We start from the raw sequence: 57,671 nt of genomic DNA, 5'->3' as shown, positions 1-57,671 counted from the left end.
AGCGCTGGATCGTCACGCTCCAGACCGCCCATGACTTGATGCTGTTGGGCGGGTTCAACAGCAGCCTGGGTGCCAGGAAGGTGATGGTGTCGGCAGGCTTGGTGGTCTCGTTGGTGCCGATCGCACCCATCAGCACCTGGTTGTCCGGGGCCGTGAAGCCGCTGGGCATGCCGCTCAAGGTCGCCTGCACGCCGGTGACCGGCGCGCCGCTGTTGGAGAACTCCACCTTGATCACGTACTCGAAGCTCTTCGCCGCCAGCTGGCGGATGCTGACCAGCGAGTAGCCGCAGACGTGGATGTCCGGCGAGCTGGTGCCGCTCGCGTTGTCGCCGCGGTCGCCGTTGGTCACGTTCACCGGCCGCCCGACCAGGCCGATGTAGTTCGGGTCGTTCGACACCGCGGCGCCGAGCACGACCTGGTAGGTCTGCGCCGCATCGAGCACGCAATCGTCGCGCCCGGTGACGGTGGCGGTCTGCGCGGTGCTCCAGTTGGCCGCCGTGAAGGTGAAGGACGGCGGGCTGACCGTGCCTTCGCGCGGGTTGTTCGACGCCATCGGGATCACCACGTCGGCCGTCGGCTGCTTGCCGAGCTTGACGGTGAAGGTCTTGGAGGTGCCGGTCTCGTTGGTCGACAGGTTGTTGCCGGTCACCGTGATGACGCCGGTCTGGGTCGCCGGCGCGATCACCACCGAGCCGGCCGCGTAGGCCCGGCCGATGCCCTTGGCGTCGTAGATCGCCGCATGCACGTAGTACGTGCCGGTGGGCAGCGCCGTGACGTCCCAGGTGTAGGTGCCCGACTGCGTGCCGGCCGCCTGGCGCAGCCCGTCGACGATCAGCGTGCCGCCGTAGCCGGTCTTGCTGGTGCCGTAGTACAGCGCGATGGTCGGCTCGATGTTCGGGTCGGTGCCCTCCCAGCGCAATGTCACCAGCTTGCGGTTGTCGACCAGGGTCGGCTGGATCGCGGTGGCCGGTGCGGTGAGCTGGATGCTCGGGTCCTGGTACGGGCCGCTGCTGACGTACAGCACGCTGGCGGCGGACCAGGCGCTGGCGGTGTTCTGCGGATCGACCGCGCGCACGCGCCACCAGTGCGTGGTCTTGTCGGCCAGCGCCAGCGGCACGATCCAGCCGGTGTTGGACGAACTGCCTTCGGTCACCCTGTTGGCGAGCGCCGCGTCGCGGTAGACCTCGAACTGGTAGCTGACGGCATCGCCTTCCGGGTCGAGCACCGGGTTGGCTTCCAGGCTGGGCTGCAGGCTCGGCGTCCATGCGCCGTTGCCGGGGTTGCGCACCGTGGGCGCGGGCGGCGCCTCGTTGACGGCGTTGAACAGGAAGTCGCCGCCGGCCCAGGCCGATTCGGCGCGGCCGTCCTGCGCCTTCACGCGCCAGTAGTAGCGCTTGTTCTCGACCAGGTTGACGGCCGGCCAGCTGGTGGCCGCACCGGCGCTCTGGATCACCTGGCCCGAGCTGCGCTTGTCACCGGAATCGAAGGTGTTGACGGTGTCGATCTCGAACACGTAGGTCAGCAGGTCGTTCTCGGCGTCGCTGCTGTTCTGGATGCTCAGCAGCGTCGGCGAGACGGCGCTCTGCCCGCCGGGCACCGGCCCTTGGATCAGCGGGATCGACGGTGCGGTGTTGCCTGTGTTGACCAGGAAGGGCCGCGCCAGGCTGGCCGTCTGCGCACCCAGCGCGTCCTTGGCGGTCACGCGCCAGTAGTAGGTGACGTGGTTGGACAGCGGCAGTGCCACCGTCCAGCTGCTGGTGCCACTGGCATCGCCGGGCAGGTCGGCCACCTGCGTCACCAGCTCGGTCAGCGCGGCGTTGCGGTAGACCGCCACCGCGTAGGTGATCGCATCGCCGTCCTTGTCGGCGCTGTTTGTCCAGCTCAACACCGGCTGCAGCAGCGAGACCTCGGCATTCGGCGACGGGCTGGTCAGGTTGAAGCTGTCGGGCGCGTCGTTGAACAGGTTGACGAAGAAGCGGCCGTTGACCCAGGTGCTGTACACCTGCGTGCCGTCGTAGGCCCGCGCGCGCCACCAGTAGGTGGTGTTGTCGTTCAGGTCGGCGGCCGGTTGCCAGCTGGTGGGCTGCGGCACGCTGCCGCCGCCGTTGCCGGGCAGCGGCGGCGCCTTGGCCACCAGCGCGCTCTCGACCAGCTGCGTCATCGCCTCGTCGCGGTACAGCTCGAACTGCACCTGGGTGCTCGGGTCGGCCGGGTTGCCGGAGGTCTGCACCGCCAGGCTCGGGCGCAGGCTCGTCACCTGGCCGCCCGAGGCCGGCGTGTCAATGGTCGGCGTGCCGGGGCCGGGCGGTGGCGTGCTCGACTCGACCTTGATGCGGGCCGAGCGCGTGCCGGACAGCGTGCCGTCGTTCGCGGTGTAGGTGATCAGGTAGGTGCCGGCCGAGCCCTTGGGCGGGGTCCAGTCGAACAGCGCGCGCGCGAGGGTCGGTGCCTGCGGGTCGGCGGCCTGCGGCAGCAGGCGGGCTCCGGCCGGCAGCGGCGCGGCGCCGATCGTCACCGGCAGGCCGGAAGCGCTGCTGGCCTCGACCAGGAAGGACACCTGGTGCTCTTCGGTGACCGTGTGGTCGGGGATGAACTGCAGGTTCGGCGGCGTGGCACCCGGCAACGGCGCCTTGAACTCGGTGTCGTAGCTGCCGGTGCTGTTGACGTCGAAGACGTTGACCCAGTACTCCCAGCGCTTGGCTTCGAGGTTGCGGGTCTTCGACAGCCAGGCGTTCTCCGCCAGCAGCTGCTTCGCGTCGGAGCGCTGCACGACGCCGAGCGCCTTGGTTCCGTTGAACGGATCGGGCAGCTTCATGTAGGCGAAGCCGGCGGTGGCCGGGAAGCTGATGCGGTAGCTCGCGTTGCCTGCCGGGTTGGTGCCAGCCGTCATCTGCGCGACGGCGCTGCGGTCGGTGACCAGCGTGTCGGGGCCGTCGGATTCGTAGACGCGCACGACGTCGCCGTCCTGCGCCAGGAAATCGCGCACCAGGTCGCGCCCCGGCAGATCGACGCGCACGTCGCGGATCAGCAGGTGCGCGTTGGTGGCCTGCAGCAGCGAGGTCAGCGAGCCACCCAGCTCGTCGGCATGGCTGAACTTGGCGGTGAACTCGGTGAACTTGCCGGCCAGTGTGGTCTCGAGCAGCCAGCGCCCGGTCTTGCTGGTGCCGGCGGCGATGTCGCCGAAGTTCAGCAGCAGCGTGTTCTGCGCCGGCGCGTCGTTGACGTAGCTGCCGGTCAGCGTGAAGTTGATCAGCAGGCCCTGGTTGTTCTCGACGATCTTCGGCTGCGCCGAATCGATCTTCAGGTTCTTCGCGGCGGCATAGCCGTTGTTCTTGACGCGCACGCCCAGCGTGGCCGGCTCGACCGCCTCGATCTCGGGCGTCAGYGGGTCGTCGCCGATCACGTCCTGCTGCAGGAAGTAGTCGAGCGTGAGCAGCGGCAGCGGCTTGACGGTGATGACGTCGGGCGAGATCTCGAGCACCGTGTCTTCGCCGCCGAAGCGGTATTTGAGGGTCGCGCCGACGAGGTATTTCTTGCCGAGCGGGCTGTTGCCGGCCGAGCCGGGCGCCGGGATCAGCAGCCAGTTGATGATGCTGGTGGTCTTGGGGTTGACGGTGCCGCTGCCGTCGACGTCGCTGATGTTCTGCTTGTTGGACAGGCGGATGAAGAACTTCGCCGAGGTGTCGTTCGGGTTGTCGGTGATGGCCACCGGCGTGCCGTTTTCGTCGGTGACCTTGACCACCACCGAGACGTTCTCGATCACGCCGCTGTCGGTGGTGTTGTTGATCTTCATCTCGGCGTCGAAGGCCTGGCGCTCGAGCGTGAGCTCCTGCTTGATCTCGATCTTGACGCGGGCGCAGACGGTTTCCTGGGCCAGGGCCGCGGCTGGCAGGAGCAACGCGGCGGCCGCGAGCCAGGCGCCGAGAAGGCGATGCGGCAGGGGGGCGGTGGAGGTGTGGGCCATCGTCGTTCGTGCTCGGGTGGGCGTGGGGAGCCGGGCCGTCAGGGGCTCAGCAGGGCCAGGAACTGGTCGGAGTCGAAGCCGTCCTTCATGTGGTGGCCGCGCACCACCAGGTAGGGCGTGCCGGTGCCGCCGTAGCGGGTGAAGTCCTGCACGCAGGCCGGGCTGAGGCTCATGTTGCATTCGGTGAAGGCGAAGCCGTTCTGGGCCAGCCAGCCCTTGGCCTGGGCGCAGTAGACGCATTCGGTGGTCGAGTACATGACGACCTCGTCGGCACGCACGGTGGCGGCCAGCTTGCGGACCTGGTCGCTGTCGAGGTCGTCGCTGCCGGCACCGCCGCCGAACGGGTGCAGGCGGAACAACGCGATGGCGATGGCCGGCACGATCAGCCAGCGCGCCCAGGCCAGGCCGCCGAGCAGTCGGCGGGCGAGGAAGAACAGCAACAGGCCGCCGACGACGTAGGCCGCCGCCTTGCCGCTGCGGTAGGCGGTGCTGCCGGTGTCCACGGCGTGGCAGAGGGCTGGCAAGAAGAGGATGGCGGCCGCAGCCGTGCGTGCCAGTCGCGCTTCGCGCAGCTTGGCCCGCACCAGGCTCGGAATGTCAAAGAAGTTGCTCATGGCGGCATCGGTCCTTGCCTTTCGGTCAGGCCAGTGCCTGCGACAAGAAGCGACTCAGCGACGGCGCAACCCGTTGCAACCCCTCTTGCGGGTAGTCGCCGCGGCCGGCAAGGTCATGACGCACGCGAACCACGGGCGGGTCGTCGCCGGCCCCGCGCAGATCGAGGAAGTAGGGGTTGCCCGAGCCGGACTCGCAGGCGCCGATGGGAAGGAATCCCTTGCTGGCAACGGTCAATCCCGGCTCGAGATCCTGCATCTCCTCGACGATGCTCTTGGGTGTCAGCCACTCGAAGGAGACACCGCGCCCCGACTCGTCGGCCTGCACCCCCAATTCGAGGTAGCTTCCGATCAGCCGGTAGTCGGCCATCGCCGCGACCAGCCAATCAGGCAGGAGGTGCGCGGGAACTTGCGCCTTGAGTTGCGCCAGTTCGGCCTGCGTCGCCTGCCGTCCGTCGAGCTTCGATGCGACCTGTTCCAGGACAGTGCGGAGTGTCATTTCAATACCTTTGCCAGTGGCCCGTCTTTCAGGGCTTGAATCGAGAACCCGGGACGAAGCCCCTGCGCCAGGCGAGCAATGCGCGTCCCGTCCACCGTGACGTCCGCGTGGTCGCCGCTCCACTCGACCTGGATCTCGTTGCCCGTCTGCGGCAACGGGAACAACGGCGCGGCGACGGCATAGCCGACCGGGTTGGCGAAAGGCGCCAGGCCGCGGTTTCTCCACTCCGGTTCCAGCGGCGCCTCGCAGCGGTTGTAGAGCCACACGTCCCCACAAACCACCCCATCGGGATCGAGCAGGTACGCATACGCCACCCGCCCGTCGTCCTCGACCAGGACGGCACATCGCCCCTGCGCGTCGGCGAACCTGCGTTCAAAGCCCTTCGAAGCGACCACTGTCCCACTCCCTGGCCCAGTACTCGAATCTTTGCTTGTCCCATGCACTTCCATGATCGACCTCCGAAGGCGATTGGCCCGTGTTGGAGTGGTTCTTGCCGAAGTTGCCCTTGCCGCGATGCTCCGTCCGCGTCATTTCGTCGAGCGGGCTGTCGGGCTTCTGTCCGCGGTGATGGAGTTCCACGGAATGGCCGTCATCACCTTTGGGCGGATCACCTCGTTTTCGAGGCGGTGCGGTCAGCTTGTCGTTCGGGATCTTGCTTCCGGGTGCGGGACACGAGGCCCCGCCTTCGGACGCCTCGGCATCGGCCTCCTCTTCCTTCTCCTTGTCGTCGTCCTTGGCCGGCGTGGGGTCCTTGAACAGTATCGAGTCGAGCCAGTTGCCCAGCGCCATCCCGGCGGCCCGTCCGGCATAGCCGCCGGCAATGCCGCCGATGACACCTCCACCCGGAGGGAAGATGGCCTCGCCAACCACCGCCCCGCCGATCCGTCCGCCGACGCCGCCGACGCTTCCGAGCACGTTGCCGAGCGCGCTCAGCCCATACGGATCGATCAGTTGCAGAGGATTGCCACCGATGTAGACGTAGGGGTTCAGCCCCCCATCCAACCCGATCGGGTCGCGCTGGATGTAGCGCCCCGATTCGACGTCGTAGTAGCGATGGCGGTTGTAGTGCAGCCCCGTCTCGGCGTCGAAGTACTGGCCGGCCAGCCGCAGGTTCGACTCGATGGTCGGCCGCTCGACGGTGGCGGCCGGCGTGGTGATGCTGGCACGGCCGAACGCGTCATAGCTTGCGGACCAGACAACCCGCCCGGTCTTGTCCGTCGCCTGGATCGGCGTGTTCAGGTGGTCATGGTGGTAGTACGCCACCATGGCATCGCCGTTGCTGTCCCGTGTCTTGATGAAGAGCAGGCCGGTGCCGAAGAGCGCATCGGGGCGCGGTCCGTACTGCGTGCGGATCTGCGGCGCCGCGCTGGCGCTCACACTCTCGTCCGAGCCGAGCACGATGTCCTGCGTCGCTTCGGCAATCAGCCCTTCGTCCGCATGGAGGTAGTAGCTGCGCCGCGCCGGGGCGAGAGGGGTTCCGTCGAGCGCGCGGAATTGTTCCTTCCAGACGCGGCGGCCGAAGGCGTCATACCCGTAGCGCGCGACCAGGCGGTTGGCCTCGTCCCGCACCTCGACCAGCCGATTGCTGCTGTCGTAGCGGTAGTTCGTGGCCCGCCCGCTCTGCACCTTGCGGATCAAATTGCCGGCGTCGTCGTAGCCATACTGCGCGGCATCGCCGCGTTGCACGAGGCGGTGGTTGGCGTCGTAGGTCCACGCACCGGCCACGGCCGAGTGCGCGGTTCGGTTCGCCAGCGCATCGAGGGCAAAACTCTCGGTGGTCTTGCCCGCAGAACCGCCCGCGTCCCGGCTGTCCTGGGTCAGGCGGCCTTCGTCGTCATAGACGTAGGTGTGGCTCACCGTGGAGCTGGCGCCACCGTCGGCATCGGTGCGCTCCACCTGCTTGAGCTCGAGCTGTTTCCCGAAGCTGTTCTGCAGGCTCAGCGTGGTCTGCTGGCCCGGCGTGCGCGTGGCATTCGTCTGCAGATTCAGAAGACCGTCGTACGTCTTGTTCTGCACGGTGCCGCCCGGCAGCGTGACCTGCGCAGGCGCCGTCCAGCGGAACTGGTTGACGCTGATGCTGCCCTCGCCCGGAACGGTCACTTCCTCCAGTTCGCCGTGGCTGCTGTAACCGTAGCCGATCGTGGTGCCGTCCGCCCAGGTCAGCTGGGTCTTCCTGCCGGCCGCGCTGTAGGTGTAGCCGTAGCTGAGGGTGTAGTCCCCGCCGCCGGGCGTCGGGTAGGTCACGGCTTCCGAGATCTTGCGGCCGCCATCGTCATAGCCGAGGCTCGCGCGCACGACCTGTTGTCCGGACGGAAGCGTGGCATCGGTCTCGCTCCAGGCCACGAGCTTGTTGCCCAGCCACGTGTAGGCGACCGTGCGCAGCAGGCGACCGTCAGCACCCTTGCGCAGGATCTGCGTGATGCGGTCAAGACCGTCGTAGGTGTACTCGTCGGTGTTGCCCAGCCCATCGACACGCTGACGCACGTTGCCGACCTCATCACGAACGAACCGCGTGACCTGGCCGAGCGGCAGGGTTTCCCGGATCAGCCGATCGTTGCGGTCGTACTCGAAGACGGTCGCGTTGCCGGACGCGTCGGTCAGCCGGATGAGGTTGCCGCGCACGTCATAGGCGGCACGCGTGGTCGCTCCCAGCGCGTCCTTGGCCGTCAGCAACTTGCCGAGGGTGTTGTAGGTGTACTGCCGCGTCTTCCCGTAAGCATCGGTCTCGCTGACGATGCGTCCACCCTTGTCGTAGCTGCGGCTGCCGGTGGACTGCTCCGGCCCGGCGGAGTTGGTGTGCAGGAATGACTGGTTGGTCGGACGGCCCAGCAAGTCGAACCGCGTGTCGCTGGTGAATGTGGGCAGCTTGACCTGTGTGGGCTGGTCCAGGCTGCCCAGCCGGCCGCCTTGGCTGCCGTCCGGGATCTGATAGCTCAGGTCGGCCGCATTGCCGCGGCCATCGGTGACCCGGACAAGCCGCAGCAGCGCGTCGAACTCCAGTTCGATGCTTTGGCCGTCCTCGTCGCTGACGCGTGTCGGCCGGCCCTGCAGGTCGTACTCGATCCGAGCCGTTCCACCCGCGGTGTTGGTGGCCGACTGCGGGCGGTTCATGGCGTCGTAGCCGATGCGCAGCGCCTTGCCTCGCGCGTCGGTCTGCTCCGTCAGGTTGCCGACCTTGTCGTAGGCATAGGTGTACTGCTGACCGGCCGCATCGGTGGCCCTGACGAGATTCCCGGCGGCGTCGGTCTCGTACGCCATCACGCGGCCGAGGGCGTCGATCACCTGCGCAAGGTGGCCTCGCCGATCGAACACGAAACTGGTGACATGTCCCTCGGGATCGGTGTTCTTTCGCAACTGCCCTTGCGGGTCGAACTCGGCGGACCAGACCGAATCGGCCGTGACGGTTCCATCGGATTCGGTGCGCCCCTTGCGCGTGACCTTGGTCGTCTGGCCCAGGGCGCTGCGTTCGTACTCGATGACGCTCTCGTCGAGTGTCGCGGCCGCAAGCGTGGTCTTAAGCAGGTTGCCGCGCGCATCACGCTGGTATTCCGTCCTGGTGCCGGCCTCGTCAGTCTTTTCGGTTCGCGTGAGGTTCAGTGCGGAATAGCCGTACTTGACCACGCTGCCGTCTGGATTGACGACCTCGACGGGCTGGCCGAATTCGTTGCGCGTGGTGCGCGTGCTCGAGCCCCGCGCGTCGGTCACGCTCTCCGAGCGGGTGCCCGTGTCGTAGCGGGCTTCCGCGCTTGTCTGTCCGTTGAAGCTGCGGCGCACCAGCTGGCCGACGCGGTTCTGCGTGACGTCCTCGACGCGCCGGCCCGCGGCGGTCTCCGGCCCGGTGATCTTGCTGACGAACTGCTTGTTGGTGTCGTCGTAGTCGAACTCGTAGTCGGTGACGCCGCCGTCCGGCGCCGTGCGTCTCTTGACGACCTCGCCAGCGTAGATGAGCTGCTCGACGCGCCCTTCCTGGTCCGTGATCTTGACGACGTGGTTGGCGATGTCGTAGTCGTACTTGAGGACATTGCCCCGCACGTCAGTGACCTGCGTCAGCCGGTTGCGCTCGTCGTAGGCGTACTTGACGGAGCGCGATGGCAGTTCCTGCACCACGCCGGCGATCGGATAGTCGCGCAACTCGGTGACCAGCTGACCGGTGTAGTGCAGCGTGAACAGCACCCGCCCATTGGCGTCGACCACGCCCCGCAGCGTGCCGCCGGCGTCGCGCACCAGCCAGACGGTGTTGTTGTTGCGGTCGCCGTAGGCCACCACCTGGCCTTGCGTGTTGTAGTCGATCCATGCACCGGAGCGGTCGATCCAGCGGAAGCCCTTGTCGTTGGAGACAGCCGCCAGTGCGATACGACCACTGGCCAGGGCGCCCACCGAGGCGGGTGCCTGCTGAAGGACGGCCCGCTTCTCGAGCACCGTGCGGTTGTTGAAGGCGTAGCGACCGTTCTCGCCTAGATGCAGTTCGTTGATCCGCCGCACGCCCTCCATCGACACGGCGCCGCTGGCAGCGCTGCTGCCCGCGCACAGGCTGGCAAAGTCCACACTCACGCGCACCGCAGCGGCGTAGTCGCTGCTCGCGTCACCCATCACGCGGTTGAACGGCGTGCTGCGCAGCGGGATCATCGGACCCGCGTCGCGAAGACCCGTGCTGACCTCGATCGCCGCATACGTCGGCTGCCAGTCCTCGTCCACCCAGACCCAACAGCCGTCCCCACCGCCGCCACTCATGCTGACGGTCCCGCGCGGTGCCGGCGTGTCGAGGACCACTCCCGAGGCGCCGCTGCTGCCGGAGGAAAGATTGGGGCTGGAGTCCTGGGTCTGGCTGCCGGTCAGGTTGTTCCAGCTCTGCGACAGGCTTTCCCACTGGGGATTGAATTTCCACTCCTGGCCGTTCCAGGATCGCACCCAGCGCACCGATCCGACGGTGCTGCGCACCTGCAGATCCTCGACACTGAGGTTGGCGTAGCCATTGGGCGCCGTGACGATCAGCCCATTCGTGGAGTCTTCGGCCTTGGCCGCACCGGCGCCACCGACGAGCAGCAGCACCATGGCTGCGCCGCCACTGCTGCGTGCCAGCCACCGGCACAACGCTGCGAATGACCCCCACATCCCTGCACCCGATGCATGGTGGTTCATGCGACTGCCCGTCATCCGTTGCATTGCTGCGTCCCTCCCTTGGGAACAAACACGCACTTCTTGCCCTTCATCTTGATCGGCGTGCTGGCTCCGGCGCCACCCCAGCCGCCGCCACCCCCTCCGCCGCCCCCGCCGCCACCACCACCGCCGCCCCCACCCCCACCGCCACCGGCCGGGCACGAGCTGTTGCTGACCGAGAACCACGACATCGCGGAGCCGCAGCTGGATTGCTGCCCGTTGGCGCACTGGAACTTGCACGCCACCGAGAACTGCGTGCTGTAGCTGTAGCACCCTCCGCCGCTGGCCGTGCCGCTGCTCGCCGCCTGGTCCAGCGGCTGCAGCGCCACCACGCGGTACGGGATGGTCACGCGCTGCTTGGCCTCGAGCGAGGTCGGCACGTCGACCAGGAACTCGTAGCGGAAGAAGGCGTCGCTGGCCGGCAAGGTGCGCACCACGCTGTCGGCGCGCACCAGCCCGAAGTTGGTCAGGCTCAGCTCGCCGTAGTACACGTCGCCAGCGTTCATCTTCGGCAGGTTCACGCTGGCCGGCTGCAGCACCACCACCGCGGCCGGAACATCGGTCTCGAAGGTCGCGTTCAGCGTGATGTCGTAGCGGTCCTGGATGGTGATCTCGCGCACGCTCCACTCGACCGTGATCAGGTTGTAGTCGAGGAAGACCGACTGGTTGAACGTGATGCCCGGCTTGACGATCAACCGCCCGCCGATCTCCTGGTGGTTGGCCGCCGTCGCGCGGAACTTGTAGCGGCCCGCCGGCAGGTTCTGGAACAGCGCCTCGCCGACCGCATCGGTCAGCAGCTCCTGCGTGACCGTCACCACGTCCTCGTTCTGCACCGTGATGCGCGCGCCCGCCAGGCCCGGGATCAGGTGGCCCTGCTTGTCGACGGTGGCGGTGTAGAGGTCGGCCGCCTTGAACAGCACGTTGCCCTGCCCGCTCTGCGTGACGCTGGCATAGACGTTCAGCGATTGCGTCGCGACGTTGTCGCCCTGCACGTTCAGCCGGAACTCGTACACGCCCTCGGCCAGCGTGGCCGGCGGCGTGAACGCGATGTCGACCGAGCGCTTGTCGCCCACCGCCATCGTGCCGTCGGCGCGGCTGGCGATCGACACCCAGCCCGGTGCCGCCGAGCCATCGGGCCTGGTGAGCGTGAAGCGCAGGTTCAGCGCCTCCTGCAGGCCCTTGTTCTCGACCAGCACCGATTCGGTCTCGCTGCCGCCCTGCGCCAGCCCGGTCTCGACGAAGCTCGGGCTCGCGGTCAGGAAGGGCTTGGCCTCGGACAGCGTGTAGTTCACCGTCACCTGGCCGATCGACGACAGCGGGTGCTCGTCGCTGACCACGTTGAAGATCAGCGAACCGCTCGGCTGCGCGTCGTTGTTGGCAACGAAGCTCACCGGCACGTTCAGACGCTGGCGTTCGGCCAGCGTCACCGGCGACGGCAGCTGCACCGTGATGCCCGCCGGCAGCTGGCCGGTCGGCTGGCTCGCCGCATCGAGCGTCAGCCGCAGGTTGGCCGCCGAGGTGCCCGGCCCGGCCTGCGCGAAGAACGGGATGCTGAAGGCATAGCCGCGCGGCACGTCCAGCTTGTACGGCGTCGGGCCGACCGTCACGCGGTTGATCGTGAAGGCCTTCTGCTCCGGCCGGTCGGTGATCTCCGGATGCACCGCCGACACCTTGTACAGCCCGGAGTCGGTCAGCGTCGGCTTGAAGACGTAGGCGAACTGCCCGCTGCCATCGGTCAGCACGCTGAACACCCGCTCGAAGCCTTGCTGGTTCAGCACCAGCTTCAGGCGCGTGTTGGGCAGCGGCACGTTGCCGCGGCGGTCGAGCGCGCGGCCGGTGATGGTGATGTCCTGGTCGCCGAACGAGCTGATCGGGCTGACGTCGCTCACCTCGCCGTAGTAGGCGGTGTCGAGCAGCGACACACCCTTCTCGGTGCCGCGGCCGGCGATGCTGACTTCGTCTTCCTGGCCGGTGTGGTAGCGCAGCTTGTCGACCTCCAGCCGCACCGCGATGTTGTTCGGGCTGCCGCCCGGCACGTTCAGGCTGAAGCTGTCCGAGGTGTAGCTCGAGCCCGCCGCGATGCGCGCCACCGTCAGGCCGCTGGTCAGCGTCAGCACGTTGGCGCCCAGCGCCTGCTTGTAGGCCTGCGTCGCCAGCACGTTGCCGTCGCCGTCGACGATCTTGAAGCGCAGCTCGGACGAGTCGTTGTTGCCGCCGTTGGTGGCGGTCAGCAGCTCGATGTCGACCTCGCTGGTGTTCTCGATCGTCAGGCGCAGCTTGCCGGTGCCGCCGCGCGTGAACTCCTCGGTCGCCATGCCGACCACCAGGCTGCCATCGATGACGTCCAGGCTCTCGTTGCGGCTCAGCTTGACCACCTCGCCGTCCTCCGGCGCGATCTCGACGCCCACCTGGCCGGCTGCCAGAGACGGCATGTCGCCATAGCCGCCGACGATCACCGGCACCAGGCGCGTCTCGTTGGCGGCCAGCGAGAACAGCTCGGACTTGTGGTCCTTGAACTGTGTCGAGTCCTTGTTGACCGGCACGCGCACCACGGCACGCACGCCCGCCAGCACGCCGGCCGAGGTGTTGGCCACCTGCACCTGCAGCTTGTTCATCACACCGCGCTTGACCGGCAGCCCGCCAGCCACCTGCGCCGTGACGGCCGGCAGCAGCACGACGCGCGGCAGCTCGACGCCGTTGGCATCGACCGTGGCCACGGTGTAGCGACGCTCGCCGCTGGTGTAGCCGGTGTCGGTGAAGCGCGTGGCGGTGGTCGGGCTGCTCGTCAGGCGCACGCGGCTCGCATCCGGGCCCACGTACACGTGGTAGCCGGCGACGCTGCCGTTCGGCGCGTTCCAGCTCAGCACCGGCAGCTCGTTGCCCAGTTGCTCGACCTTCAGGTCGCGCACCGGCAGCAGGCTGGCGTTCAGGTAGGCCGAGTTCGAGATCGCCGATTCGTTGCCGGCCGCGTCGACCGCGGTCACGACATAGGCACCTTGCGACGGCGACGGGCTGGTGTCGTAGGTCACCGGGTTCTTGATGCGCGTCTTCAGCGGCACCAGGCCCTCGATGCTGCCGATGCTGGTGCCCGAGGCGCGGTACAGGTTGTAGTAGTCCACCGTGCTCGCAAGCGGCGGCTGCCAGCTGGCGTAGATGCCCTGGCCGGTGAGCTGCAGCGCCAGGTTCTGCGGCGCGCCCGGCGCGGTCGCGCTGGTCACCACGTCGACGGCGGCGCTCTGGCCCGACACCGACTCCTGGCCGTTGGACTGGCGCACCGAAGCCACGGCGTAGCGGTACGTGCCGTCCTGCGGTGTCTGGTCGATGAGGTCGACCCCGCCGGCACGCACCAGCGGCTGCAGTTCGGCCTGGCCCGGGCCCTGGCGGTACAGCTGGTAGCTGGCCGCGCCATCGACCGCCTGCCAGTTCAGCTTGACCTTGCCACCCGGCTGCGCCTTGGCCGTGAAGCCGAAGGGCACGTTCAGCGGCGGCAGGTTGCCCTGGTAGACCTGGAAGCGGTTGAAGGCCGTGACCTTGTTCGACACGTTGTCGAGGTCGTCGATCGCCTGGCTGCTGAAGACCAGCGTCTCCGGCCCAGCCTGGCCGCCGTCGGACGGCAGCGTGAAGGCGGCCTGCCAGGTGGTCGCGTTGAGCTGCGTCAGCGCACCCACCGCGATCGGCGAGCGCACTGGGCCCGACAGCAGATAGCTCACTTGCGGGGTCGCGCCGTTCTTCGGCGCCTTGCTGAAGCTGAAGCTGGCCTGCAGCACCGGGGCGCCGTCGTTCTTGATCGGCGACGACGGCGTCAGCACGATGCCTGACAGCGCCGGGCCTTCGGTGTCGATGCGCAGCGTCGCGCCGGCATCGACGTCGGTGCCGCGGTTGCCGACCAGGTCGCGCGCCGAGAACAGCGCGTTGGCGACGCCCGACGCGGTGTTCGCGTCGACGACGATGCTGCCGGCGTAGGTCTTGTCGCCGGTCTTCGCCAGTTCCACCGGCAGCGGCGTGCCGCCCTGCGGCACGATCGACAGGTACGGCGTGGCCTGCAAGGCCTCGGTGACGGTGACCACCAGGTTGACGCGGCCCTGGCCGATGCGGCCGGTGGCGGCATCGACCTTGCCGAGCGGGGTGTAGACGATGGAGACGGCCTTCGGCGCGGTGCTGTCGGACAGCGCCTGAACCTGGTTCGTCGGCAGCGACGGCGTGCCGGCGGCGTTGACTGCGACGACGCGGTAGTACCACGTGCCGTCCTGCACCGGCAGGTCGTCGACCGTGGTCGCGGCCAGCAGGTTCGCGTTCACCTTGACCGCCTCGCCGATGCCGGTGAAGGCGTTGGCGGCGCGGTACAGGTCGTAGCCGGTCGCATTCGGGTCGGTCGAGCGCGTCCACGACAGGCGCACCTTGCCCTGCGGTTGCGCGAGCGCCGTCAGGTTGGCCGGGCTGGCCGGCACGGTGACGTCCAGCGTCACCGTCAAGGCCGCGGACGGCGTGCTGGTGCCCCATTGATCGGTCGCGGTGGCGCGGATCTGGTTGCTGCCGGCGACCAGCGTCAGCGGGCCGCTGAAGCGCCCGTCGCTGCCGGCGGCGAAGGCGGCGCCGGCCGGCTGGCCGTTCAGCGTCAGCTGCACGCTGGCGCCCGCGGCGGCCGTGCCGCTGACGACGGCATCGGCGCTGCGCGTCGTGCTGCCATTGGCCGGGCCGGCGAGCAACGGCGCATCGGGCACCGCATGCGCGACCGTCACGCTGTAGTTCGACGTGCTGACGTTGCCCAGCGAATCGGTGGCGCGGATGCCCAGCGTGTGGGCGCCGTTGGCGACGCTGGCCAGGCTGAACGGCACGCTGTAGCTGCCCGAGCCGCTGGCGGTGGCGACCATCGCGCCGTCGAGCAGCAGCTCGATGCGCGAGATGCCGCTGCGGTCGCTGGCGCTGAAGGTGATGGTGGTGTTGCGCGCGAAGCTCGCGCCATTGGCGAGCGGGCTGCCGCCGGCCGCGACGGCGGCCAGCTGCGGACCTTCGAGGTCGGGCTGGACCGGTGCGCGCGACAGCGTCACCGCGCGGCTCAGCTCGGCGCTGCGGCCGGCCTGGTCGAGCGCGACGACGCGGAAGCTGTGGTTGCCGTCGGTGCTGGCGTCGGTGTTCCAGGCGTAGCTGTACGGGGTGGCGGTGCGCGTCGCGACGAGTTGCTCGTCGAGGTAGAAGCGCACGCTGGCCACGCCGGAGGCATCGCTCGCACTCGCCTCGACGGTGATGGGGCCGCTGACGATGCTGCCAGGGGCCGGGTTGTTGATCGACAGCACCGGCGCCTGCGTGTCGACCAGCACGCCGCCAGACAGCGAGGCGGTGGTCACGGTGCCCGCCGCGTTGCGGAACTGCACGCTGACCGGCTTCCGGCCGTCGCCCTCGGACAGCGTGAAGTCGACAGTCGCGCGGCCGTTGGCAAGCGATTGGAACGAGGTCCCGGCGAAGGCCGTGCCTTCGGCGATGCGGAATTCGGTGGCGTTGATGCAGGCCACGTCGAGCGTGACGGTGCGGCCTTCGTAGAAGGGCAACGGGCTCGCCAGCCGCACAGAAGGCGCGATCAGCGGCGCGAGCGCCAGGAAGTTGCCGTAGTTGACACCGGCAGACACGGCATCGCCCTGCCCTTGCGGGTTGCCCGCGGTGTCCTTCGGGCCGCTCGGGTGGCCCCACCAGTTGCCGCTGGCCTGGATCAGCGTGGCCGGCGTGCGGTTCAGGATCGCCTGCGTGGTGTTGCCGGCGAACTGCGTGCTGCCGATGACGGGCGCGCTGTTGCCGTCGGCGTCCAGCCCGATCGCGTTGCGCAGGAAGCTGGAGCCGGTGATGGCCGGCGATGCACCGTCGACCAGGCGCAGGCCKGTCGTGCCGTCCATCACCTGCAGGTATTCGAGACCGGGGCCGAAGCCGCGCAGCGTCACCGCCGCGCCGGCATCGCCGCCGCCGGCGTAGCGCACCGTCCAGTCGCTCAGCGACAGGCTGCCGAAGGCGGCGGCGGATTTCTCGAAGCGCAGCCCGCGCCAGTCGCCGGCCGCCGGCACCTGCGCCGCCCCGTTGGTCTGCCCGCCGTTGGCATCGTCCTTCTGGCTGGTCAGCACCACCCCCTTGCCGGCCGTCAGCTTGTCGCGCAGCACCAGCTGCGCGTCGCCGCCGAACTTGATGACGACACCGTCGTCGACGATCAGCTCGGCCGATCGCGTCGAGACCGCACTGGCCGCCAACGCGACGGCCGTCAGCGTGGCGAGCACGCGCCGCACGGTGGGGTTGACCTCTGTCGTCATCATGGTCCTGTGCAAACCAGTAGGTGATTCGTGCGGGCGGGTCGTGCCGGGAGCCTGCCGTCAGCCGCGGAAGCCGGCGGCGCGCAGCGCGGCGTACGGAACGTCGTAGGCCTTGCCGCTGGCGGTCAGCAGCCGGGCGGTCGCCTCGCCGACCATCGACACCGTGACCTCCACCTTCTCGACCTGCTCGTTGTGCGCGAAGCGCGACAGGTCGAGCGTGCCGGCCACGACCACGGTGTAGGTGGTGGTCGCCTGCAGCGTGCTCGGGCCCGACGGCAGCGTCACCGACACCGACGCGTTGCCGCTGCCGGTGCTGCCGGTGATGGCCGGGCTCAGCGCCTCGGTCGGCTGGCCGTAGGCCGGCACGATGCGCAGCAGCACGGTGTTGCCGACCGGCACGTTGACGGTCTGGAACACGACGTCGATCGGGCCGGTGGTGGTGGCCGGCAGCGTCACGTCGGCATTGCCGGTCGGGTTGGCCGGCACGGCGGTGCCGGCGACCGAGGCGATGCGCAGGCTCGGGGCCTCGGCGATGAAGACCGGGCCGGGGACGTCGGCGACGAAGGCCGGGGTGGCCGCGCCGGAGTAGGTGATGGCCTCGCCTTCGATGCGCACGCGGCCCACCGAACCGCCGAAAACCCCGCCGCCAACCGCTCCGCAGTTCTGCCGCGGCTGGTTGCTGTTGTTGATGCAACCTCCTTCGGCCAGCAGGCTGCCGTTGCCCGACACGGTCGTGGCGACCAACCGGATGCCACCGCCCGAACCACCCGCGCCGTTGCCGCCCGCGCCGGTCCCCGCGAGCCCGCCGCCGTCGCCGCCGCGCGCATTGATGGTGCCGGTCACCTGCAGCACGCCCGACGATGCGATCAGGATGGCGCCGCCGCCACCGCCGCCGCCGGCGCCCGGGAAGGCCGTACCGCCTCGGCCGCCGCCACCGCCGGAGCCGCCGAGCAGAGGCTGCAGCAACGGCGACCCATAGGTCTTGCCGACGATCGTGATGGAGTTGATGTCGCAGTAGTAGCTCGCGCCCCAGGACTGGTAGGCCTTGGTGGCATACCCGCCCCCGATGCCGATGTAGTGGTACTGGCCCATCGCGTTGCAGCCGTCCGGGCCTTCGACGCCCCCCGGCCCGCCGCCCGGGCCCAGGCCACTGCCGCCGCGCACGATCTCCGCCCGCTGCTGCGTGTCGTCGCGCCCGCCACGGCCGCCGTCGTAGCCGCCCGGCCCGCCGACGCCCGGGATGGCATCGTCGCCCTGCAAGCCATCGCCATAGGTGCCGGTCGACGTCGCATCGGTGCCGCGGATGTCGATCGTCCCGGCGATCGTCACATTGCCGCTGGCCAGGATGAACACCGGCGTGTTGGCGGTGTTCTTCTTGAACTTGACCGTCACGCCGCTCGGGATGTTGACCGTCGTGTAGTTCAGGATGCCCGACTCGGGCAGCTGGATCTCGGTGTTGACGGTCGGGTTCAGTGAGCCGTCGGCACCGGTGCTGCCGCTGTTGAAGGCCGCCTGCGCCGAGGCTGCCGCCAGCGCCGCCAGCACGAAGGCCGCCTGGGGCTTGAAGGTGGAAAGTGTCATGGAGGGGCTCCTCGTAGCAGGGTGGACGACAGGACGTGAAGGAAGGAAGAAGAGGGACATGGGTGCTCCAGGCTCGGTCACTGCGGGGCGACCACGTTGATGGTGTTGGCGGGGCTCGGGTCGGCCGACGTGAGGCCGCCGTACACCTCGAGGCGCACGACGCGGTTGCCCAGCGGGGCCGCGGCGTCGACGGTGACGGCCACGCTGAGCAGTTCGCCCAGCGCGTCCTGCGACCACGCGATGTCGCTGGTCGGGCGCAGGCCGCTGCCCGGCGCGAAGACGACGCGCACCACGTTCTTCAGGTTGCTGCCGCGGATGAGCAGCGTCGCGCCCTTGCCTTGCTCGAAGACGATCGGCGAGACCGAGGTCATGGTCGGCAGGCTGCCGATGCCGAAGGCCGCGAGCGCCGGGTTGGCGAAGGTGACCGTGCGGCCGGCGGCCGTGCCCAGCCGCAGCCAGCGCAGGCCGAGCGGCGCATCCGGCGCGACCGACAGCGTCAGGCTCAGTTGGCTGCCGTCGCCGTTGACCACCGGGGCGCCGAGCAGCAGGCCGGTGGCCGGTGTCGCCGTGACCGTGGTCACCGTGTCGAGCCCGCGTCCGTCGATCGTCACCGTGCCGGAACCGCCCTGCAACCAGCCGGTCGGGCTGATCGCCTGCGCGACCGTGCCGACCACCACGCCGACGGCCTTGCTGGCGGCCGTGCCGGCGACGCTTTGCGGTGCGGGCGTCGCACTGCCCACCACCACGCCGACGTGCGGCGCACCGATCAGGCGGCTGACCGGATCCGGCGGCACCGTGACGCCGCTGCCGACCAGCACGCCGACCGGCTGTGACAGCACACCGGCGTAGGTCGGACCCACCTGTGTCGCGATGCGCACGATGTTGCCCGGCTGCACGGTGGACGTGGACTCACCGGCCGCCGTCGTCACGACAACCGCGCGGCTGCCCGATGCGGCACCGGCGGCCACCGTCGCGTTGAAAGTCAGCAGCGTGCCTTCGGCGTTGACCTGGAACGGCCCGGCCAGCACGCTTTGCGGCGGCTCGATGCGCACCGCCGACACGTTGGTGAAGTTGCGCCCGCGCACCGTCAGCGTGACGGCGCCCTGCCCGGCCAGCAGCACCTGCGGCGCGACGGCCGTCAGCTCGGGCACCGGCGCCGAGACGAGGAAGCTGGCGTCGCCGGGGCGCGAGAAGGTCACCGGCTTGCCGGCAGCCGTCAGCGCCAGGCGGCGTGCGCCGAGCGCCGCAGCGGCGTCGACCGTGATGTCCACGTTCAGCTGCGTGCCGTCGCCATTGACGGTCGGCGTGCCCACCGTGACGCCGGTGGCCGGCGTCACGCTGACGCCGCTGACCGCCTGCAGGCCGGCGCCGCGCACGGTGACGGTGGTGGTGGTGCCGACCACGCCGATGTTCGGGCGCACCTCGGTGATGCCGGTGCCGAGCAGCACGCCGACCAGCGTCGAGACCGGCTGGCGCTGCACCGGCTCGACCGGCGAGGTGGCCGTGCCGACGACGACGCCGACCAGGCGCGAGGCCACCGGCGTCACCGTCTCGCGCACCGTGGAGGCCACCGTGAAGCTGTTGGCCGGCGACAGTGTCGCGCTGGTGGTGCCGGACGGCGTGACGACCTGCAGCAGCCGGTTGCCGGTGGGCGCATCGGCATCGATCTGCAGCGGTGCGGACAGCGTGCGGCCGTCAGCGCTGACAACCGGCGACACGTCCGGATGCACGCCGGTGTCGGGCACGAGGCGCACCTGGCCCTGCTGCAGGTGGCGTCCATGCACCAGCAGTTTCACCAGCTGGCCGCGGCTGCCGAAGATCGGCTCGATCGATTCGATGGACGGCAGGCCGGTCATCAGTTGCACCACCGACACGGCGGGGTTGGCGAACACGAGTTCCTTGCCGGCCGCATCGCGCACCACCAGCTTGCGCGCGCCGATCGGCGCATCGGCTGCTGTCGTCAGCGTGACGCGCAGTTCGCTGGACTGGGCATTGAGCGTGACCGGGCCGAGCGTGATGCCGGTGGCCGGCAGCACGCTCACCTGCGCGCCGGCCGGGATGGCGGCGCCGGTGATCGCGATCTCGGTGCTGCTGCCGACGGCCCACGAGCGCGGGGCCACTTGCGACAGCACGCCGCCCACCGCCACGCCGACCACCGCGTTGACGGCGGTGACCTGGCGCGTGGCGGCCGGCGCGTTCGACTGCACGACCACGCCGACGGGCGACGCGTAGGCGGTGTTGGCGCCGCGGAAATCGGCGGTGATGAACAGCGGCACGCTGATGCGCGCCAGCGTGGTCGAGTCGGCCGTCAGCGTGACGGTGCCGGTCAGCTTGGGCACGATGGTGATCTTCGCGCTGGTCTGGCCGGCCGGGATCACGAGGCTGGCCGGCGTGACGGTCGCCTTGCTGGTGTCCGAGACCGAGAGGTTCAGCGTGTTGTCGCGGTAGTCGGCCTTGGACAGGCGGATCGTGATGTCGCGAGCCTTGCCATCCGGCGGCAGCGCGATCGGCGTCGGCTCGATGGCCACGATCGGGGGCACCGGCGCCTGCACCGGCAGCGCGACGGCGTTCGACAGCAGGTACTGGCCCGGGTGCGCCGCATCGGGCGTGCGCACCTGGGCCTGCAGCGTCACTGGCGAGGGCTGGCCGGGCAGCGTGCCGCGCAGTTGCGTGCTGCTGACGACGACCGTCGGCACCGAGGCGGAATTGAAGGTGAGCTCGGAGCTGGATGCGAAGTTGCGGCCCGTCACGGTGATCTCGGTGGCGCCGGCACCGGCCAGCACCGTGGCCGGGTCGAGGGCCGTGATGGCCGGCATCGGAGCCGTCACATGGATCGCGTTGGCGAGCAGCACCTCGCCCGCGTCGACCTGCAAGCGCAGGCCCGCGGCGCCGGGCGTGGCAGCCGCATCCACCTTCAGCTGCATGAAGAGCTGCGAGGACGACCCACCGCTGAACGGCGTCAGCGTCAGGCCGGCACGGTCGAACGCTGCGCTGCCGAGGCCGGTGAGGCGCGAGCCGTTCACCGTCAGCGTGACGGTCTGGCCCTGCTCCACCGTCGCGGGCGACACGCTGCTGAGCGACGGGCTGGCACCGACCGACACCGAGCCGGCGGTGATCACGTAGGGGATGCCGCGCAGGCCCCAGCGCACGCTGCCGGTGACGTCGCCGGCCGGCACCGCGATGCCGTTCAGCGCATTGCCGCTGGCGCGGTTGCCGACGCCACTGGGCGAGGCCGCCAGGTCGACCGTGATGGCCGCGCCCTGCTGGTTGCGGATGTCGACGTAGTTCAGCACCGGCGCGGCGCCGCGGATCGCGAGGCCCTTGCCATGCTCGAACACCATCTGCTCGAGCCGCGTGTTGCTGGTGGTGCCGCTGCCGAACACCCACTGGTCCCAGTCGCCGGGCGCGGCGGCCTGGGCCTGGCGCGTCTTGTCCGACAGCACACGGATCGGCAGTGCCGCGGTGCCGATCGCGCGCACCGTGCCCGCTTGAACCGTGAGCCGCGCACCGGCTGCCATGTAGACGGTGACGCCGGGATCGATGCTGAGCGTTGCGCCGCCCTGCACCACGACCTCGCCGCTCAGCAGGTAGGGGCTGTCGGCCGCGCTCCAGCGCGTGTCGCCGCCGATCGCGCCGGACACCGCGGTCTGCGCGGACGCGGCCAGCGGCAACAGCCCGGCCACCGTGAGGACGACGGCTGAGAAGGCGAGTCTGGCGCGCAGGCAGGCAGGAAGCGTCATGGGCTCGGGTCCGCGAAGGGAGGACATCGGTTGAAGCGGCGACAGGAGACGGACTGCGGCATCGCCATGCGCCAGGCACGGCAGAGCCGGACTCGGGCCGCCTTTTCAGGCAGCGGGAGACAGGTGCGGGTCGGGGACTGTCGCTAGCCGATCAGTGGCGGCAAGACGCGGTGCCAGCAGGGCGTGGCAGCGCGGGAATGACATCGTCGGGCGACGATGCGTGAGGTCTTCGCGGTGCCGTGTTGATACGGCACACATGCTTTCAGCAGTTGGACCATTTGGAACTCCTCCCAGAATTCGAAGCCGAGTCTAGCCACGCCATCCGACTTTCGCCAGGGGGTGATGCCATCTTTATTTCTTAAGTCATCTCCCACGAACTTGGGGGGTGAAGGAGTCGCACCGTTGTAGTACCGCGCGCGGCCCGACGACAGAATCGCGCCCATGTTCACCGCCGCCATCTTCGACATGGACGGGCTGCTGCTCGATTCCGAACGCACCATCATGCAGGCATGGCTCGCGTCGGCGCGCGCGCTCGACGTGCTGCTGCACGAGGCCGACTACATCGGCGTGATCGGGCTGGCCCATGCCGAATCGACCGCACGGCTCACCGCGCTGCTCGGCAGCACGCAGGCCTACGAACGCGTGCAGCGCGATGCGGCGCGGCGGCTCGCGCCCGAGGCCGGCACCGTGTTCGCGCTGAAGCCCGGCGCGATGGTGCTGCTGCAGGCGCTGCGGCAGCGCGGCGTGCCGTGCGCGGTGGCCTCGTCGACGCAGGTGGCCGAAGTGCGGCGCCGCCTCGCGGTGGCCGGCATCGATGGCTTCTTTCGCGCGGTGGCCGGCGGCGACGAGGTGCCGCGCGGCAAACCCGACCCGGCCGTCTACCTGCTCGCCGCCCAACGCGCCGGCCTCGACCCGCACAGCTCGCTCGCCTTCGAGGACAGCGACCACGGCAGCGCCGCCGCGCGCGCCGCCGGCCTGCAGGTGGTGACCGTGCCCGACCTGAAGACGCCCGATGCGGCGAGCTCGCTGCAGCAACTGGCCTCGCTCGCCGACGCACTGCAGCACCTCGACGCCTGGTTCCCGCCCGCCCCCAGGAACACCCTGCCCGGGCTTTAGGCGTTTACTAAACAGGAAGGGGTTTCTACACTGGCCCGATCGTGGCCTCAACGCCCTCCTCTCTCCCCACCGAAGACACTGCACGCCGGCTGCGCTGGGCGCATGGCGATGCGGAGTTGCACGCCTTCGGCGGCATGCTGGCGCCGGTGCGCTTCCGGGCCGCCGGGCAGGCGGATTTCTCGCCGCTGCATGTGGCGCCGTGGGCCGACGATGCGCAGGCCCACCCGCAATGGCCCGGCCTGCTCGGCCGCCTGCGCGGCGAATGGCCGTGCGTGCCGTTCGGGCGCTGCGACCGGCCCGACGGGTTGCCCATCACCTGGCAGGCCCGCCAGCCCGCCGACGACTGGGCGCACGGCTACGCGGCGCACCACCGCTGGCAGTGGCAGGACTCGGATGCGCTGTCGCTCGCGCTGCGCATCGAGATGCCGCCCGGGCACGCGGTGCAGCGCCTGACCCGCACCGTGCGCGCGGTGGCCGATGCAGCCGCGCTCGAGATCACGCTGCAGATCGATGCCCGCAAGCCGTGCCGCGTGCCGGTCGCGCTGCACCCGACGCTGCGCCTGGACATCGGCCGCGTGGCGCTCGACCTGCAGCACGACGGCGCGGGCTTCAACTATCCCGTGCCCACCGAGCCCGGCCGCTCACGGCTCAGGCCCGGAGCGCGCTTCGAGCGCCTCGACGCGGTGCCGCTGGCGGATGCCTCAACCGATGGCACGCAGGGCGACTTCACGCATTTCCCGCAGGCCGCCGACGGTGAAGACCTGCTGCAGCTGATGGACATCGTCGGCCCGGTGACCGCCCGCTACCTCGACGCCGGCTGGTCGCTGACGCTCGACTGGGACCGCGCGCTGTTGCCCGACCTGATGCTGTGGGTGAGCCACCGCGGCCGGCTCGCGCCGCCGTGGAGCGGACGGCATCTCGCGCTGGGCGTCGAGCCGCTGAACGGCGCCTGGGACCTGGGCCGCATCGGGCGTCCGCCCGCCGACCACCCGCTCGCGGCGCGCGACGGCATCGCACTGCACCCCGACGAGCCGTGCGTGATCCGCTATCGCCTGGCGGCCCGGCCGCTGCCACGATGAACTCGGACGGCGTCACGATCCGCGACATCGCCGAGGCGGCCGGCGTCTCGATCGGCACCGTCTCGCGCGCGCTGAAGAACCAGCGCGGCCTCTCCGACGAAACCCGCCGCCAGGTGCGCGAGGTCGCCCGCACCCTCGGCTACGACCCCGGCCGGCTGCGCTCGGCCAAGGCGCGGCGGCTGTTGTTCATGGTGCACCGCCACCACAGCAGCTTCTCGCTGAACCCGTTCTTCTCGCAGGTGATGCATGGCGTCGAAGAGGCCTGCCGCGAGTTCGGCGTGGTGCCGACCGTGCTCAGCGCCGGCCCGGCCGACCCGGTGCGCCAGCTGCTGCGGCTGCACGAGCCCGATGCGCTGATGGCGGCCGGCTACTTCGAGGCCGAGGTGGTCGACCTGCTGCGCGCGATGGACCTGCCGCTCGCGCTGGTCGATTTCTGGATGCCGGGCTGCCGCGCGGTGAACCCCGACAACGCACAGGGCGGCTACCTCGCGACGCAGCACCTGCTGGCGCAGGGCTACCGGCGCATCGCCTACCTCGCCGGCTCGCTGGCGCACTTCAGCATCCGCGAGCGCGAGCGCGGCTACCGGCGCGCGCTGTTCGAGGCCGGCGTGCTCGCCGACCCCGACCTCGAGGTGGTCGCCCCGCCCGGCCTGGACACCTCGGCCGGTGCCGAGGCCGCGATGCGCGAGCTGCTGAAGCTGCGCCCGCGCCCCGATGCCGTGTTCGCTTACAACGACATGGCCGCGCTCGCCGCGATCCGGGTCTGCCAGGCCGCCGGATTGCGCGTGCCGCAGGACATCGCCTTCGTCGGCTTCGACGACATCGCCGCCGCCGGCTACGGCACGATGGGGCTGACGACGATGCGCGTCGACAAGGAGGCACTCGGCCGCACCGGGGTCGAGATGGTGATGCGGGGCGACGACATGCCGCAGGACATCGTCCAGCCGGTCGAGCTGGTGGTGCGGGACAGCAGCCTCTCGTAGCCCGGATGCCAATCCGGGATGTGTCCGACAAACCCCGGATTGGCATCCGGGCTACTAAACACGGCTTGTTTCGCGATCTGCGCTGACTCTTGCGCGGGAATCCCCCGTCAGAGCGTTCGGCGCCGCGGCCTATCCTGACCGGCGTGACCTCGACGTCACACCCCTACAAAGCAGGAGACAAGCGAATGACACGTCACCCTCTGAAGACATTCGTCGCGGTCGCATGCGCGCTCGCGTTCTCGGGCCTCGCGTCCGCCCAGCAAAGCGTGGAGGTGCTGCATTGGTGGACCTCCGGCGGCGAGGCCGCGGCGCTGAACGTGCTGAAGGGCAACCTCGAGAAGCAGGGCGTCAAGTGGAACGACATGCCGGTGGCCGGCGGCGGCGGCGAGGCCGCGATGACGGCCGTGCGCGCCCGCGTGACCGCCGGCAACCCGCCGACTGCCGTGCAGCTGCTCGGCTTCGACATCCAGGACTGGGCCAAGCAGGGCGTGCTGGCCGACCTGAACGCGGTCGCCGCGAAGGAAGGCTGGGACAAGGTCGTGCCGGGCGCGCTGCAGGCGTTCTCGAAGTACGACGGCAAGTGGATCGCAGCACCCGTCAACGTGCACTCCACGAACTGGGTCTGGGCCAACAAGTCGGTGCTCGACAAGGCCGGCGTCACGGCGATGCCGACCAGCTTCGACGAGTTCATCGCCGCCGCCGAGAAGGTGCAGAAGGCCGGCTTCGTCGCGCTCGCGCACGGCGGCCAACCGTGGCAGGACGCGACGCTGTTCGACAGCGTCGTGCTGAGCACCGGCGGCATCGACTTCTACAAGAAGGTCTTCATCCAGAAGGACAAGGCCGCGCTCGGTTCGCCGACGATGCTGAAGGCCTTCGACCGCATGGGCCAGCTGCGCAAGCTGGTCGACAAGGACTTCTCCAACCGCGACTGGAACCTCGCCTCGGCGATGGTCATCAGCGGCAAGGCCGGCTTCCAGATGATGGGCGACTGGGCCAAGGGCGAGTTCGTCGCGGCGAAGAAGAAGCCGGGCGTCGACTTCATCTGCATGCGCTTCCCCGGCACCCAGGGCATGGTGTCGTTCAACTCCGACCAGTTCGCGATGTTCAAGGTCGGCGGCGACAAGGCCGCGGCGCAGGCCAAGATGGCCAGCGCGGTGATGGACCCGGCGTTCCAGTCGGCCTTCAACGTCGTCAAGGGCTCGGTGCCGGCGCGCACCGACGTGTCCGACGCGGCGTTCGACGACTGCGGCAAGAAGGGCATCAAGGACCTGGCCGAAGCCAGCGGCAAGGGCGCGCTGGTCGGCTCGATGGCGCACGGCCACGCGGTGCCGGCCGGCATCAAGAACGCCTTCTACGACGTGATCACGCGCCACTTCAACGGCCAGATCGACAGCAAGGCCGCCGTCAAGGAAATGGTCGCCGCGGTCGACAACTGATCCCTCGATGAAGGCTCCCCTGATCGCGAAGGCGGTGCTGTCGCCGAGCGTGCTGCTGATCGGCGTCTGCGTCTACGGCTACATCGCCTTCACCGTCTGGCTGTCGTTCACGGCATCGACGATGGTGCCGGTGACCACCTTGTCCGGCCCCGAGGCGTACGTGCGCCTCGTCGGGCTGAACAACTGGGTGCTGTCGGTGAAGAACCTCGGCATCTTCGCGACGCTGTACATCCTCGGCTGTGGCGTGCTGGGGCTGCTGCTGGCGGTGCTGATCGACCAGAAGGTGCGCGCCGAGGCCGGCTTCCGATCGGTCTTCCTGTACCCGATGGCGCTGTCGTTCATCGTCACCGGCACCGCGTGGAAGTGGTTGATGGACCCGGGCATCGGGCTCGAACGCTCGATGCACGCGATCGGCTGGAGCAGTTTCGCGTTCGGCTGGGTCAAGGACAGCGACTTGGCGATCTACTGCGTCGTGATCGCCGCGGTGTGGCAGACCTCGGGCTTCGTGATGGCGCTGTTCCTGGCCGGGCTGCGCGGCGTCGACACCGAGGTGGTGAACGCCGCGCGGCTCGACGGTGCACGCACCTGGCGCATCTACCAGCGCGTGATCCTGCCGCAGCTCGGCGCGAGCTTCATCTCGGCCTTCGTGATCCTCGCGCACATGGCGATCAAGTCCTACGACCTGGTGATCGCGCTGACCAATGGCGGCCCGGGGCGGGCGAGCTGGCTGCCGTCGCTCTTCATGTACCAATACACCTTCACGCGCAACGAGATGGCGGTTGGCGCGGCCAGCGCGGTGCTGATGCTGATCGCCATCGCGATCGTCGTGATCCCGTACATCCTGCGCGAGACGCGCCAGGCGGATGCCCATGGCTGAGCGCACGTTGAAGAACGTGGTGTCACGCGTCGCTCCTCGCGTCGTCCTCTACGGCGTGCTCGGCTATGCCGCGCTGCTGTTCCTGATGCCGCTGTACGTGATGCTGGTCAACTCGGTGAAGCCGCTCGACGAGATCCGCGCCGGCGACCTGATGGCCTGGCCCGACGCCTTCACGCTGCAACCGTGGCACGACGCCTGGAGCCTCGCGCAGATCGGCGTGCAGGCGACCGGGCTCAAGCCCTACTTCCTGAACAGCTTCCTGATGACGCTGCCGGCGGTGCTGATCTCCACCGGCATCGGCGCCTTCAACGGCTATGTGCTCACGCAGTTCCGCTTCCGCGGCGCGCACCTGGTGTTCGCGATGCTGATGTTCTCGGTGTTCATCCCGTTCCAGATCGTGCTGATCCCGATGGCGCGCACGCTCGGTCTGCTGCACCTGGCCGGCACGGTGCCGGGGCTGGTGCTGGTGCACGTGGTGTACGGCATCGGCTTCACCACCCTCTTCTTCCGCAACTACTACGCCGCGTTCCCGGCCGAGCTGGTGCGCTCGGCGCGCATGGACGGCGCGCGCTTCTTCCGGCTGTTCTTCCGGCTGCTGCTGCCCAACAGCGTGCCGATCATCGTGGTCTCGGTGATCTGGCAGTTCACGAACGTGTGGAACGACTTCCTGTTCGGTGCATCGTTCAGCGACTACAGCAGCTTCCCGATCACGGTGGCGCTGAACAACCTCGTCAACTCGAGCACCGGGGTCAAGGAATACAACGTGCACTTCGCGGCGGCGTTCATCGCCGGCGCGCCGACGCTGCTGGTCTACATCGTCTCCGGCAAGTACTTCGTCCGCGGCCTGATGGCCGGGTCCGTCAAGGGCTGATCGCAGTTCCCCACACACACCATGGCAGACCTCGCCCTGCAAGGCATCCACAAGCTGTTCGGCGCGACCCGCGTGCTGCACGAGATCGACATCCACCTGCCCGACGGCGAGTTCCTGGTGCTGGTCGGCCCGTCGGGCTGCGGCAAGAGCACGCTGATGAACCTGATCGCCGGGCTCGAGGAGCCGAGCGGCGGGCGCATCGTGCTGGGCGGCCAGGACATCACCGCCGCCGGCCCGGCCGACCGCAACATCTCGATGGTGTTCCAGTCGTACGCGCTGTACCCGAACATGACGGTGGCGGCCAACATCGCGTTCCCGCTGGAGATGCGTGGCGTGCCGAAGGCCGAGCGCGAGAAGACCGTGCAGAGCGTGGCCGCGATGCTGCAGATCGACCACCTGCTGCAACGCAAGCCGCGCCAGCTGTCGGGCGGGCAGCGCCAGCGCGTCGCGATCGGCCGGGCGCTCGCGCGGCAGCCGCAGCTCTTCCTGTTCGACGAGCCGCTGTCGAACCTCGACGCGAAGCTGCGCGTGGACATGCGCGCCGAGATCAAGCGGCTGCACATGCGCACCGGCGTCACCACGATCTACGTGACGCACGACCAGGTCGAGGCGATGACGCTGGGCACGCGCATCGCGGTGCTCGATGCCGGGCGCATCCAGCAGCTCGCGACGCCGCTCGAGATCTACACGCGGCCGGCGAATCGCTTCGTCGCGACCTTCATCGGCTCGCCGTCGATCAACCTGTTCGACGCGACGCGCGATGCGGCCGGCATGTTGCGTTTGCCTGATGGGACTGCGATCGGCGAGCTCGCGAACGGACCGGCCGGCAAGGTGGCCGTCGGCGTGCGGCCGGAAGACATGAGCCTGCGCGACGACGGCCAGCTCGCCGGGCGGATCTCGCTGGTGGAGCCGACCGGGCCGGAGACCTATGCGCTGGTCGACCTCGGCCACACCGAGGTCACGGTGCGCATGAGCGGCCTGCCGAACGTGCTGCCCGGAGCCGAGGTGCGCGTGCATGTGCCGCCGCAGGCGCTGCATGTGTTCGCGTCCGAGACCGGCGAGCGGCTGAACTGACGGCTGGACAAGCCAGGAGGTGCATGCGATGGAAGCCTGGATGAACGACGTGCCCGCCGCGGTGCGGGCCTCGCAACGGCAACTGCRCCGCGACGTGCGCGACCTGCCCGGCCGCTTCGCGCGGCTCGGCGAGGCACTGGAGGCCGAGGTGGCCGCGATCCGCGCCGAGCAGGCGCAGGGCGGCGCGGTGCCCGAGCTGCACTACCGGGACGTGGCGGCCGGCAAGGTCACTGCAGCGCAGATGGCGCACATCAAGCGGCGCGGCTGCGTCGTGATCCGCCGCGTCTTCGACCCCGAAGTCGTCGGCGCGTGGAACGAGGCCATCGGACGCTACATCGACGCGGTGCAGTACCTGCAGCGCATGCCGCAGAAGGCGGGGCTGGACAAGTACTTCAGCGCGCTCGGCGCGAGCCGGCCGCAGATCTACAGCCTGTACTGGTCGCTGCCGCAGATGCAGGCGCGCCAGCATGTCGACATGGCGGCCACGCGCGCGTGGCTGAACCGGCTGTGGACTTTCGAGAAGAACGGCACCCGGTACTTCGACCCGGACCGGCAGTTCAACTACGCCGACCGCATCCGCCGCCGCGAGCCGGGCGATTCGACGCTCGGTCTCTCGCCGCATTCCGACGGCGGCTCGGTCGAGCGCTGGTGCGAGCCGACGTTCCGCCACGTCTACCGCGAGGTGTTCGACGGCGACCCGCTGGCCTTCGACCCGTTCGATGCCGAGGGCCGCACCGCGACGCGCGAGATCCCGTCGCCCGCGGTGTGCTCGGCCTTCCGCACCTTCCAGGGCTGGACCGCGCTGACGCGCCAGGGCCCGGGCGACGGCACGCTGAAGCTGGTGCCGATCGCGAAGACCACGCCGTGGATGCTGCTGCGCGCACTGCAGCCCGACGTGCCCGACGGCGACCTGTGCGGCGCGCAGCCGGGGCGCGCGCTGGGCGCGTCGCCACAGTGGCATGCGCCGCTGCTGGCGGGGCTGGTGTCGATCCCGCAGGTGGAGCCGGGCGACACCGTGTGGTGGCACTCCGACGTGATCCACGCGGTGGAGGACCAGCATGCGGGCAGCGGCTACAGCAACGTGATCTACATCGGCGCGGCGCCGTGGTGCGGCAAGAATGCCGCCTTCGCGCAGCGCCAGGCCGCGGCCTTCCTGAAAGGGCGCAGCAGCCCGGATTTCGCGCCCGAGGACTACGAACTCGGCTTCGAGGGCCGGGCGCGCGAAGACAACCTGAGCCCGCTCGGCCGCATGCAGATGGGGCTGAGAGAATGGCCCTGAGCTGACCGATTCTTCTCGATGACTTCCATGACCACGACGCCGCCCCTGCCCGATTTCCGCCGCCCCGAGCCGCTGCTCGCCCACATCCGCCACACGCTCGCGTTCTACGACGACCGCTGCCGCGACGACAGCGGCGGCTTCTTCCACTTCTACAAGGACGACGGCACGGTCTACGACCGGCGCACGCGCCACCTGGTGAGCAGCACGCGCTTCGTGTTCACGCAGGCGATGGCGTTCCGCCGCTTCGGCGAGCAGCGCTACCTTGAGAACACGCGCCACGCCTTGCGCTTCCTGCAGCAGGCGCACCTGCAGCCGAACGGCGGCTACGCATGGCAGCTCGACTGGGACGGCACGAAGGCCACCGTGCAGGACGGCACCAACCACTGCTACGGCCTCGCGTTCGTCGTGCTCGCGCATGCGCATGCGCTGATGGCCGGCATCGAGGAGGCGCGTGCGGGGCTCGATTCGAGTTTTGCGCTGATGGAGCAGCGTTTCTGGGAGCCTTCGCGCGGGCTCTATGCCGACGAGGCCGACGCCGCGTGGAAGGTGGGCAGCTACCGCGGCCAGAACGCGAACATGCACAGCTGCGAGGCGATGATCGCCGCGTATGACGCGACGAAGGACGCGAAGTACCTGCAGCGCGCGCTGACGCTGGCCGAGTCGATCACGCAGCGCCAGGCGGCGCTGGCCGACACGCCCGACGGCCCGCTGGTGTGGGAACACTACCGCGCCGACTGGTCGGTCGACTGGGACTACAACCGCGACGACAAGACGAACATCTTCCGGCCGTGGGGCTTCCAGACCGGGCACCTGACCGAGTGGGCCAAGCTGCTGCTGCAGCTGGAGACCCACCTGCCGGCCAATCAGCGGCCCGCGTGGCTGCTGCCGACCGCGCGCCGCTTCTTCGACACCGCGATGCGGCGCGGCTGGGACGCGACGCACGGCGGCCTGGTCTACGGCTTCGCGCCCGACGGCAGCGTGTGCGACGGCGATAAGTATTTCTGGGTGCAGGCCGAAAGCCTGGCCGCGGCGGCGCTGCTCGCGCTGCGCACCGGCGACGCTGCGTACTGGGGCTGGTACGACAAGCTGTGGGGCTACAGCTGGGCGCACATGATCGACCACGAGCACGGCGCCTGGTACCGCATCCTCACGCCCGACAACCGCAAGATCTCGGACGAGAAGAGCCCGGCCGGGAAGGTGGATTACCACACCATGGGGGCATGCTATGACGTGCTGAGGGGGATGAAGGCCTGAGGGCGCGGGAATGCATCAGCTCGCCGTCTTGGTCTTGCGCGCGGCACGCCGCCCCATGTTTCCAACGAAATCCTCAAGCTGATCATCTGCGACATCGACGTACCGCCCCGCCGAGACGTCGAGCCAACCTTGGCGGGCCGCCTGGTTGAGGGCCTCAAGCTTGCCTTCCTCGATGCGCTCGCGCTCCTCGCAAACCGTCTGCGCTTCGAGTGGCTGGACAGCCGCTCCTGTGCCGCGCTTGCGCAACACCAACTTGCCGGCGTCGATGTCGGACTGGCGCAGCGGCTTGTCCGCACGCGGCTCGGACGAGGTTTTATCGGTGGATGGCTTGCTCATGTCGGTCTGGACTCAAAGGTGTCGCGAATAGCGCAGCATGTGCATTGATGCAGGTATCGTCAAGGCAACCCGGTGCGCCACAGAAATGATGGTGCCTCTGCCGTGGGCTCATGGATTGAGGAACTGACATGCCTGTGACGAGCAACCCGACTGCAAACCGGCTATCGCTGTTGGCCAAGGATGCCGAGCAAGCTGCGAAGTACCTTGACGCCCTGACTTCGCTCCGCAGCAAAGGCCCCGATGCGGACCCTGAAGGCACCATCCACTCAGCACTGATGCACGCAGCCATCGTGGTCTATGCACGCAGCTTCAAGAAGAGCGAGAGGACCAACGGGGAAGCCGACAAGAAAGTCGACCTGGGGCAACTTCAGGTCGCGCAGGATGCCGACCTGAAGGCGCTTCACACGCGCATCGTCGACGCCAGAGACACCATGATTGCGCACTCCGATTGGGACAAGCGGCGCTCAACGGTAGTCGAGAAATCGCCCGTGGAGGGCTCCCCCTCCTTGAGCGTGCTCCGCGCCACAACCATGACCCAGCGCTGGGAGAACATCGACGAGAGGATGTTCAAGAAGCTGGCCGCGCTGGTGCACGAGCAGGCAGGCAACCAAGCCTTCGACCTGGAGCGAAAAATGGGGGAGTGAGGGCCTGAAACAGAAAGGCCTCAGAGGTTTCCCTCTGAGGCCTGCATCATTGTTGGTGGAGAGGAGGAGGATCGAACTCCCGACCTTCGCATTGCGAACGCGACGCTCTCCCAGCTGAGCTACCCCCCCAACAAGGGCGCCAGTCTATCAAAAAAATCGGCGTGTTCGCCCGCCCGGATCGGGGGGCCGGAGCGCTTAAGCTGCGCGCCATGCCCGCCCCCGTCGAGATCCGACTCGCCCTGCCCGAAGACGCGCACGCGATCGCCGCGCTGTCGCGCGAGGCCATCGAGCACGGCCTGCCCTGGCGCTGGACGCCGCAACGCGTGCGCCGCAGCCTGCGCGACCGCAGCACCAATGTGATCGTCGGCCACGAGCAGGGCGTGCTGCACGGCTTCGCGATCATGAAATACGACGACGAGGAAGCGCACCTGCTGCTGCTCGCGGTCGCCGCGGCGCAGCGCCACCGCCATATCGGCTCGACCCTGATGGCCTGGCTCGATGCCACCACCCGCGCCGCGGGCATTGCGGTGATCCGCGTCGAGGCGCGCGCCAGCAACACGCAGGCCCGCTCGTTCTACAAGCACCACGGCTTCCGCGAGACCGGCATCGTCTCCGGCTACTACGAAGACGTCGAAGACGCCGTCCGCATGCGCCGCGACCTGCGCAGCTGATTGCCCCTGCGCCTTCCCGAACCCGCCCGCGCGGACTAAAGTCTGCGCCGGCATCATTTTCGGAGGCAGCATGAAGAAGGTCGTGTGGGGGGTGCTCAGCACCGCGAAGATCGGGCTCGAGAAAGTCATTCCCGGCATGCAGAAGAGCGCCTTCTGCGAGGTGCGCGGCATCGCGTCGCGCTCGCTCGAACCGGCGCAGCGGGCAGCACAGAAGCTCGGGCTGGCCAAGGCCTACGGCTCCTACGAGGAGATGCTCGCCGACCCCGAGATCGAGGCCGTCTACAACCCGCTGCCCAACCACCTGCACATCCCGCTGACGCTGCAGGCCGCGCGCGCCGGCAAGCATGTGCTGTGCGAGAAGCCGGTGTCGATCACCGCACAGGAGGCCGCCGAGCTGCGCACCGTCGCCGACAAGGTGCTCGTCAGCGAGGCCTTCATGGTGCGCTACCACCCGCAGTGGCTGCGCGTGCGCGAGCTGCTGCGCGCCGGCCGCATCGGCACCGTGCGCCAGGTGCAGGTGTTCTTCTCGTACTTCAACGACGACCCCGCCAACATCCGCAACATGGCCGACATCGGCGGCGGCGCGCTGTACGACATCGGCTGCTACGCGATCGTCGCCGGCCGCTTCATGTTCGAGGCCGACCCGAAGCGCGTGATCGCGCTGGTCGACCGCGACCCGAACTTCCACACCGACCGCAGCTGCAGCGCACTCGCCGACTTCGGCGGCGGCCGTCACCTCGATTTCACGGTGTCGACGCAGAGCGTGCCGTACCAGCGCGTGCAGGTGGTCGGCACCACCGGGCGCATCGAGATCCAGATCCCGTTCAATGCGCCGCTCGGCGGCCGGACGAAGATCTTCATCGACGACGGCCGCGCGCTCGACGGCTCGGCCATCGAGACCGAAACCCTCCCCGAGTCCGACCAGTACACGCTGCAGGGCGACGCGTTCTCGCGCGCGGTGCGTGGCGAGATCGCGCTGCCCTACGGCGTCGACGACGCGATCACCAACATGCGGGTGATCGACGCGCTGTTCCGCTCCGAGCGCAGCGAGCGCTGGGAGGCGGTCTGAAACAAGGTCCGATGCCCACACCGCCCACGCCGCCCGCCCAGCCCACCGAGCCCGCCGAACGCTTCGGCCGCCCGCCCACCGGCTGGCGGCTGCGGCTGTTCATCGTGATCTTCGAGGCCGACACCCGCAGCGGCCGGCTGTTCGACCTGGCGCTGGTGTGGCTGATCCTCGCGAGCGTGGCCGTGGTCATGCTCGACAGCTTCGCGTCGCTGCACGCGCGCTGGGGCGAGGTCTTGTCGGCGCTCGAATGGGTGTTCACGGTGCTGTTCAGCCTCGAGTACCTGGCGCGGCTCGCCTGCGTGCAGCGGCCCGGGCGCTATGCCGGCAGCGTGTTCGGCATCATCGACCTGCTGGCGGTGCTGCCGACCTGGGCCGCGCTGGTGGTGCCCGGCCTGCATGCGCTGATCGACGTGCGGGCGCTGCGCCTGCTGCGGCTGTTCCGCATCCTGAAGCTGGCTGCCTACATCGCCGAGTACCGCGCGCTCGGCGAGGCGCTGATGGCCAGCCGCCGCAAGATCCTGGTGTTCCTGAGCTTCGTGCTGCTGGTCACGGTGGTGATGGGCAGCCTGATGTATGCGGTCGAGGGGCCCGGCAACGGCTTCGACAACATCCCGGTGTCGATCTACTGGGCGATCTCGACGATGACCACCGTCGGCTTCGGCGACATCACGCCGAAGACCGGGCTCGGCCGCTTCATCGCGTCGTTCATGATGCTGGTCGGCTGGGGCACGCTCGCGGTGCCGACCGGCATCGTCAGCGCCGAGTTCACCGCGCTGCGCTTCAGGGGGCAGCCCACGCCGCCGACCACCCGCACCTGCCCGGCCTGCCTGACCGAGGGCCATGCCACCGGAGCGCGCTACTGCAGCGATTGCGGTGCGGCGCTGCCCGGCGTTCGATCCTGAGCGCTCAGAAGAACGCCCGCGCATAGTTGATCGGCGCATGGTCCGCCAGGTCGCGCAGCAGCACCGCGCCGGGCTTGCCGGCGTGCTCGCCGAAGTAGGCGGTGCGGGCGCGCATGCGGTCGTCGTCGACCCGTGCCGCATCGGGCCGCTCGACCAGCTCGCCGGCGCTCGTGATGTAGCTGGCCGGCGTCACGTGCGTGTAGGTGCGCAGGCTCGGCGGCAGGTCGGTGACCAGATCGCAGCAGTTGACCAGCCGGATGCGCTGCGGATTGCGCAGCCCTGCCGCAAACACCGCATCGCCGACACGCGGGGAGCCGAGCGTGACCAGCGTTCCCTCGTGCCACACCGAGGCGGCCAGCGTCGCGAGCGCCGCGCCCAGGCTGTGGCCGGTCAGCAGCAGCCCGTTGCGCGGTTTCGCATCGCCATCCAGCCAGTGGCCGATGCGCGGCAGCAAGGTGCGCGCCGCGCCGGCAAAGCCCACATGCACCCGCCCGCTCGCCTCGGGCCACGGCGTCGTCAGTGCATTCAGGTCGTTCGCGAGGTCCACCAGTTCGTCGGGCTGCGTGCCGCGGAAGGCCACCAGCACCAGTCCGTCGGATGGCCGCAGCGCCCCGAAGGCCTGCGAGCCGCTGCCCGCATCGGCGAACAGCCGCGGCGCATCGAAGCCGGCCCGCGCCAGCGCAGCGGCCAGCCGCTCGGCCTCGGTCTTCGAGCCCTCGGCACGCACGTAGGCCAGGCGCGCGGCCTCGGTGGCCAGTTGCAGCAGGGTCGGCTGCGCATCGGGCGTGAACAGCGTGGGCGCCCGCTCGGGCGAGTACAGGGCGGTGCGGCGGGGGTCGTAGGCGATCACGGGGCGCGGCAGAAGCAGGGAGACGCGCATTCTGCGGGCCACGCGGGCCGATGCCCGTACCTGCCTTGCGATGGGCGCGCAAAACCTGAGTTCTGTACGGTGGCAAATCGCAGCGCAGATGACAGGCCCGCCGTTTGCCGCTCAACTGCGCGACTCAGACCCTTCCCGTGTTCAACACCAGAGAGGACAACCCGATGGCCCAAGACAAGCCCCGCCAGACCGCGAGCGACTTCGATCCCGAGGTGCTGCGCCTGTTCGACAAGTACGTGCACGGCCAGATCGACCGCCGCGGCTTCCTCGACGGCGCCCGCAAGTACGCCGTCGGCGGCCTCACCGCCGTCGGCCTGCTCGAGGCGCTGAGCCCGAAATTCGCCGCCGCCGAGCAGGTGCCGAAGACCGACCCGCGCATCGCGGCCGAATCGGTCGAGATCCCGTCGCCGCTCGGCTACGGCAAGGTGCGCGGCTACCTGGTGAAGCCGGCGCGCGTCTCCGGCAAGCTGCCGCTGGTGCTGGTGGTGCACGAGAACCGCGGCCTGAACCCGCACATCGAGGAGATCACGCGCCGCCTCGCGCTCGAGAACTTCATCGCGTTCGCCCCCGACGCGCTGTTCCCGCTCGGCGGCTACCCCGGCGACGAGGACAAGGCCCGCGAGCTGTTCGGCAAGCTCGACCAGGCCAAGACGCAGGAGGATTTCATTGCCGCCGCCAACTTCCTGCGCGCCCACCCGCTGGGCAACGGCAAGCTCGGCGCGGTCGGCTTCTGCTACGGCGGCGGCGTCGTCAACCTGCTGGCCACGCGCGTGCCCGAGCTGGCGGCCGGCGTGCCGTTCTACGGCAACGCGCCGGCGCTCGACAAGGTGGCCGGCATCAAGGCGCCGCTGCTGCTGTTCTTCGCCGACAACGACGAGCGCATCAATGCCGCCTGGCCGCCGTACGAGGCCGCGCTGAAGGCCGCCAAGGTGAAGTTCGACGCCTACAAGTACCCCGGCACCCAGCACGGCTTCAACAACGACACCACGCCGCGCTACGACGACGCGGCCGCGAAACAGGCCTGGACGCGCACGATCGCGTTCTTCAACACCCAGCTGCGCACTGCGGGATGATCCTCGGGGGGCGCGCCCGGCGGCGTGGCTACACTGCGCAGCTTCGCCCAGCCTCGCGCCTCTCAAAGTGTCGGATCGTCTCGCAGTCCTCCCGCAGTACCTTCTCCCCAAGCAAGCGCTGACGCTGCTGGCCGGCCGCATCGCGTCGGCCCGCGGGGGCGCCTCGACCACGCGGCTGATCCGCTGGTTCGTCAAGCGCTACGGCGTCGACATGGCCGAGGCCGCCAACCCCGACATCGCCGCCTACCCGAGCTTCAACGAGTTCTTCACGCGCGCGCTGAAGCCCGGTGCACGGCCGCTCGCGCAGGCCGACCTGATCTGCCCGGTGGACGGCGCGATCAGCCAGTTCGGCCGCATCGAGCACGACCAGATCTTCCAGGCCAAGGGCCACCGCTACAGCACGACGGCGATGGTCGGCGGCGATGCGGCCCTCGCGGGTCAGTTCGACGGCGGCCACTTCGCGACGCTCTACCTGAGCCCGCGCGACTACCACCGCATCCACATGCCCTGCGACGGCCGGCTGCGCCGCATGATCCACGTGCCGGGCGCGCTGTTCTCGGTCAACCCGACCACCGCGCGCGGCGTGCCGGGGCTGTTCGCGCGCAACGAGCGCGTGGTGTGCGTGTTCGACGGCCCGCGCGGGCCGTTCGTGCTGGCGCTGGTCGGCGCCACCATCGTCGGCAGCATGGCGACGGTGTGGCATGGCGTGGTCAACCCGCCGCGCAGCGGCACGCTGCGCGAATGGCGCTACGACGACGATGCACCACCGGTCACGCTGAAGCAGGGTGACGAGATGGGGCGCTTCCTGCTCGGCTCGACGGTCGTGATGCTGTTCCCGGCCGGGCCGCTGGCCTTCAACCCGGCCTGGGAGCCGGCACTGCCGATCCGCCTCGGCGAGGCGATGGCCTCACTTCAGTCCGCCTGACAGGAACGCGCGCAGCCGCTCGCTGCGCGGCCTCGCCAGCACCTCGCGGGGGTCGCCCTCCTCCTCGACGACGCCCTGGTGCAGGAACATCACGCGCCGCGACACCTCGGCCGCGAACGCCATCTCGTGGGTGACGACGATCATCGTGCGCCCCTCGCCGGCCAGCTCGCGCATCACCTTCAGCACCTCGCCGACGAGTTCCGGGTCGAGCGCCGAGGTCGGCTCGTCGAACAGCATCACCTGCGGCTCCATCGCGAGCGCCCGCGCGATCGCGACGCGCTGCTGCTCGCCGCCCGACAGCTGCGACGGATAGAGGCCCTTGCGGTGCAGCACGCCGACGCGCGCGAGCAGCGCCTCGGCGCGCTCCACGGCCTGCGCCTTCGGCACGCCGAGCACGTGGACCGGGGCCTCGATCACGTTCTCGAGCGCCGTCATGTGCGCCCACAGGTTGAAGTGCTGGAACACCATCGCGAGCCTGCTGCGCAGCCGTTGCAGCTGCTTCGCGTCGGCAGCCTGCAGCCGGCCGTCGCGGCCCGGCTTCAGCGCGATCGCTTCGCCCGACAGCGTGATGCGCCCCGCATCGGGCTGCTCCAGCAGGTTGATGCAGCGCAGCAGCGTGCTCTTGCCGGAGCCGGAGGAGCCGATGATGCTGATCACGTCGCCCTGGCTGGCGGTGAGCGAGACGCCCTTCAGCACCTCGACGGCGCCGAATTTCTTGTGCAGGTCCTCGACCTGGAGTTGCACCCTCCGCGGGTCCGTCATCAATCGCTCGACAGCTTGCCGCTGCGCATCGGCGTGGTGCCTGCCACCTTGAACAAGGGCCTTCCCGCGATGGCATAGCGCACGCGGTCGCGCGCGAAGAACAGGCCATCGGTGCGGGTGTGCAGCGAATGCACCTCGCCGCTGATCGGGTCGATCACGTCGGCGATCAGGTCGCCAGCGTGCACCACTTCGCCGGGCTCGCGGTGGTAGGCGACCACGCCGCTGACCGGCGCGGACACCACCTCGGTGCCCGACAGGGGCGTGGCGGGGAACAACAGCGGCGGCAGCGTGGGCGCCGGGCCGTCGACCAGGCCGCGCAGCGTCAGGAAATCGAGCAGCGCCTCCGCATCGGCCGCAGCCTGCGGGTGCGTCACGCTGGTCTCGCCGCGCAGCTCCACCGTGACCGACAGGCAGCCGAGCGGCACCGGGCGCTGCTCGCCGAAATGCGCGGCGAGCTGCCACCAGGTCTGCGAGCACGCCTCGTCGAACGGGTTGTCGCCCGACTCCAGCGCCAGCAGCGAGGCCTGCGCGCCCAGGCAGCGTGCGAGCGGCTCGACCTCGGACCACAGCGGCGTGCCGGTGTAGAGGTGGGCCACCGATTCGCTGTCGCAATGCAGGTCGAGCACCACCTCGGCATCGCAGGCCAGCGCCATCAGCGTCTTGCGCTGGCTCATCAGCTCATGGGTCTCGGGCAGCGCCTGCACCACCTCGCGCAGCGCCTCGCGCACCCTTTGCGCATTGGCGACAGGGTCGTCGCCCAGCAGCGCCTCGATGCGCGAGCGCACCGGCTCGAACAGTGCCGGATAGTGCCGGTTGAAGTTCTCGCCGCTGCCGAGCTCGAAGCGGCCGATCGGCATGCGCAGCAGTTGCTGGTCGAGCCCGATCGGATTCGCCACCGGCACGACGATGACCTCGGCGCGCAGGCGTCCTTCGCTCTCGAGCTGCGCCAGCCGCAGGCGCAGGTGGTGCGCGACCAGCATGCCGGGCAGCTCGTCGGCATGCAGCGAAGCCTGCACGTAGACCTTGCGCCCGCTGTCCTGCGGGCCGTAGTGGAAGCTGACGATCTCGCGCCGGGTCAGCAGCGAGGCGCCTTTCAGCGGGTGGTGTCGGGTTTGCATCGGAAGGTGGGTCGAGATTCAGGAGCGGGGTCGGAGGTGGCGCGCCCAGCGGGCTTCGGCGCGCCGGAACAGCGCCACCAGCGCGAACGTGATCGCCAGGTAGAACAGCGCCGCGGTGATGAAGGCCGGGAACGGCAGGAAGAAGCGCGAGTTGACATCGCGCGCGACGCCGGTCAGGTCGAGCAGCGTGACGATGCTCGCGAGCGAGGTGGCGTGCAGCATCAGCACCACCTCGTTGCCATAGCCCGGCAGCGCCCGCCGCAGCGCCGACGGCAGCAGGATGCGCCGCACCATCAGCAGCCAGGGCATGCCGACGCTGCGCGCCGCCTCGATCTCGCCCGGCGGCGTCGTGCGGATCGCCCCGGCGACGATCTCGGTGGTGTACGCGCAGGTGTTGATCGCGAACGCGGCCACCGCGCAGAACCAGGCGCTCGACAGCAGCGGCCACAGCAGGCTCGCGCGCACCGCCTCGAACTGCGCGAGGCCGTAGTACAGCAGGAACAGCTGCACCAGCAGCGGCGTGCCGCGGACCACGAAGGTGAAGCACCACACCGGCATCCACCAGCGGCGCCGGCTCGAGGCGCGCATCACGCCGAGCGGGATCGCGCCCAGCAGGCCGAGCGCCAGCGACATCGCCAGCAGCCGCAGCGTCGTCCACGCACCGGACAGGTACAGCGGCAGGTTGTCGACGATGGCGTCGAAGCTCACCGCGCGGCCTTCACAACGAGACGGCCGGCACGCCCGGCGACCAGCGCTTCTCGAGCGCGCGCAGCGCGAGCACCGAGGCCGTCGTGATCAGCAGGTAGCCGGCGGCCGCGGCCAGGTAGAAGGTGAACGGCTCGCGCGTGGCGCCGGCGGCCTGCCCGGCCTTCTGCATCATGTCGGTCAGCCCGATCACCGACACCAGCGCGGTCGACTTCACCAGCACCAGCCAGTTGTTCGCGAAGCCGGGCAAGGCGAGCCGCAGCATCTGCGGCAGCACGATGCGCCGGAACACCAGCAGCGGCGTCATGCCGAAGGCCAGCCCCGCCTCGGCCTGGCCGTGCGGGATCGCGAGGATCGCGCCGCGGAAGGTCTCGGTCAGGTAGGCGCCGAAGATGAAGCCGAGCGTCGCGACGCCGGCCACGAACGGGTCGATGTCGACGTACTCGTCGATGCCCAGGTGCGGTGCGATCTCGTTCACCGCGAGCTGGCCGCCGTAGAAGACCAGCAACATCAGCACCAGGTCGGGCACGCCGCGGATCAGCGTCGTGTAGACGGTCGCGCCGCGCCGCCAGAACGCCGAGCCCGACAGCTTCGCCGCCGCACCCGCCAGGCCCAGCAGCACCGCGACGGCCAGCGACGCGACGGCCACGCCCAGCGTCAGGCGCAGCCCCTCCAGCAGGCTCGGCAGGTAGCCGTGCAGCATCACTGGCCGAAGATGTCGTAGTTGAAGTACTTCGCCGCGAGCTTCTGGTAGGTGCCGTTCGCGCGGATCGCCTTGATCGCGGCGTTCAGCCGGTCACGCAGTTCGGTGTCGCCCTGGCGCAGCGCGATGCCGGCGCCGCTGCCGAAATACTCCGGATCCCGGTAGTCCGGCCCGACGAAGCCGAAGCCCTTGCCGGCCGGCGTCTTCAGGAAGCCGATGTCGCCGGCGATGCCGTCGACCATCGTCGCATCGATTCGACCGGCCGCGAGATCCAGGTAGACCTCGTCCTGGCTCGCGTAGCGCACGATGGTCGCCTCGGTGAACTTGGCGCTCACGTAGCGGTCGTTGATGGTGGTGCGCTGCACACCGATGCGCGTGCCCTTGAAGCGCGCCGGCGTGCCGTCGATCGGCGAGCCGGTCTTCGCGATCAGCTTGTTCGCGCTGTTGTAGTACTTGTCGGTGAATCCGACCACCTTCAGCCGTTCGGGCGTGATCGACATCGAGGCGACCACCATGTCGACCTTGCGCGACTGCAGCGACGGGATCAGGCCGTCGAACTCCTGCTGCACCAGCGTGCAGCGGGACTTCATCTCGGTGCACAGCGCGTTCGCGATGTCGATGTCGAAGCCCTGCAGCTTGCCGTCGGGGCCGACGGTGCTGAACGGCGGGTAGGCGCCTTCGACGCCGACGCGCAGCTTCGACAGGTCGGCCGCCTGCGCACCCGGCAGGGCGAACAGCGCGGCGAGCAGCAGCATCACGGGGAGGAATCGTTTCATCGGGGGCTCCGGCAGGGGTTCGGGACCGCATTGCAAGTCCCGAACCATACCGCGCCCCGGCATCACTGCGAGTAGGGGGTGAGACCGATCAGCTTCATCCGTTCCTCGAAGCTCGGCGGCGTGGCCGTCAGTTCGTGGCCAGGCGCCGCGGCGGCCGCCACCTCGGCGGCTTCCGGGGTGCGGCCGATCAGCGCCATGCGCTCCAGGTACTCCTTCTGGCGCTCGGCGGCGTTCTGCGCCGGAGTCTCGGGCGGCAACGGCGCGGCCTGTTCGCCGGGCTCGGGGGTGCGGCCGATCAGGTGCATGCGTTCGACGTAGGCGGCGTCCGGGTCGGCCGGACCGGAGGGCACGGCGGCCCAGGCGGCGCCCTGCGTGGCGAGCGCGGCCAGGGAGGAAACGAGGATCATCAGGGATCTCATGGGACATCCTTTCGCAGGGAGTGGAGGTGTGCGGGTTGGGTCACCCGCCGGCCATCGCCGTTCCCTGCCCCACCCCGGCTTTACCCGGTGAAACCCTGATGCCACACCGCGCGATGCGCATGACATCTGCCGTCGCAATCGATCTCATCAAAACGATCGACGAGATCGCGCAAAACCCGGCGCTAGACTGCGCCGATGACCTCGCCCGACGACGACACCTCCCCTGCCCCCGCGTCCGACAAACCCCGCCCCGGCGACACCTACGTGCAGTCGTTCGCACGCGGCCTGAGCGTCATCCGGTCCTTCAGCGCGAAGGCGCCGCAGCAGACGCTCAGCGAGGTCGCGCAGCGCACCGGCCTGACGCGCGCCGGTGCACGCCGCATCCTGCTGACGCTGGAAGGCCTGGGCTATGTGGAGAGCCAGGGCCGGCAGTTCCGGCTCACGCCGAAGATCCTCGACCTCGGCTTCGCCTACCTGTCGTCGCTGCCGCTGTGGAACCTGGCCGAGCCGGTGATGGAGGCGCTGGTCGAACAGGTGAAGGAATCGAGCTCGGCGGCGGTGCTCGAGGGTGGCGACATCGTCTACGTGCTGCGGGTGCCGACGCACAAGATCATGAGCATCAACCTGGGCATCGGCAGCCGGCTGCCGGCTTACTGCACCTCGATGGGCCGCACGCTGCTGGCCGGGCTGGCACCGGACGAGCTCGACCAGCGCATCGACGCGATGACCCTCACCGCCCGCACGCCGCACACCGAGACCGACCCGCAGCGCCTGAAGGGCCTGATCGCGCAGGTKCGGCGCCAGGGCTGGAGCCTCGTCAGCCAGGAGCTGGAGGAAGGACTGGTGTCGATGTCGGCGCCGATCCGCGACCGCTCCGGCCGCGCGATCGCCGCGCTGAACATCAGCGGGCAGGTGAACCGCACGCCGCCGGGGCACATGCTGGAGGTGTTCCTGCCGAAGCTGCTGGAGGCGGCGGACACGATCTCACGGTTGTTGCAGATGAAGACATAGAGGCTGGCGTAGTTCTGCGCGAGCGATGCGCAGGAACACGCATGGCGCCCCGGGTGACAACCCGGGMTCAAYYCCCACTTGTTCGCTTGTCACCTCCCCGCACCCGCCTTCCGCGCCAACAACCCGAACTACATCCGCACCCAGCGCAACGCGAGGATGTCGTCGGGCCACTGCACCGCCTTCACCTTCTTCTGCATCGCCCAGCTCAGCGTGCGCCGGTACAGCGGCACGTAGGGCAGGTCTTCGGCGATCAGGCGCAGCGCGACGCCGACCATCGCGCGCCGGCGCATCAGGTCGGGCTCGACGCGGATGCTGTCGATCAGCGTGTCCAGCGCCGGGTTGCTGTAGCGGCCGACGTTGAAGGTGCCCGCCCCGCCCTTGCCGTGGCTGTGGAACAGCGCGTTCAGCGTGGCCCAGGCATCGGTGGTCGGCGTCCAGCCGAACTCGACGAAGCTGCCGGTGGCCTGGCTCAGCTTCGGGAAGAACTGGTTGGTCCCCGACGAGCGCAGCGTCGTGCGGATGCCCACCTGCGCCAGCATCGCGGTGGCGGCCTGGCAGACGTTCTCGCGCCAGGCGATGTTCACGCAGTCGAGCGTCACCGCGAAGCCGTCCGGGTAGCCGGCCTGCGCGAGCAGCTTCTTCGCGGCAGCGGGGTCGTACGGCAGGCGCTTGTCCAACTCGCCCAGCGAGCCATCGACCATCGGCGACAGGAAGGCCCCGGTCGGCGTGCCCTGCCCGCGCAGCACCTTGCCGACGATCAGGTCGACGTTGACCGCCTGGTAGACCGCCTGGCGCACCCGCCGGTCCTTGAACGGGTTGCGGCCCTTCACGTCGGCATCGAGCAGCTGCTCGCGCGACTGGTCGAATGCGAGGTATTGCTGGCCCAGGTCGGCCACCTGCAGCACCGTCAGGCCCGGGTCGGTCTTCAGGCGCGCCACGTCCTGGAACGGCGGGTCCAGCACCAGGTCGACCTCGCCGGAGCTCAGCGCCGCGAGCCGCGTCGCCTCCTGGCGGATCGGCAGGAACGTCACCTCGTCGAGGTTGCCGTTGCGCTTGTCGCCGCGGCCCCACCACTCCCCGTTCGCCTTCAGCACCACGCGCACGTCCGGCTCGTAGCGATCGAGCCGGAACGGCCCGGTGCCGTTGGCATTGCGCACCGCGAAGGTCTCCTGCTTGCCGTTGAAGTCCTGCGCGCGCTCGATGCCGTGCCTGCTGGCCCAGGCCTTGCTCATGATGCCGATGAACGGCAGCTTCTCGGGAAACACCGCGTCGGGCGAACTCAACACGAAATCGACCGCCAGCGCGTCGACCTTGCGGACCTCGGCCACGGCCCCAAGCTGGAAGGCGCGCTGCGACGGCGGCTGGCGCGCCCGGTCGATCGAGAAGATCACGTCGTCGGCGCTCATCGGCGTGCCGTCGTGGAAGACCACGCCGGGCCGCAGCCGGAAGCGCCAGGTGCGGTCGTTCAGCGCCTGCCATGACAGCGCGAGCGCCGGCTCGAGCCGGAACTGCTCGTCGCGCCCGACCAGCGACTCGTACACCTGCGTGATGACCCGCGAGTGGTACAGCAGCGCGAGCGCATGCGGGTCCATCGTCTGCGGATCGAAACCGCTGGCCACCCGCAGGCTGGCCCCCGACGCCGCCACCGCGGCGCAGGCCATCCACGCACCGACGAGCGCCGTGCGCCAGCGCCACATGTTCCGCCCCATGAGCCTTCCCCCGCAGTTGGATGCCTGGATGATCGCAAAGACAGGCCCGAATCTGGGTTACAACTGCAGAACATGCAACACCTGCTGAACCTGCTCGCCGCCATCTCTCTGCTCGTCTGGGGCACGCACATCGTGCGGGTCGGCATGCTGCGGGTGTTCGGCGAGAACCTGCGGGCCGTGATTTCTCGCAGCGTGCGCAACCGCCTCGGCGCGCTGCTGGCCGGCATCGGCGTCACCGCGCTGGTGCAGTCGAGCACCGCCACCAGCCTGATCGTCACCTCGTTCGTCGGCAAGGGCCTGATGGACACCGGCGCCGCGCTGGCCGTGATGCTGGGCGCCGACATCGGCACCGCGCTGATGTCGGTGCTGCTGTCGTTCGACCTGTCGTGGATCTCGCCGCTGCTGATCTTCGCCGGCGTCGTGATGTTTCTCTCGCAGGAAGATCGCAGCATCGGCCGGGTCGGCCGCGTCGTGATCGGGCTCGGGCTGATCACGCTCGCGCTGCAGTTGATCGTCGCCGCCACCGAGCCGCTGACGCGCTCGCCCGCGGTGCGCGCGATGCTGGTCAGCCTGCCCAACGACGTGATGCTCGAGATCACCATCGGCGCGCTGCTGGCCGTCGTCTCGTACTCCAGCCTCGCCACCGTGCTGCTGGTCGCGATGCTCGCCAACGCCGGCTTGCTGCCGACACCGGTGGCGCTCGGGCTGGTGCTGGGCGCCAACCTCGGCACCGGCGCGCTGCCGCTGCTGGCCACCGCGCGCGGCTCGGTGCAGTCGCGCCGCATGCCGTTCGGCAACTTCCTGTTCAAGCTGGCCGGCTGCCTCGCGATGGTGCCGCTGCTGCCGCAGGCCCACATCCTGCTGCAGGACTACGTGCCCACCGTGCTGCAGCAGGTGGTGGTCTTCCACCTCGCGTTCAACGTCGCGCGCTCGGTGCTCTTCATCCCGTTCACGCCGCTGGTCGGGCGCCTGCTCGATCGCTACCTGCCGCAGCCGCGCGCGCTCGGCACCGACCGGCCGCGCCACCTCGACCCGCTGGCGCTGAGCTCGCCGTCGGTGGCGATCGCCTGCGCGGCGCGCGAGGCGCTGCACCAGGCCGACGTGGTCGAGACGATGCTGCGCGGCATCCTGCCGGTGATCCGCTACAACGACCTGGCGCTCGCCGAGCAGCTGCGCAAGATGGACGACGTGGTCGACGAGCTGTACTCGGCGATCAAGTTCTACCTGACGCAGATCTCGCGGGCGGCGCTGTCCGAGCGCGAGAGCCGGCGCTGGACCGACATCGTCTCGTTCACGATCAACATGGAGCAGATCGGCGACATCATCGAGCGCGTGCTGCAGGACATCGAGGACAAGAAGGTGCGCAAGAACCGCAGCTTCTCCGACGCCGGCATGGCCGAGATCGTGCACCTGCACGAGCGGCTGATGGCCAACCTGCGGCTGGGCATGAGCGTCTTCCTCGACGGCCACGTGCGCGACGCGAAGCGGCTGCTCGAAGAGAAGGCGCGTTTCCGCGACCTGGAGCATGAATACGCCGCCAGCCACATCGCGCGGCTGCAGGAGAACACGGCGCAGAGCATCGAGACCAGTTCGCTGCACATCGACCTGATCAGCGACCTGAAGCGCATCAACTCGCACATCTGCTCGATCGCCTACCCGATCCTCGAATCGGCCGGCGCGCTGTCGCAGACGCGCATCCGGCATTCGCAGCTGTCAGCGCTGTCTTCGGACGAATCCTAGAAATACTGGTGCCGGCGCAGCCAGTGCGCATGCACCAGGGCGGCCTCGAGCGTGAACACGCCGGCCTTCACGCTCTCCAGCAGCTGCTCGGCCGGCACGCAGTCGAACCCCTCGACCTCGCCGTCCTGGTTGTCGGGGTCCAGGTCCGGCAGCAGCTCGCCCTCGAACATCTCGATGCGCTCGACCATGTAGCCGTGCACGTCGACCGGGCGGCGCACCAGCTGGTGGCCGAGCGCGCGCACGTTGCGCATCGTCGCCACCTCCAGCCCGGCTTCCTCCCAGGTCTCGCGGTGCAGGGCGGACGCGACGGTCTCGCTCGCCGACAGCATCCCGCCCGACAGCGTGTCCCACTGGCCGGGGTCGGTCGCCTTGTCGAACGCGCGCTGCTGCACCCAGACGCGGCCATCGCCGGTGTGGCCCACCAGGTGCACCGCGACGGTGGCAATGCCCAGCGGGCGCACCGCGGCGCGCTCGATCAGCGCCTGCCGCTCGCCGTGTTCGTTCGCCACCACCAGCAGCTCGTTGCGCCAGGCACCGGCCAGCTGATGCTCGTGCAGCCAGTGGGCAATCACTGCCAGCGCCGCGTCGGGCGGGCCTTCGACCTGCCAGCCGCCGGCGCGCGGGCGCATCGGCAGGTCGGCTTCGACCATGTGGCGGGCGAGCAGCGGCTCGATCGAGCCGATCACCGCATCGGTGGCCTGCAGCCACAGCCGCTCGCGCAGCAGCAGCGGGGGCTGGTCGGCCAGGGTGTTCAGGTGGTGCAGCCAGTCGGGAATGTCATCCATCGTGGCCGTGATGGTATCGGCTCCCGGCGCCTCAGGCCGAGAACAGCCGCCAGCGCGCGGTGATCGCCTTCAGCCCCTGCAGGATGCCGCTGGCCATCGGCGTGTCGAGCCCGGGCAGGCGCATCGTGCGGTGCAGTGCGACATGGCGTGCGTCGTCCAGGCAGCGATGGTGCTCCTTCATCGCCGCCGTCACCGCCAGGCTCAGCGCCGCCGGCCGGATCGGCTTGCTGGCAAAGCGGAAGATGCGGGCCTGGTTGATCAGGCGCACGACCTCGTCCGCATCGGTGTGGTGCGTCAGCATCACGGTGATCAGCGCCGGGAAGTGGGTCTTCAGCGTATGCAGCAGCTGGCCGGTGTCGGTGCCGCCGACGCGCGATTCGCACACCATCACGCCGATGTGGTGGCGCGCCAGCAATTGCAGCGCGCCAGCGACGGTGTCGGCACAGTGCACCGCGAACTGGGTGCCCAGCGCCTCGCGGATCAGCGCGCCGTCGGCTTCGTTGTCGTCGAGCAGCAGCACGCCCGCAACGGGCCGCGACGCGGCGCGCGCCGCCGAGCCCGGCGGCGTGACGATCGGGGCCGGCCGCGACTGCATCTGGCCGATCTCGGCCGCCTCGGCGAGGGTCACGCGGAACGCGTCCTGGTCCCAGGGCTTGGCGACATAGCGAAAGATCTGGCCCTCGTTGACCGAGCCGAGGATGGCCGACTGGTCGGCATAGCCGGTCAACAGCACGCGCACCGTGCCCGGCCACGCCTGGCCCACCTTGGCGAGCAGCTGCACGCCCGTCATGCCGGGCATGCGCTGGTCGCTGACGATCACGTCGATGCGTTCACGATTCAGGATCTCCAGCGCCTGCGCGCCGCCCGATGCCGTGAAGACCTCGTAGGTGCTGCGGAACATCACCCGCAGCAGGTTGATGATGCGTTCCTCGTCGTCGACGAACAGGATGCGGGCTTTCTGCGGGGCTGTCACGTGGCGGGCTCCGTCGGGTGGGATGGGTGGGGTCAGGCCGCCAGCGGCAGCGGTTCGCCGGACTTGCCGGGTTCACGCGGGCGCAGCGGCAGCAGGATCGAGAACACGGTGCCGACACCGGGCTCGGTGTCGACGAGGATCTTGCCGCCGTGCTCCTGGACGATCTTGAACGAGATCGACAGGCCCATGCCGGTGCCCTTGCCGATCGGCTTGGTCGTGTAGAACGGGTCGAAGATCTTCGGCAGCACGTTCGCCGGGATGCCGCTGCCGTTGTCCTGGATCTCGATGCGCACCATGTCGTCGCCCTCGCGCGCGGTGCGCAGCGTGATCACGCCGGGTTCCGGGCGATCCACGGGCATCGCGTGCACCGCGTTCGTGATGATGTTCAGGAACACCTGGTTGATCTGCGACGGCGAACACTGGATCTTCGGCAGGTCGAAGGCCAGCTCGCGGCGGATCTCGACGGTGTTCTTCAGCAGGTTGCGCGCCAGCAGCAGCGTGCTCTCCAGGCCTTCATGCACCGCGAACTCGCTGACCTTCGCGCGGTCGAGCCGGCTGAAGTTCTTCAGGTTGGTGACGATCTCGGAGATCTGCTCGATGCCGTGGATGCCGTCGGCCAGCAGCTGGCCCATCTCGTCCATCACGTGGCTGCCGGCGACCTCCTTCGTGGACTTGTCGAACTCGTGGGCCAGCGTCTGCAGCCGGGCGCGGTCGCGCTGCTCGTTCGGCAGGTGCAGCATCTGCGCGAACTGCACGCTGTTGGCCGCGAGCTGGGCCACCGGCGCGACCTGCTCGCGCAGCACCTCGAACGTGCCCTTCACGTAGGCGAGCGGCGTGTTGATCTCGTGCGCGATGCCCGCCACCATCTGCCCGAGGGCGGACATCTTCTCGGATTGCACCAGGTGCACCTGCGATTCCTTCAGCTCGGCATGGCTGCGCGTCAGCGCCTGGTTCACGCGGGCGAGCATCCGGTAGCTGGCGATCAGCCGCCACGCGAGCCAGCCCAGCGCGACCAGCAGCACCGCCGAGTACGCCACCAGCACCCAGCGCCAGGTCTGCTGCGAGACCAGCAGCTTCTCGTGCTCCAGGGCATGCATGTCGGCCAGCTCGTCGAGTGCGCGCGCGGTCGGCAGCACGGCGAGCTGCTTCAGGATCTTGTCCCCCACCTGCTGCTGGCGCAGCACGGTCTCGGCATGGGCCGAGAAGCCCGCCACGCGCTGGGCCGCTTCGGCCGGCAGCGACCTGGCAAGCTCGCGCAGGCGGGCAATGCTGGCGTCGACCCGCTCGACATGGACGACCTCCGGCGTGTTGACATAGACGAGCGTGTCGACCAGCACGCGGTCGACCGCCGCCGCCAGCCCGTCGCGGGCCCCCGCCGGCCCGGCGAGCAGCACTTCGGCGGCCGCCGACGGCAGGTAGCGGGTGGAGTTGCGCAGGATCGAATGCTGCGACTTGAAGCGGTCGATCAGCTCCACCTTCGAGCTCATCAGCTGCCGGTAGGTGTCGAGCAGCGGCAGGATGCGTTCGGCACTGTCGCCGCGACCGCTCCAGAACCGGTCGGTCTTGCTGCGCAGCAGGTCGTCGAGCGACTCGATCACCGGCAGCGGGCTCGCCACCGGGTCGTAGCTCGCATTCAGCCCCGTCTTCGAGCGCAGCACGTCGACGTTCCATTCGGCGTCGATCTGCTTGAGCTGGCGCAGCAGGGTGCCGATCTCGCCGTACTCGACGTGGTTCACGTCCGAGGTCTTGTTCACCAGCAGCGCCAACACCACCGCCAGCACGCCGCCGACGAGCAGGTTCACCCAGGTTCGCTTGTTGATCGTGATCATGGGAGGGCGCTCGTTCWGGGTTGGAGGCGGGGCTCGAGCGAGCGGCCGCGAAGCTCGCCGGTGAGCGTGTGCAGGAACTTCACGATCAACGCCTTGTCCTGCTGCGAGGCCGGCCGGCCGAGCTGGTAGCGGAACATCGTGTCCACCGCGTCGTCGAGCGTGCGGGCCGAGCCGTCGTGGAAGTACGGCGCCGTCAGCGCCACGTTGCGCAGGCTGGGCACCTTGAACATGTGGCGGTCCGCCTCGTTGTGCGTGACGTTGTAGCGCCCCATGTCGGCGGCGGTCGGCTGCCCGCGGCCGGCGAAGTAGTCGCCCATCACGCCGAACACCTGGAACATGTTGCCGCCGACGTTCACGCCCTGGTGGCAGGCGAYGCAGCCGTAGCTCTTGAACAGCTGGTATCCCTGCAGCTCGTCGCTGCGCAGCGCCGTCTTGTCGCCGCGCAGGTACTTGTCGAAGCGCGCGTTCGGGGTTGTCAGCGATCGCTCGAACACCGCGATCGCGTCCTGGATGTTGCGCGGCTGCAGCCCGTCGCGGTACGACTCGTCGAAGGCCGCGACGAGCGCCTTGTCGCGCCCGAGCTTCTCGATGACCTGCGGCCAGTTGCTGCCCATCTCCTTCGGGTTGTGCACCGGGCCGGCCGCCTGCTCTTCCAGCGAGCCGGCGCGGCCGTCCCAGAACTGGCGGAAGTTGTAGCCGCTGTTCAGCACCGTGGGCACGTTGATCGGACCGACCGCACCGCCGATGCCGACCGCGCTGACGCGGCCATCGACACCGCCGCGATCGAGCGAATGGCAGCTGGCACAGGCGATGGTGTCGTCGCCGGACAGGCGCTTGTCGTGGAACAGCCGGTCGCCGAGCGCCACCTTGCGCGCATCGAGCCGCACATCGAGCGGGATCGGCCGGATCGGCTCGTCGACCTGCGCCCACGCCTGTCCTGCAGCGAAGCCGCCCAGCGTGGCAGCGAGAACGGCAGCAGCAATTTTTYCAGCATCCAACCAGGGCATGAGCACCTCATCTGTCGTTGTGTGCGTGATGCGTCACTGCACCCGTGGACTATCGGCTCAGGTTGTCACGTGACGTAAGGCATTGCCGCACAGGTCACCGACCCAAAAGGTCAACAAATGCCAACCGCACCGGGGGTGCGTCCCCCGGGTACGAATGTCCTTTCGATCGATGGAACCCGCCGCACGTCGCGGTCACTCAGTTCGCACGGAATCTCTCGGCCCGTCCGGGCTTCTCGATCCATGAGCAACACCCTGAAGAACTTGATGGACGGCTTCTCCCGCCGGGTCGGTGGCGTGCATTTCGAGTTCGACAGTGAAGGCCACTTGCAGTTGGTGGCAGACGGCAAGTACGTCGTGAGCCTGCTGCACGAGCCGGTCGAATCCCGCATCCACCTGTTCGCCGAAGCCGGCACGATGCCTTTCGGCCCGGAGCAGGTCTTCGACGAAGACCGCTGGCAGGCCAGCGCCGACCGCACCGATGCCGAAGGCTTCACGTCGGCACTGCACTGGCATGAATCCACCGGCAGCGTGCTTCAGCTGGCGAGCGCACCGGTCGAACAGCTCGACGACGTGAAGTTCGCCAACTGGCTCAAGCTGTTCCTCGACAACCTGTCGACGCTCGGCCAGATGATCGCGTCCGGCCCGGATGTCGAGAACGCCGAAGTGATCGAGGTCAGCGAATTCCCGCCGATGGATGCGCGGGAACTGGCGCTGCAGCTGATGGTTTGAGGCCGATCAGCAGAGTCTTTCAACCGGAAGTCGAAGGAGCGGAACATGTCCGTCATCAACCGTGCAGTCACCGGCAGCGTATCGACCGCATCGCATGCACCGCCCCCCTCGCTCGAGGTCGAGTTCGAGGGCCACCGCCTGACCCAGGAAGCGAGGCAACCCACGCTGGCGGTGAAGGATCAGGTGAAGCACCTGAGCAACCGCACGCAGCCAACGATGTGCCCCCGCCTCGACAACCTGATCGACCACGTGATGAATGGGCTCGCCGAAGTCAGCCTCCCCCGCTGACCGCTGCGCTACAGGCAATCCGGCGCCTGCACCGCCTGCAGCACGGTGTCGACGACACCGTCGCGGTCGCGCCGGCGCAGCCACCACACCGCGCCCTTCTTGATCGACCACTCCTGCGCTTGCCCGCTCAGCAGCAGCGCCGCCACCTGCCCCAGCGTCGGCTGGTGACCGATCACCAGAACCGGCTCGGTCGCGTCGGGCCAGCGCACGGCCTTCAGCACGGCATCGGCCGCCGCATCGGGCGCGAGCGCCGCCAGTGTCTTGAACGACTTGTCGAGCGCCTTCGCGGTCTGCTGCGTGCGCACCGCCGGGCTCACCAGGATGCGCGTCGAATGCGCCAGCCGGTGGTTCAGCCACTCGGCCATGCGCTGCGCCTGGCGCTCGCCCTTCGGTGTCAACGTGCGCTCCAGGTCGTCCTGGCCATCGCGCAACACATGCGCCTCTGCATGGCGCCACAGGATCAGGTCCATGGCTATCACCCCGCTTGCTTCGCCACCCTCAATGTCATCAGCGCCTGCTGTGCGCTCGGGCCATCGGTGCCGATCCGCCGGTAGCTGCCGTCCGACTGCAGGCTCCAGGCGTCCTTGCCGTCGTGCAGGTAGGGCACCAGGCATTCGTCGATGACGCGCTGCCGCATCGCCGCATCGCGCACCGGCCAGGCCACCTCGATGCGGCGGAACATGTTGCGCCCCATCCAGTCGGCACTCGACATGAACAAGGCCTCGTCCGCCTCGCCCGCGCCCCAGCGGAAGTACAGCACGCGCGAATGCTCCAGCAGCCGGCCCACCACCGAGCGCACGCGGATGCGGTCGGTCCGGCCCGCGATGCCCGGCGGCAGCATGCAGGCGCCGCGCACGATCAGGTCGATGTCGGCACCGGCCTGGCCGGCCGCCACCAGCGCCTCGATCAGCGGCACGTCGGTCAGCGCATTGATCTTCACGACGATGCGCGCGGGCTTGCCCTGCCGTGCCGCATCGGCCACCTGGTGGATGTGCGCGAGCATCTGCTTGTGCAGCGTGAACGGCGCCTGCAGCAGCTGGCGCAGCGGGCGCATCTTGCCCAGGCTCGCGAGCTGCTGGAACACCGCGTCGATGTCAGCCGTCATCTCCGCGTCGGCCGTCAGGCAGCCGACATCGGTGTACAGCCGCGCGGTCTTCGGGTTGTAGTTGCCGGTCGACAGGTGGCCGTAGCGGCGCAGCCGGCCGTCCTCGCGGCGCGTCACGAGCAGCAGCTTGGCATGCGTCTTCAGGCCGACGATGCCGTACACCACCTGTGCGCCCACGGCCTCCAGCCGCTCGGCCCAGTTGATGTTCGCCTCTTCGTCGAAGCGCGCCTTCAGCTCGACGACGGCCATCACCTCCTTGCCGCGCCGCGCCGCGTCGATCAGCAGATCCATCAGCGGCGATTCGCTGCCGGTGCGGTAGATCGTCTGCTTGATCGCGAGCACGTCGGGGTCTTCGACCGCCTCGCGCAGGAACTGCACCACCGGCTCGAACGATTCGAACGGGTGGTGCATCAGCACGTCGCCGCGGCGCAGCCGCTCGAGGATCGATTCGTCGCGCGACAACCCCGCCGGCCACGGCGCGTCATGCGGCGGGAAGCGCAGCGCCGGCGCATCGGCGCCGTCGATCAGCGCATTCAGCCGCACCAGGTTCACCGGTCCGTTCACGTGGTACAGCGCCGCCTGCGGCAACGCGAACTGCATCAGCAGGAATTCCGACAGCTCCGGCGGGCAGGTGTTCACCACCTCCAGCCGCACCGCCTGGCCGAAATGGCGCGTCGTGAGGCCCGAGCGCAGCGCCTGGCGCAGGTTGGCGACATCGTCCTCGTCGACCGCGAGGTCGGAATCGCGCGTCAGCCGGAACTGCGAGAACGCCTCGACCTCGCGGCCGGGGAACAGCTCGGCCAGGTGCGCGCGGATCACGCTGGTCAGCAGCACGAAGGCCTGGCCTTTGCCGGCGATGTCATCGGGCAGCCGGATCACGCGCGGCAGCACGCGCGGCACCTTGACGATCGCGATCGTGTTCTCGCGCCCGAACGCATCCTTGCCGCCCAGCCGCACGATGAAGTTCAGCGATTTGTTGGCGACCTGCGGGAACGGGTGCGACGGATCGAGCCCCACCGGCACCAGCAGCGGCCGCACCTGGCGCTGGAAGAAGGTGTCGACCCAGCGCCGCTGCGCCTCGTTGCGGTCGCTGTGGTTCAGGATCTGGATGCCCTGCTGCTTCAGCGCCGGCATCACCTCGTCGTTGAAGCAGCGGTACTGGTCGTCGATCAGCAGGTGGGCCTCGGCGGCCACCGTCGCCAGGTCGCGCGCCGAGACGCCGGCGCCGGGCTGGCGCACCGCCTCGATGTAGTCGGCGAAGCGCACCTCGAAGAACTCGTCCATGTTGGACGACACGATGCAGATGTAGCGCAAGCGCTCGAGCAGCGGAACATCCTCGCGCCGGGCCTGGGCCAGCACGCGGCGGTTGAACTCGAGGATGGCGCTTTCACGGTTCAGCAGCGCTGGCATCAGCGGTGCCGGCGAAGCAACGGTCGACGGGGTCATCCGACGAGTTTATGAAGGTTTTGCGTCGGTTTCGTGACACCCATGTCAGCGCTGGGCCGGGCCGGCACCAGGTGATCGAGGAACTCGCGGCACACCGGCTCCCAGCCGAATTGCAGCGCGCGCTCGCGGGCGCGATCGCGCGGGATTTCCAGCGCCTTCAATGCCGCGGTGCGCAGATCGTCGTGCAACACGCCGCCATCGCGCCCATCGCCCTGCGGCCCCACCACGTCGAGCGGTCCGGCCACCGGGTAGGCGGCGACCGGCGTGCCGCAGGCCAGCGCCTCCAGCATCACCAGCCCGAAGGTCTCCGAGCGGCCGGGGAACACGAATACGTCGGCCGCGCTGTAGATGCGCGCCAACTCCGGGCGCGTGACGACGCCGCGCCAGTGCACCTGCGGGTACTCACGCTGCAGCCGCTCCTGCAGCGGGCCGACGCCGTAGACCACCTTCGAGCCCGGCAGGTCGAGGTCGAGGAAGGCCTCCAGGTTCTTTTCGTAGCTGAGCCGGCCCACGTGCAGGAAGACCGGCCGCGGCAGGCCGAAGTCGGCCTGCGGCACCGGCTCGAACAGGCCCAGGTCGACGCCGTGCGACCAGCGCCGCAGCGGCTTGAAGCCGTAGCCCTGCAGGATGTCGAACATGCCGGCCGTCGGCACCATGATGCCGGCGGACTTCGCGTGGAAGCGGCGGAACCAGGCATAGCCCCAGCGCTCGGGCAGGTGCAGCGCGCGCGCCAGGATCTCGGGAAAGCGGGTGTGGAAGGCGGTCGTGAAGGCGAGGCCGCGCTTGATGCAGTGCTTGCGCGCCGCGCCGCCCAGCGGCCCTTCGGTGGCGATGTGGATCGCATCGACACCGCCCCCACTTTCGCCACCATGCAGCGCGGCGTCGATGCGGCGCGACACCTCGCGCCCCGGCCGCCACGCGAGCTCGATCTCGCGGTAGCCCGGGCACGCGAAGCGGCGAAAGCCCGAGGGCTCGATCATCAGCACCTCGTGCCCCAACGCCGCCAGGCCCTGCTGCAGCTCGACCAGCGTCGTGACGACGCCGTTGACCTGCGGCTTCCAGGCATCGGTGACCAGCAGGATCCTCATGCGGCCTCCGCGACGGCTGGTGTGGCCTGCGCCGCCTGCGGCTCGCGGTCGCGCAGCTGCTGCGCCCAGTCGATGATCTCGAGCCGCCCGTCGGCATGCTCGACCAGCGCGGTCAGGCTCTCGACCCAGTCGCCGTCGTTCGCGTAGGTGATGCCGTCGATGTCGCGCAGCTCGGCATGGTGGATGTGCCCGCAGACGACGCCCTGCACGCCGCGGCGGCGCGCCTCGCGGGCGACCGCGTTCTCGAAATCGCCGATGAAGCTGACGGCGCGCTTGACCTTCAGCTTCAGGTACTTCGAGAGGCTCCAGTACGGCAGACCCATGCGTGCGCGCAGCGAGTTGAGGTGGCGGTTCAGCTTGAGCGTGAACTCGTAGAGCGTATCGCCGACGTGGGCCAGCCACTTGGCGCACTGGATCACGCCGTCGAACAGGTCGCCGTGCAGGATCCACAGCTTGCGGCCATCGGCGGTCTCGTGCACCCACTCCTCGGCCACCTCGATGCCGCCGAACTCATGGCCGACGTAGCGGCGCGCGAACTCGTCGTGGTTGCCGGGGATGAAGACGACGCGCGTGCCCTTGCGCGCCTTGCGCAGCAGCTTCTGCACCACGTCGTTGTGCGCCTGCGGCCAGTACCAGCTGCGCCGCAGCTGCCAGCCGTCGACGATGTCGCCGACCAGGAACAGCGTGTCGCTCTCGACGTGGCGCAGGAAATCGAGCAGCGCATCGGCACGGCAGCCGGGCGTGCCCAGGTGCAGGTCCGAGATCCACACGCTGCGGTAGCGCAGCCGGTGCGCGGTCGGCTCGTCCTCCGGCCCGGGAGGAGGTTCCTGCGGGACGGTCCAGGCACGGAGAAAAGCGTCTCGTTGCATGGACGCTCAGCTTCGCAGCCGGCCATGACGCGGCGGTGGCAAGGCCATGACGGAGCGGTGACGCGTGCGCCGCCGATAATCGCCCGATGCACTTGTTGATCCCCTACGCCAGCACGCTCTCGGAAGCTGGCCTGCCGGCCCAGCGCGGCCTGGCCCTCCCCCACCTGCAGCGCCTGCTGCCCCGCATGGCACCTGCCGACAAGCTCGGCAGCGACGAGTACTCGCTGAGCACGCCGGCCGAACAGGCGCACGCCCAGGCGCTGGGCTGGCACGGCGCCGACGGCTGCCTGCCGTGGGC

Annotated in this window: 45 protein-coding genes, 1 tRNA gene and 1 pseudogene (1 of these 47 running past the window's edge); 20 read left to right on the top strand and 27 right to left on the bottom strand. The window is 69.3% G+C overall.

Annotated features, from left to right (window positions below; genetic code table 11):
• The 9 genes from AC1DXV_RS02780 to AC1DXV_RS02740 form a co-directional block, all read right to left on the bottom strand.
• Positions 1 to 3,964: the 5' portion of a fibronectin type III domain-containing protein gene (locus AC1DXV_RS02780; RefSeq protein WP_477932370.1), read on the bottom strand. It extends 2 nt beyond the left edge of the window; the window shows 3,964 of its 3,966 coding nt (coding positions 1–3,964); it begins with the start codon at positions 3,962 to 3,964; only part of the stop codon is in view: it crosses the left edge, with 1 base visible at position 1.
• 38 nt (positions 3,965 to 4,002) lie between these two features.
• On the bottom strand, positions 4,003 to 4,578 hold the full coding sequence (locus tag AC1DXV_RS02775; RefSeq protein ID WP_477932368.1) for a glutaredoxin family protein: 576 nt from the start codon (positions 4,576 to 4,578) through the stop codon (positions 4,003 to 4,005).
• A 25-nt stretch (positions 4,579 to 4,603) separates the two neighbouring features.
• Positions 4,604 to 5,074: an SMI1/KNR4 family protein gene (locus AC1DXV_RS02770; protein ID WP_477865868.1), complete on the bottom strand. Its 471-nt coding sequence runs from the start codon at positions 5,072 to 5,074 to the stop codon at positions 4,604 to 4,606.
• Entirely contained in the window at positions 5,071 to 5,469 is a 399-nt protein-coding gene (locus AC1DXV_RS02765) for a hypothetical protein (RefSeq protein WP_477865867.1), read from the bottom strand. Before AC1DXV_RS02765 ends, AC1DXV_RS02770 begins: the two co-directional genes overlap by 4 nt.
• A complete protein-coding gene (locus tag AC1DXV_RS02760; RefSeq protein WP_477932366.1) occupies positions 5,447 to 10,123 on the bottom strand; it encodes an RHS repeat-associated core domain-containing protein in 4,677 nt (1,558 codons plus the stop codon). Before AC1DXV_RS02760 ends, AC1DXV_RS02765 begins: the two co-directional genes overlap by 23 nt.
• Positions 10,124 to 10,224: 101 nt before the next feature.
• The gene (locus AC1DXV_RS02755; protein WP_477932364.1) at positions 10,225 to 16,521 is read right to left on the bottom strand and encodes an Ig-like domain-containing protein; all 6,297 of its coding nucleotides are present in this window, start codon (positions 16,519 to 16,521) and stop codon (positions 10,225 to 10,227) included.
• Between the two features lie 60 nt (positions 16,522 to 16,581).
• Entirely contained in the window at positions 16,582 to 18,102 is a 1,521-nt protein-coding gene (locus AC1DXV_RS02750) for a hypothetical protein (protein WP_477867598.1), read from the bottom strand.
• 77 nt (positions 18,103 to 18,179) lie between these two features.
• Entirely contained in the window at positions 18,180 to 21,842 is a 3,663-nt protein-coding gene (locus AC1DXV_RS02745) for an IPT/TIG domain-containing protein (protein WP_477867596.1), read from the bottom strand.
• A 143-nt stretch (positions 21,843 to 21,985) separates the two neighbouring features.
• Entirely contained in the window at positions 21,986 to 22,309 is a 324-nt protein-coding gene (locus AC1DXV_RS02740) for a hypothetical protein (protein ID WP_477932362.1), read from the bottom strand.
• On the opposite strand from AC1DXV_RS02740, the gene AC1DXV_RS02735 reads away from it, so the two are divergent.
• From AC1DXV_RS02735 to AC1DXV_RS02695, 9 genes are all read left to right on the top strand, one after another.
• Positions 22,284 to 22,958, top strand: coding sequence for an HAD family hydrolase (locus tag AC1DXV_RS02735; RefSeq protein WP_477932360.1), 675 nt, complete (start codon positions 22,284 to 22,286; stop codon positions 22,956 to 22,958). The genes AC1DXV_RS02740 and AC1DXV_RS02735 overlap by 26 nt on opposite strands.
• Positions 22,959 to 22,999: 41 nt before the next feature.
• The gene (locus AC1DXV_RS02730) at positions 23,000 to 24,037 is read left to right on the top strand and encodes a hypothetical protein (protein ID WP_477932358.1); all 1,038 of its coding nucleotides are present in this window, start codon (positions 23,000 to 23,002) and stop codon (positions 24,035 to 24,037) included.
• Positions 24,034 to 25,020 carry a LacI family DNA-binding transcriptional regulator gene (locus tag AC1DXV_RS02725; RefSeq protein ID WP_477866180.1) on the top strand — a complete coding sequence of 329 codons (987 nt, stop codon included), beginning with the start codon at positions 24,034 to 24,036 and terminating at the stop codon, positions 25,018 to 25,020. The genes AC1DXV_RS02730 and AC1DXV_RS02725 overlap by 4 nt, the downstream gene beginning before the upstream one ends.
• A gap of 185 nt (positions 25,021 to 25,205) precedes the next feature.
• A complete protein-coding gene (locus tag AC1DXV_RS02720) occupies positions 25,206 to 26,456 on the top strand; it encodes an ABC transporter substrate-binding protein (protein WP_477866178.1) in 1,251 nt (416 codons plus the stop codon).
• Positions 26,457 to 26,463: 7 nt separating this feature from the next.
• Positions 26,464 to 27,333, top strand: a complete 870-nt coding sequence (locus tag AC1DXV_RS02715; RefSeq protein ID WP_477866176.1) for a carbohydrate ABC transporter permease — start codon at positions 26,464 to 26,466, stop codon at positions 27,331 to 27,333.
• Positions 27,326 to 28,204: a carbohydrate ABC transporter permease gene (locus AC1DXV_RS02710; RefSeq protein ID WP_477866174.1), complete on the top strand. Its 879-nt coding sequence runs from the start codon at positions 27,326 to 27,328 to the stop codon at positions 28,202 to 28,204. The genes AC1DXV_RS02715 and AC1DXV_RS02710 overlap by 8 nt, the downstream gene beginning before the upstream one ends.
• A 21-nt stretch (positions 28,205 to 28,225) precedes the next feature.
• Positions 28,226 to 29,278 carry an ABC transporter ATP-binding protein gene (locus AC1DXV_RS02705; RefSeq protein ID WP_477932356.1) on the top strand — a complete coding sequence of 351 codons (1,053 nt, stop codon included), beginning with the start codon at positions 28,226 to 28,228 and terminating at the stop codon, positions 29,276 to 29,278.
• A gap of 28 nt (positions 29,279 to 29,306) precedes the next feature.
• On the top strand, positions 29,307 to 30,557 hold the full coding sequence (locus tag AC1DXV_RS02700; RefSeq protein WP_477932354.1) for a YbiU family protein: 1,251 nt from the start codon (positions 29,307 to 29,309) through the stop codon (positions 30,555 to 30,557).
• Positions 30,558 to 30,584: 27 nt separating this feature from the next.
• The gene (locus tag AC1DXV_RS02695; RefSeq protein ID WP_477932378.1) at positions 30,585 to 31,811 is read left to right on the top strand and encodes an AGE family epimerase/isomerase; all 1,227 of its coding nucleotides are present in this window, start codon (positions 30,585 to 30,587) and stop codon (positions 31,809 to 31,811) included.
• A gap of 15 nt (positions 31,812 to 31,826) precedes the next feature.
• Here AC1DXV_RS02695 and AC1DXV_RS02690 read toward each other — a convergent pair whose 3' ends face one another.
• The gene (locus AC1DXV_RS02690) at positions 31,827 to 32,147 is read right to left on the bottom strand and encodes a type II toxin-antitoxin system ParD family antitoxin (RefSeq protein WP_477871916.1); all 321 of its coding nucleotides are present in this window, start codon (positions 32,145 to 32,147) and stop codon (positions 31,827 to 31,829) included.
• A 128-nt stretch (positions 32,148 to 32,275) separates the two neighbouring features.
• Between AC1DXV_RS02690 and AC1DXV_RS02685 the strand changes: the two genes are divergently transcribed.
• Positions 32,276 to 32,791, top strand: coding sequence for a hypothetical protein (locus tag AC1DXV_RS02685; RefSeq protein ID WP_477871914.1), 516 nt, complete (start codon positions 32,276 to 32,278; stop codon positions 32,789 to 32,791).
• Between the two features lie 53 nt (positions 32,792 to 32,844).
• Here the strand turns inward: AC1DXV_RS02685 and AC1DXV_RS02680 are convergent.
• Positions 32,845 to 32,920, bottom strand: a tRNA-Ala gene (locus tag AC1DXV_RS02680).
• A gap of 80 nt (positions 32,921 to 33,000) precedes the next feature.
• Here AC1DXV_RS02680 and AC1DXV_RS02675 point away from each other — a divergent pair.
• The 3 genes from AC1DXV_RS02675 (at position 33,001) to AC1DXV_RS02665 (ending at position 35,433) form a co-directional block, all read left to right on the top strand.
• Complete coding sequence (locus tag AC1DXV_RS02675) at positions 33,001 to 33,462, top strand: GNAT family N-acetyltransferase (protein WP_477871912.1); 462 nt, start codon at positions 33,001 to 33,003, stop codon at positions 33,460 to 33,462.
• A 70-nt stretch (positions 33,463 to 33,532) separates the two neighbouring features.
• Positions 33,533 to 34,531, top strand: coding sequence for a Gfo/Idh/MocA family protein (locus AC1DXV_RS02670; protein WP_477871910.1), 999 nt, complete (start codon positions 33,533 to 33,535; stop codon positions 34,529 to 34,531).
• A gap of 11 nt (positions 34,532 to 34,542) precedes the next feature.
• Positions 34,543 to 35,433 carry an ion transporter gene (locus AC1DXV_RS02665; protein ID WP_477932352.1) on the top strand — a complete coding sequence of 297 codons (891 nt, stop codon included), beginning with the start codon at positions 34,543 to 34,545 and terminating at the stop codon, positions 35,431 to 35,433.
• Between the two features lie 4 nt (positions 35,434 to 35,437).
• Here the strand turns inward: AC1DXV_RS02665 and AC1DXV_RS02660 are convergent, their stop codons facing one another.
• Positions 35,438 to 36,313, bottom strand: coding sequence for a lipase family protein (locus AC1DXV_RS02660; protein WP_477870849.1), 876 nt, complete (start codon positions 36,311 to 36,313; stop codon positions 35,438 to 35,440).
• Between the two features lie 164 nt (positions 36,314 to 36,477).
• On the opposite strand from AC1DXV_RS02660, the gene AC1DXV_RS02655 reads away from it, so the two are divergent.
• Entirely contained in the window at positions 36,478 to 37,386 is a 909-nt protein-coding gene (locus AC1DXV_RS02655; RefSeq protein ID WP_477870851.1) for a dienelactone hydrolase family protein, read from the top strand.
• Between the two features lie 67 nt (positions 37,387 to 37,453).
• Positions 37,454 to 38,311, top strand: a complete 858-nt coding sequence (gene asd, locus AC1DXV_RS02650; protein ID WP_477870853.1) for an archaetidylserine decarboxylase — start codon at positions 37,454 to 37,456, stop codon at positions 38,309 to 38,311.
• On the opposite strand, the gene AC1DXV_RS02645 is transcribed toward asd, so the two are convergent.
• From AC1DXV_RS02645 to AC1DXV_RS02620, 6 genes are all read right to left on the bottom strand, one after another.
• Positions 38,294 to 39,073 carry an ABC transporter ATP-binding protein gene (locus AC1DXV_RS02645; RefSeq protein WP_477932350.1) on the bottom strand — a complete coding sequence of 260 codons (780 nt, stop codon included), beginning with the start codon at positions 39,071 to 39,073 and terminating at the stop codon, positions 38,294 to 38,296. The two genes, asd and AC1DXV_RS02645, sit on opposite strands and share 18 nt — an antisense overlap.
• Positions 39,073 to 40,191 carry a succinylglutamate desuccinylase/aspartoacylase family protein gene (locus AC1DXV_RS02640; protein ID WP_477932348.1) on the bottom strand — a complete coding sequence of 373 codons (1,119 nt, stop codon included), beginning with the start codon at positions 40,189 to 40,191 and terminating at the stop codon, positions 39,073 to 39,075. The genes AC1DXV_RS02645 and AC1DXV_RS02640 overlap by 1 nt, the downstream gene beginning before the upstream one ends.
• An 18-nt stretch (positions 40,192 to 40,209) precedes the next feature.
• Complete coding sequence (locus AC1DXV_RS02635) at positions 40,210 to 40,899, bottom strand: ABC transporter permease (RefSeq protein ID WP_477870640.1); 690 nt, start codon at positions 40,897 to 40,899, stop codon at positions 40,210 to 40,212.
• Between the two features lie 10 nt (positions 40,900 to 40,909).
• Positions 40,910 to 41,599, bottom strand: a complete 690-nt coding sequence (locus AC1DXV_RS02630; RefSeq protein WP_477870638.1) for an ABC transporter permease — start codon at positions 41,597 to 41,599, stop codon at positions 40,910 to 40,912.
• Positions 41,599 to 42,375: an ABC transporter substrate-binding protein gene (locus AC1DXV_RS02625; RefSeq protein ID WP_477870636.1), complete on the bottom strand. Its 777-nt coding sequence runs from the start codon at positions 42,373 to 42,375 to the stop codon at positions 41,599 to 41,601. Before AC1DXV_RS02625 ends, AC1DXV_RS02630 begins: the two co-directional genes overlap by 1 nt.
• 62 nt (positions 42,376 to 42,437) lie before the next feature.
• Positions 42,438 to 42,794 (bottom strand): hypothetical protein, encoded by a 357-nt coding sequence (locus AC1DXV_RS02620; protein WP_477870634.1) that lies wholly within the window; start codon positions 42,792 to 42,794, stop codon positions 42,438 to 42,440.
• A 195-nt stretch (positions 42,795 to 42,989) separates the two neighbouring features.
• Between AC1DXV_RS02620 and AC1DXV_RS02615 the strand changes: the two genes are divergently transcribed.
• Positions 42,990 to 43,805, top strand: coding sequence for an IclR family transcriptional regulator (locus AC1DXV_RS02615; protein ID WP_477840995.1), 816 nt, complete (start codon positions 42,990 to 42,992; stop codon positions 43,803 to 43,805).
• 128 nt (positions 43,806 to 43,933) lie between these two features.
• On the opposite strand, the gene AC1DXV_RS02610 is transcribed toward AC1DXV_RS02615, so the two are convergent.
• Positions 43,934 to 45,514 carry an ABC transporter substrate-binding protein gene (locus tag AC1DXV_RS02610; protein WP_477932346.1) on the bottom strand — a complete coding sequence of 527 codons (1,581 nt, stop codon included), beginning with the start codon at positions 45,512 to 45,514 and terminating at the stop codon, positions 43,934 to 43,936.
• 72 nt (positions 45,515 to 45,586) lie between these two features.
• Here AC1DXV_RS02610 and AC1DXV_RS02605 point away from each other — a divergent pair, with 72 nt between their 5' ends.
• The gene (locus AC1DXV_RS02605) at positions 45,587 to 47,254 is read left to right on the top strand and encodes a Na/Pi cotransporter family protein (protein WP_477868801.1); all 1,668 of its coding nucleotides are present in this window, start codon (positions 45,587 to 45,589) and stop codon (positions 47,252 to 47,254) included.
• Here the strand turns inward: AC1DXV_RS02605 and AC1DXV_RS02600 are convergent.
• The 4 genes from AC1DXV_RS02600 to AC1DXV_RS02585 are packed head-to-tail and all read right to left on the bottom strand — an operon-like array spanning position 47,251 to position 51,848.
• On the bottom strand, positions 47,251 to 48,039 hold the full coding sequence (locus AC1DXV_RS02600; RefSeq protein ID WP_477868799.1) for an NUDIX hydrolase: 789 nt from the start codon (positions 48,037 to 48,039) through the stop codon (positions 47,251 to 47,253). The two genes, AC1DXV_RS02605 and AC1DXV_RS02600, sit on opposite strands and share 4 nt — an antisense overlap.
• A gap of 31 nt (positions 48,040 to 48,070) precedes the next feature.
• The gene (locus tag AC1DXV_RS02595) at positions 48,071 to 49,012 is read right to left on the bottom strand and encodes a response regulator (RefSeq protein ID WP_477868797.1); all 942 of its coding nucleotides are present in this window, start codon (positions 49,010 to 49,012) and stop codon (positions 48,071 to 48,073) included.
• A 32-nt stretch (positions 49,013 to 49,044) separates the two neighbouring features.
• A complete protein-coding gene (locus AC1DXV_RS02590; RefSeq protein WP_477932344.1) occupies positions 49,045 to 50,841 on the bottom strand; it encodes a DAHL domain-containing protein in 1,797 nt (598 codons plus the stop codon).
• Entirely contained in the window at positions 50,838 to 51,848 is a 1,011-nt protein-coding gene (locus tag AC1DXV_RS02585) for a cytochrome-c peroxidase (RefSeq protein ID WP_477932342.1), read from the bottom strand. The genes AC1DXV_RS02590 and AC1DXV_RS02585 overlap by 4 nt, the downstream gene beginning before the upstream one ends.
• A gap of 240 nt (positions 51,849 to 52,088) precedes the next feature.
• Between AC1DXV_RS02585 and AC1DXV_RS02580 the strand changes: the two genes are divergently transcribed.
• Together AC1DXV_RS02580 and AC1DXV_RS02575 are read left to right on the top strand one after the other, a co-directional pair.
• Positions 52,089 to 52,577, top strand: a complete 489-nt coding sequence (locus AC1DXV_RS02580) for a type III secretion system chaperone (protein ID WP_477866910.1) — start codon at positions 52,089 to 52,091, stop codon at positions 52,575 to 52,577.
• Between the two features lie 45 nt (positions 52,578 to 52,622).
• Positions 52,623 to 52,865 carry a hypothetical protein gene (locus tag AC1DXV_RS02575; RefSeq protein WP_477932340.1) on the top strand — a complete coding sequence of 81 codons (243 nt, stop codon included), beginning with the start codon at positions 52,623 to 52,625 and terminating at the stop codon, positions 52,863 to 52,865.
• 8 nt (positions 52,866 to 52,873) lie between these two features.
• Here AC1DXV_RS02575 and sixA read toward each other — a convergent pair whose 3' ends face one another.
• Genes sixA through AC1DXV_RS02555 form a run of 4 tightly spaced genes read right to left on the bottom strand, consistent with a single transcriptional unit; the run spans position 52,874 to position 57,373 of the window.
• Positions 52,874 to 53,335 carry a phosphohistidine phosphatase SixA gene (gene sixA / locus AC1DXV_RS02570; RefSeq protein WP_477866907.1) on the bottom strand — a complete coding sequence of 154 codons (462 nt, stop codon included), beginning with the start codon at positions 53,333 to 53,335 and terminating at the stop codon, positions 52,874 to 52,876.
• A 5-nt stretch (positions 53,336 to 53,340) separates the two neighbouring features.
• The gene (ppk1, locus tag AC1DXV_RS02565; protein ID WP_477866905.1) at positions 53,341 to 55,416 is read right to left on the bottom strand and encodes a polyphosphate kinase 1; all 2,076 of its coding nucleotides are present in this window, start codon (positions 55,414 to 55,416) and stop codon (positions 53,341 to 53,343) included.
• Positions 55,413 to 56,504, bottom strand: coding sequence for a glycosyltransferase family 4 protein (locus AC1DXV_RS02560; protein ID WP_477866903.1), 1,092 nt, complete (start codon positions 56,502 to 56,504; stop codon positions 55,413 to 55,415). Before AC1DXV_RS02560 ends, ppk1 begins: the two co-directional genes overlap by 4 nt.
• Positions 56,501 to 57,373: a UDP-2,3-diacylglucosamine diphosphatase gene (locus tag AC1DXV_RS02555; RefSeq protein ID WP_477932338.1), complete on the bottom strand. Its 873-nt coding sequence runs from the start codon at positions 57,371 to 57,373 to the stop codon at positions 56,501 to 56,503. Before AC1DXV_RS02555 ends, AC1DXV_RS02560 begins: the two co-directional genes overlap by 4 nt.
• Before the next feature lie 86 nt (positions 57,374 to 57,459).
• Here AC1DXV_RS02555 and AC1DXV_RS02550 point away from each other — a divergent pair.
• A pseudogene (locus tag AC1DXV_RS02550) lies at positions 57,460 to 57,671 on the top strand (hypothetical protein); the annotation flags it as partial.

The sequence above is a fragment of the Rhizobacter sp. P3_C12 genome, assembly GCF_056402735.1.
The sequence above is the reverse complement of the archived record's forward strand: the minus strand, read 5'-3'. Positions and strand labels throughout refer to the sequence as shown.

Bases quoted from the DNA above. Each gene is read 5' to 3' on its own strand.
- AC1DXV_RS02620 (WP_477870634.1), bottom strand. From the start codon at position 42,794: ATGAGATCCCTGATGATCCTCGTTTCCTCCCTGGCCGCGCTCGCCACG.
- AC1DXV_RS02735 (WP_477932360.1), top strand. From the start codon at position 22,284: ATGTTCACCGCCGCCATCTTCGACATGGACGGGCTGCTGCTCGATTCC.
- AC1DXV_RS02690 (WP_477871916.1), bottom strand. From the start codon at position 32,147: ATGAGCAAGCCATCCACCGATAAAACCTCGTCCGAGCCGCGTGCGGAC.
- AC1DXV_RS02695 (WP_477932378.1), top strand. From the start codon at position 30,585: ATGACCACGACGCCGCCCCTGCCCGATTTCCGCCGCCCCGAGCCGCTG.
- AC1DXV_RS02720 (WP_477866178.1), top strand. From the start codon at position 25,206: ATGACACGTCACCCTCTGAAGACATTCGTCGCGGTCGCATGCGCGCTC.
- AC1DXV_RS02740 (WP_477932362.1), bottom strand. From the start codon at position 22,309: ATGTCGAAGATGGCGGCGGTGAACATGGGCGCGATTCTGTCGTCGGGC.
- AC1DXV_RS02665 (WP_477932352.1), top strand. From the start codon at position 34,543: ATGCCCACACCGCCCACGCCGCCCGCCCAGCCCACCGAGCCCGCCGAA.
- AC1DXV_RS02575 (WP_477932340.1), top strand. From the start codon at position 52,623: ATGTCCGTCATCAACCGTGCAGTCACCGGCAGCGTATCGACCGCATCG.
- AC1DXV_RS02705 (WP_477932356.1), top strand. From the start codon at position 28,226: ATGGCAGACCTCGCCCTGCAAGGCATCCACAAGCTGTTCGGCGCGACC.
- AC1DXV_RS02640 (WP_477932348.1), bottom strand. From the start codon at position 40,191: ATGCAAACCCGACACCACCCGCTGAAAGGCGCCTCGCTGCTGACCCGG.
- AC1DXV_RS02645 (WP_477932350.1), bottom strand. From the start codon at position 39,073: ATGACGGACCCGCGGAGGGTGCAACTCCAGGTCGAGGACCTGCACAAG.
- AC1DXV_RS02770 (WP_477865868.1), bottom strand. From the start codon at position 5,074: ATGACACTCCGCACTGTCCTGGAACAGGTCGCATCGAAGCTCGACGGA.
- AC1DXV_RS02580 (WP_477866910.1), top strand. From the start codon at position 52,089: ATGAGCAACACCCTGAAGAACTTGATGGACGGCTTCTCCCGCCGGGTC.
- AC1DXV_RS02655 (WP_477870851.1), top strand. From the start codon at position 36,478: ATGGCCCAAGACAAGCCCCGCCAGACCGCGAGCGACTTCGATCCCGAG.
- sixA (WP_477866907.1), bottom strand. From the start codon at position 53,335: ATGGACCTGATCCTGTGGCGCCATGCAGAGGCGCATGTGTTGCGCGAT.
- AC1DXV_RS02750 (WP_477867598.1), bottom strand. From the start codon at position 18,102: ATGACACTTTCCACCTTCAAGCCCCAGGCGGCCTTCGTGCTGGCGGCG.
- AC1DXV_RS02605 (WP_477868801.1), top strand. From the start codon at position 45,587: ATGCAACACCTGCTGAACCTGCTCGCCGCCATCTCTCTGCTCGTCTGG.
- AC1DXV_RS02745 (WP_477867596.1), bottom strand. From the start codon at position 21,842: ATGACGCTTCCTGCCTGCCTGCGCGCCAGACTCGCCTTCTCAGCCGTC.
- AC1DXV_RS02675 (WP_477871912.1), top strand. From the start codon at position 33,001: ATGCCCGCCCCCGTCGAGATCCGACTCGCCCTGCCCGAAGACGCGCAC.
- AC1DXV_RS02725 (WP_477866180.1), top strand. From the start codon at position 24,034: ATGAACTCGGACGGCGTCACGATCCGCGACATCGCCGAGGCGGCCGGC.
- AC1DXV_RS02590 (WP_477932344.1), bottom strand. From the start codon at position 50,841: ATGATCACGATCAACAAGCGAACCTGGGTGAACCTGCTCGTCGGCGGC.
- AC1DXV_RS02625 (WP_477870636.1), bottom strand. From the start codon at position 42,375: ATGAAACGATTCCTCCCCGTGATGCTGCTGCTCGCCGCGCTGTTCGCC.
- AC1DXV_RS02715 (WP_477866176.1), top strand. From the start codon at position 26,464: ATGAAGGCTCCCCTGATCGCGAAGGCGGTGCTGTCGCCGAGCGTGCTG.
- AC1DXV_RS02610 (WP_477932346.1), bottom strand. From the start codon at position 45,514: ATGGGGCGGAACATGTGGCGCTGGCGCACGGCGCTCGTCGGTGCGTGG.
- AC1DXV_RS02555 (WP_477932338.1), bottom strand. From the start codon at position 57,373: ATGCAACGAGACGCTTTTCTCCGTGCCTGGACCGTCCCGCAGGAACCT.
- AC1DXV_RS02775 (WP_477932368.1), bottom strand. From the start codon at position 4,578: ATGAGCAACTTCTTTGACATTCCGAGCCTGGTGCGGGCCAAGCTGCGC.
- AC1DXV_RS02560 (WP_477866903.1), bottom strand. From the start codon at position 56,504: ATGAGGATCCTGCTGGTCACCGATGCCTGGAAGCCGCAGGTCAACGGC.
- AC1DXV_RS02660 (WP_477870849.1), bottom strand. From the start codon at position 36,313: ATGCGCGTCTCCCTGCTTCTGCCGCGCCCCGTGATCGCCTACGACCCC.
- AC1DXV_RS02670 (WP_477871910.1), top strand. From the start codon at position 33,533: ATGAAGAAGGTCGTGTGGGGGGTGCTCAGCACCGCGAAGATCGGGCTC.
- ppk1 (WP_477866905.1), bottom strand. From the start codon at position 55,416: ATGACCCCGTCGACCGTTGCTTCGCCGGCACCGCTGATGCCAGCGCTG.
- AC1DXV_RS02685 (WP_477871914.1), top strand. From the start codon at position 32,276: ATGCCTGTGACGAGCAACCCGACTGCAAACCGGCTATCGCTGTTGGCC.
- AC1DXV_RS02600 (WP_477868799.1), bottom strand. From the start codon at position 48,039: ATGGATGACATTCCCGACTGGCTGCACCACCTGAACACCCTGGCCGAC.
- AC1DXV_RS02630 (WP_477870638.1), bottom strand. From the start codon at position 41,599: ATGCTGCACGGCTACCTGCCGAGCCTGCTGGAGGGGCTGCGCCTGACG.
- AC1DXV_RS02710 (WP_477866174.1), top strand. From the start codon at position 27,326: ATGGCTGAGCGCACGTTGAAGAACGTGGTGTCACGCGTCGCTCCTCGC.